The organism is Dryocola mayonis, assembly GCF_051307045.1.
Taxonomy (GTDB): domain Bacteria; phylum Pseudomonadota; class Gammaproteobacteria; order Enterobacterales; family Enterobacteriaceae; genus Dryocola.
In genome coordinates this window covers 4,142,995-4,200,665 of the sequence record NZ_CP150452.1, presented here as the reverse complement: position 1 = coordinate 4,200,665, position 57,671 = coordinate 4,142,995, and the positions used below count along the sequence as shown (strand labels likewise).

General features: G+C 54.1%; 45 protein-coding genes and 13 pseudogenes (2 of these 58 only partly in view). 23 read left to right on the top strand and 35 right to left on the bottom strand.

Annotated elements, in window-relative coordinates:
• Window positions 1-898: pseudogene (gene glnL, locus WLO32_RS20285) on the bottom strand (nitrogen regulation protein NR(II)) (it extends 153 nt beyond the left edge of the window).
• Between the two features lie 143 nt (window positions 899-1,041).
• A pseudogene (glnA, locus tag WLO32_RS20280) lies at window positions 1,042-2,452 on the bottom strand (glutamate--ammonia ligase).
• Window positions 2,453-2,827: 375 nt separating this feature from the next.
• Here glnA and typA point away from each other — a divergent pair.
• The 5 genes and pseudogenes from typA (at window position 2,828) to fabY (ending at window position 7,678) form a co-directional block, all read left to right on the top strand.
• Window positions 2,828-4,651 carry a ribosome-dependent GTPase TypA gene (gene typA / locus WLO32_RS20275; protein ID WP_435946708.1) on the top strand — a complete coding sequence of 608 codons (1,824 nt, stop codon included), beginning with the start codon at window positions 2,828-2,830 and terminating at the stop codon, window positions 4,649-4,651.
• Window positions 4,652-4,803: 152 nt separating this feature from the next.
• Window positions 4,804-5,403 carry a glucose-1-phosphatase gene (yihX, locus tag WLO32_RS20270; protein ID WP_435946707.1) on the top strand — a complete coding sequence of 200 codons (600 nt, stop codon included), beginning with the start codon at window positions 4,804-4,806 and terminating at the stop codon, window positions 5,401-5,403.
• Window positions 5,397-6,269 (top strand): virulence factor BrkB family protein, encoded by an 873-nt coding sequence (locus WLO32_RS20265; protein ID WP_435946706.1) that lies wholly within the window; start codon window positions 5,397-5,399, stop codon window positions 6,267-6,269. The genes yihX and WLO32_RS20265 overlap by 7 nt, the downstream gene beginning before the upstream one ends.
• Window positions 6,266-6,703, top strand: coding sequence for a D-aminoacyl-tRNA deacylase (gene dtd, locus WLO32_RS20260; protein ID WP_435946705.1), 438 nt, complete (start codon window positions 6,266-6,268; stop codon window positions 6,701-6,703). The genes WLO32_RS20265 and dtd overlap by 4 nt, the downstream gene beginning before the upstream one ends.
• A gap of 32 nt (window positions 6,704-6,735) precedes the next feature.
• Window positions 6,736-7,678 (top strand): annotated as a pseudogene (fabY, locus tag WLO32_RS20255) (fatty acid biosynthesis protein FabY).
• Between the two features lie 25 nt (window positions 7,679-7,703).
• On the opposite strand, the gene WLO32_RS20250 reads toward fabY, so the two are convergent.
• The 7 genes and pseudogenes from WLO32_RS20250 to gmk all read right to left on the bottom strand — a co-directional run bounded on the left by WLO32_RS20250 (window position 7,704) and on the right by gmk (window position 16,896).
• Window positions 7,704-9,386: an AsmA family protein gene (locus WLO32_RS20250; RefSeq protein ID WP_435946704.1), complete on the bottom strand. Its 1,683-nt coding sequence runs from the start codon at window positions 9,384-9,386 to the stop codon at window positions 7,704-7,706.
• Window positions 9,387-9,511: 125 nt separating this feature from the next.
• Window positions 9,512-10,904: pseudogene (locus WLO32_RS20245) on the bottom strand (nucleobase:cation symporter-2 family protein).
• 125 nt (window positions 10,905-11,029) lie between these two features.
• Window positions 11,030-13,112, bottom strand: a pseudogene (recG, locus tag WLO32_RS20240) (ATP-dependent DNA helicase RecG).
• Between the two features lie 3 nt (window positions 13,113-13,115).
• Window positions 13,116-13,806: pseudogene (gene trmH, locus WLO32_RS20235) on the bottom strand (tRNA (guanosine(18)-2'-O)-methyltransferase TrmH).
• Between the two features lie 4 nt (window positions 13,807-13,810).
• A pseudogene (gene spoT / locus WLO32_RS20230) lies at window positions 13,811-15,923 on the bottom strand (bifunctional GTP diphosphokinase/guanosine-3',5'-bis pyrophosphate 3'-pyrophosphohydrolase).
• A gap of 19 nt (window positions 15,924-15,942) precedes the next feature.
• A complete protein-coding gene (rpoZ, locus tag WLO32_RS20225) occupies window positions 15,943-16,218 on the bottom strand; it encodes a DNA-directed RNA polymerase subunit omega (protein WP_034461476.1) in 276 nt (91 codons plus the stop codon).
• Between the two features lie 53 nt (window positions 16,219-16,271).
• Window positions 16,272-16,896: pseudogene (gene gmk / locus WLO32_RS20220) on the bottom strand (guanylate kinase).
• Between the two features lie 256 nt (window positions 16,897-17,152).
• Here gmk and ligB point away from each other — a divergent pair.
• Window positions 17,153-18,841 carry an NAD-dependent DNA ligase LigB gene (ligB, locus tag WLO32_RS20215; protein WP_435946703.1) on the top strand — a complete coding sequence of 563 codons (1,689 nt, stop codon included), beginning with the start codon at window positions 17,153-17,155 and terminating at the stop codon, window positions 18,839-18,841.
• On the opposite strand, the gene WLO32_RS20210 is transcribed toward ligB, so the two are convergent.
• Window positions 18,838-19,455, bottom strand: coding sequence for a trimeric intracellular cation channel family protein (locus tag WLO32_RS20210; RefSeq protein ID WP_435946702.1), 618 nt, complete (start codon window positions 19,453-19,455; stop codon window positions 18,838-18,840). The genes ligB and WLO32_RS20210 overlap by 4 nt on opposite strands.
• A 196-nt stretch (window positions 19,456-19,651) precedes the next feature.
• Between WLO32_RS20210 and WLO32_RS20205 the strand changes: the two genes are divergently transcribed.
• Entirely contained in the window at window positions 19,652-20,041 is a 390-nt protein-coding gene (locus WLO32_RS20205; protein ID WP_435946701.1) for a hypothetical protein, read from the top strand.
• 52 nt (window positions 20,042-20,093) lie between these two features.
• Here WLO32_RS20205 and WLO32_RS20200 read toward each other — a convergent pair whose 3' ends face one another.
• Window positions 20,094-20,957: a YicC/YloC family endoribonuclease gene (locus WLO32_RS20200; protein WP_435946700.1), complete on the bottom strand. Its 864-nt coding sequence runs from the start codon at window positions 20,955-20,957 to the stop codon at window positions 20,094-20,096.
• Window positions 20,958-21,080: 123 nt separating this feature from the next.
• On the opposite strand from WLO32_RS20200, the gene rph reads away from it, so the two are divergent.
• Together rph and pyrE are read left to right on the top strand one after the other, a co-directional pair.
• Window positions 21,081-21,797, top strand: coding sequence for a ribonuclease PH (gene rph / locus WLO32_RS20195; RefSeq protein WP_121266270.1), 717 nt, complete (start codon window positions 21,081-21,083; stop codon window positions 21,795-21,797).
• Window positions 21,798-21,859: 62 nt separating this feature from the next.
• A complete protein-coding gene (pyrE, locus tag WLO32_RS20190; protein WP_435946699.1) occupies window positions 21,860-22,501 on the top strand; it encodes an orotate phosphoribosyltransferase in 642 nt (213 codons plus the stop codon).
• Between the two features lie 32 nt (window positions 22,502-22,533).
• On the opposite strand, the gene slmA is transcribed toward pyrE, so the two are convergent.
• The 3 genes and pseudogenes from slmA to coaBC all read right to left on the bottom strand — a co-directional run bounded on the left by slmA (window position 22,534) and on the right by coaBC (window position 24,901).
• Window positions 22,534-23,130: a nucleoid occlusion factor SlmA gene (gene slmA, locus WLO32_RS20185; RefSeq protein WP_121266266.1), complete on the bottom strand. Its 597-nt coding sequence runs from the start codon at window positions 23,128-23,130 to the stop codon at window positions 22,534-22,536.
• Between the two features lie 122 nt (window positions 23,131-23,252).
• Window positions 23,253-23,711 (bottom strand): dUTP diphosphatase, encoded by a 459-nt coding sequence (gene dut, locus WLO32_RS20180; protein WP_435946698.1) that lies wholly within the window; start codon window positions 23,709-23,711, stop codon window positions 23,253-23,255.
• A pseudogene (coaBC, locus tag WLO32_RS20175) lies at window positions 23,689-24,901 on the bottom strand (bifunctional phosphopantothenoylcysteine decarboxylase/phosphopantothenate--cysteine ligase CoaBC). The gene dut and the pseudogene coaBC overlap by 23 nt, the downstream one beginning before the upstream one ends.
• A 164-nt stretch (window positions 24,902-25,065) precedes the next feature.
• Between coaBC and radC the strand changes: the two are divergent.
• The 4 genes from radC (at window position 25,066) to mutM (ending at window position 27,258) form a co-directional block, all read left to right on the top strand.
• Window positions 25,066-25,743: a RadC family protein gene (gene radC / locus WLO32_RS20170; RefSeq protein ID WP_435946697.1), complete on the top strand. Its 678-nt coding sequence runs from the start codon at window positions 25,066-25,068 to the stop codon at window positions 25,741-25,743.
• A gap of 215 nt (window positions 25,744-25,958) precedes the next feature.
• On the top strand, window positions 25,959-26,195 hold the full coding sequence (gene rpmB / locus WLO32_RS20165) for a 50S ribosomal protein L28 (RefSeq protein WP_004154798.1): 237 nt from the start codon (window positions 25,959-25,961) through the stop codon (window positions 26,193-26,195).
• A gap of 13 nt (window positions 26,196-26,208) precedes the next feature.
• Complete coding sequence (rpmG, locus tag WLO32_RS20160; RefSeq protein ID WP_002208990.1) at window positions 26,209-26,376, top strand: 50S ribosomal protein L33; 168 nt, start codon at window positions 26,209-26,211, stop codon at window positions 26,374-26,376.
• Window positions 26,377-26,448: 72 nt separating this feature from the next.
• The gene (gene mutM / locus WLO32_RS20155; protein WP_435946696.1) at window positions 26,449-27,258 is read left to right on the top strand and encodes a bifunctional DNA-formamidopyrimidine glycosylase/DNA-(apurinic or apyrimidinic site) lyase; all 810 of its coding nucleotides are present in this window, start codon (window positions 26,449-26,451) and stop codon (window positions 27,256-27,258) included.
• Here the strand turns inward: mutM and coaD are convergent.
• The 7 genes and pseudogenes from coaD to rfaQ all read right to left on the bottom strand — a co-directional run bounded on the left by coaD (window position 27,255) and on the right by rfaQ (window position 34,288).
• The gene (gene coaD / locus WLO32_RS20150) at window positions 27,255-27,740 is read right to left on the bottom strand and encodes a pantetheine-phosphate adenylyltransferase (protein WP_435946695.1); all 486 of its coding nucleotides are present in this window, start codon (window positions 27,738-27,740) and stop codon (window positions 27,255-27,257) included. The two genes, mutM and coaD, sit on opposite strands and share 4 nt — an antisense overlap.
• Window positions 27,737-28,513 (bottom strand): glycosyltransferase family 2 protein, encoded by a 777-nt coding sequence (locus WLO32_RS20145; RefSeq protein ID WP_435946694.1) that lies wholly within the window; start codon window positions 28,511-28,513, stop codon window positions 27,737-27,739. The genes coaD and WLO32_RS20145 overlap by 4 nt, the downstream gene beginning before the upstream one ends.
• 3 nt (window positions 28,514-28,516) lie before the next feature.
• Window positions 28,517-29,791, bottom strand: coding sequence for a lipid IV(A) 3-deoxy-D-manno-octulosonic acid transferase (gene waaA, locus WLO32_RS20140; RefSeq protein WP_435946693.1), 1,275 nt, complete (start codon window positions 29,789-29,791; stop codon window positions 28,517-28,519).
• Window positions 29,792-29,954: 163 nt separating this feature from the next.
• Window positions 29,955-30,957, bottom strand: a pseudogene (locus WLO32_RS20135) (glycosyltransferase).
• A 20-nt stretch (window positions 30,958-30,977) separates the two neighbouring features.
• Window positions 30,978-32,078 (bottom strand): glycosyltransferase, encoded by a 1,101-nt coding sequence (locus WLO32_RS20130; RefSeq protein WP_435946692.1) that lies wholly within the window; start codon window positions 32,076-32,078, stop codon window positions 30,978-30,980.
• Window positions 32,079-32,081: 3 nt separating this feature from the next.
• Complete coding sequence (locus WLO32_RS20125) at window positions 32,082-33,209, bottom strand: glycosyltransferase family 4 protein (RefSeq protein WP_435948347.1); 1,128 nt, start codon at window positions 33,207-33,209, stop codon at window positions 32,082-32,084.
• Complete coding sequence (rfaQ, locus tag WLO32_RS20120) at window positions 33,209-34,288, bottom strand: putative lipopolysaccharide heptosyltransferase III (RefSeq protein WP_435946691.1); 1,080 nt, start codon at window positions 34,286-34,288, stop codon at window positions 33,209-33,211. Before rfaQ ends, WLO32_RS20125 begins: the two co-directional genes overlap by 1 nt.
• 151 nt (window positions 34,289-34,439) lie before the next feature.
• On the opposite strand from rfaQ, the gene WLO32_RS20115 reads away from it, so the two are divergent.
• Window positions 34,440-35,405, top strand: coding sequence for a polysaccharide deacetylase family protein (locus WLO32_RS20115; protein ID WP_435946690.1), 966 nt, complete (start codon window positions 34,440-34,442; stop codon window positions 35,403-35,405).
• A 15-nt stretch (window positions 35,406-35,420) separates the two neighbouring features.
• Here WLO32_RS20115 and WLO32_RS20110 read toward each other — a convergent pair whose 3' ends face one another.
• The 6 genes and pseudogenes from WLO32_RS20110 to rfaD all read right to left on the bottom strand — a co-directional run bounded on the left by WLO32_RS20110 (window position 35,421) and on the right by rfaD (window position 41,650).
• Window positions 35,421-36,635 (bottom strand): O-antigen ligase family protein, encoded by a 1,215-nt coding sequence (locus WLO32_RS20110; RefSeq protein WP_435946689.1) that lies wholly within the window; start codon window positions 36,633-36,635, stop codon window positions 35,421-35,423.
• The gene (locus tag WLO32_RS20105; RefSeq protein ID WP_435946688.1) at window positions 36,623-37,543 is read right to left on the bottom strand and encodes a glycosyltransferase family 2 protein; all 921 of its coding nucleotides are present in this window, start codon (window positions 37,541-37,543) and stop codon (window positions 36,623-36,625) included. The genes WLO32_RS20110 and WLO32_RS20105 overlap by 13 nt, the downstream gene beginning before the upstream one ends.
• Before the next feature lie 23 nt (window positions 37,544-37,566).
• A complete protein-coding gene (locus WLO32_RS20100) occupies window positions 37,567-38,667 on the bottom strand; it encodes a glycosyltransferase family 9 protein (protein ID WP_435946687.1) in 1,101 nt (366 codons plus the stop codon).
• A 6-nt stretch (window positions 38,668-38,673) separates the two neighbouring features.
• Window positions 38,674-39,651 carry a lipopolysaccharide heptosyltransferase RfaC gene (gene rfaC, locus WLO32_RS20095; RefSeq protein WP_435946686.1) on the bottom strand — a complete coding sequence of 326 codons (978 nt, stop codon included), beginning with the start codon at window positions 39,649-39,651 and terminating at the stop codon, window positions 38,674-38,676.
• A pseudogene (gene rfaF / locus WLO32_RS20090) lies at window positions 39,651-40,701 on the bottom strand (ADP-heptose--LPS heptosyltransferase RfaF). Before rfaF ends, rfaC begins: the two are co-directional and overlap by 1 nt.
• 16 nt (window positions 40,702-40,717) lie before the next feature.
• Window positions 40,718-41,650 (bottom strand): ADP-glyceromanno-heptose 6-epimerase, encoded by a 933-nt coding sequence (rfaD, locus tag WLO32_RS20085; RefSeq protein ID WP_435946685.1) that lies wholly within the window; start codon window positions 41,648-41,650, stop codon window positions 40,718-40,720.
• Window positions 41,651-41,867: 217 nt separating this feature from the next.
• On the opposite strand from rfaD, the gene kbl reads away from it, so the two are divergent.
• Together kbl and tdh are read left to right on the top strand one after the other, a co-directional pair.
• Window positions 41,868-43,064 carry a glycine C-acetyltransferase gene (gene kbl, locus WLO32_RS20080; RefSeq protein ID WP_435946684.1) on the top strand — a complete coding sequence of 399 codons (1,197 nt, stop codon included), beginning with the start codon at window positions 41,868-41,870 and terminating at the stop codon, window positions 43,062-43,064.
• A gap of 10 nt (window positions 43,065-43,074) precedes the next feature.
• The gene (gene tdh, locus WLO32_RS20075; protein ID WP_435946683.1) at window positions 43,075-44,100 is read left to right on the top strand and encodes an L-threonine 3-dehydrogenase; all 1,026 of its coding nucleotides are present in this window, start codon (window positions 43,075-43,077) and stop codon (window positions 44,098-44,100) included.
• 60 nt (window positions 44,101-44,160) lie between these two features.
• Here tdh and WLO32_RS20070 read toward each other — a convergent pair whose 3' ends face one another.
• From WLO32_RS20070 to gpmM, 5 genes and pseudogenes are all read right to left on the bottom strand, one after another.
• Window positions 44,161-45,081, bottom strand: coding sequence for a hypothetical protein (locus WLO32_RS20070; RefSeq protein WP_435946682.1), 921 nt, complete (start codon window positions 45,079-45,081; stop codon window positions 44,161-44,163).
• On the bottom strand, window positions 45,074-46,306 hold the full coding sequence (locus tag WLO32_RS20065) for a glycosyltransferase (protein WP_435946681.1): 1,233 nt from the start codon (window positions 46,304-46,306) through the stop codon (window positions 45,074-45,076). The genes WLO32_RS20070 and WLO32_RS20065 overlap by 8 nt, the downstream gene beginning before the upstream one ends.
• A 92-nt stretch (window positions 46,307-46,398) precedes the next feature.
• A complete protein-coding gene (locus tag WLO32_RS20060; protein ID WP_435946680.1) occupies window positions 46,399-47,355 on the bottom strand; it encodes a divergent polysaccharide deacetylase family protein in 957 nt (318 codons plus the stop codon).
• Window positions 47,356-47,358: 3 nt separating this feature from the next.
• Window positions 47,359-48,643: pseudogene (envC, locus tag WLO32_RS20055) on the bottom strand (murein hydrolase activator EnvC).
• Between the two features lie 9 nt (window positions 48,644-48,652).
• Window positions 48,653-50,200, bottom strand: a complete 1,548-nt coding sequence (gpmM, locus tag WLO32_RS20050; protein WP_435946679.1) for a 2,3-bisphosphoglycerate-independent phosphoglycerate mutase — start codon at window positions 50,198-50,200, stop codon at window positions 48,653-48,655.
• Window positions 50,201-50,450: 250 nt separating this feature from the next.
• Here gpmM and WLO32_RS20045 point away from each other — a divergent pair, with 250 nt between their 5' ends.
• From WLO32_RS20045 to cysE, 5 genes and pseudogenes are all read left to right on the top strand, one after another.
• Window positions 50,451-50,882: a rhodanese-like domain-containing protein gene (locus WLO32_RS20045; RefSeq protein WP_435946678.1), complete on the top strand. Its 432-nt coding sequence runs from the start codon at window positions 50,451-50,453 to the stop codon at window positions 50,880-50,882.
• A 24-nt stretch (window positions 50,883-50,906) separates the two neighbouring features.
• The gene (gene grxC, locus WLO32_RS20040; protein WP_121266221.1) at window positions 50,907-51,158 is read left to right on the top strand and encodes a glutaredoxin 3; all 252 of its coding nucleotides are present in this window, start codon (window positions 50,907-50,909) and stop codon (window positions 51,156-51,158) included.
• A 64-nt stretch (window positions 51,159-51,222) separates the two neighbouring features.
• Window positions 51,223-51,690 carry a protein-export chaperone SecB gene (secB, locus tag WLO32_RS20035; RefSeq protein WP_121266219.1) on the top strand — a complete coding sequence of 156 codons (468 nt, stop codon included), beginning with the start codon at window positions 51,223-51,225 and terminating at the stop codon, window positions 51,688-51,690.
• Window positions 51,690-52,709 (top strand): NAD(P)H-dependent glycerol-3-phosphate dehydrogenase, encoded by a 1,020-nt coding sequence (gpsA, locus tag WLO32_RS20030; RefSeq protein ID WP_435946677.1) that lies wholly within the window; start codon window positions 51,690-51,692, stop codon window positions 52,707-52,709. Before secB ends, gpsA begins: the two co-directional genes overlap by 1 nt.
• Window positions 52,710-52,800: 91 nt before the next feature.
• A pseudogene (cysE, locus tag WLO32_RS20025) lies at window positions 52,801-53,623 on the top strand (serine O-acetyltransferase).
• Here the strand turns inward: cysE and trmL are convergent.
• The 3 genes from trmL to cpxR all read right to left on the bottom strand — a co-directional run bounded on the left by trmL (window position 53,620) and on the right by cpxR (window position 56,249).
• The gene (gene trmL, locus WLO32_RS20020) at window positions 53,620-54,093 is read right to left on the bottom strand and encodes a tRNA (uridine(34)/cytosine(34)/5-carboxymethylaminomethyluridine(34)-2'-O)-methyltransferase TrmL (protein ID WP_435946676.1); all 474 of its coding nucleotides are present in this window, start codon (window positions 54,091-54,093) and stop codon (window positions 53,620-53,622) included. The pseudogene cysE and the gene trmL sit on opposite strands and share 4 nt — an antisense overlap.
• 87 nt (window positions 54,094-54,180) lie before the next feature.
• On the bottom strand, window positions 54,181-55,554 hold the full coding sequence (gene cpxA, locus WLO32_RS20015) for an envelope stress sensor histidine kinase CpxA (RefSeq protein ID WP_121266215.1): 1,374 nt from the start codon (window positions 55,552-55,554) through the stop codon (window positions 54,181-54,183).
• Complete coding sequence (cpxR, locus tag WLO32_RS20010) at window positions 55,551-56,249, bottom strand: envelope stress response regulator transcription factor CpxR (RefSeq protein ID WP_435946675.1); 699 nt, start codon at window positions 56,247-56,249, stop codon at window positions 55,551-55,553. The genes cpxA and cpxR overlap by 4 nt, the downstream gene beginning before the upstream one ends.
• 150 nt (window positions 56,250-56,399) lie before the next feature.
• On the opposite strand from cpxR, the gene cpxP reads away from it, so the two are divergent.
• Window positions 56,400-56,909 (top strand): cell-envelope stress modulator CpxP, encoded by a 510-nt coding sequence (gene cpxP / locus WLO32_RS20005; protein ID WP_435946674.1) that lies wholly within the window; start codon window positions 56,400-56,402, stop codon window positions 56,907-56,909.
• A gap of 126 nt (window positions 56,910-57,035) precedes the next feature.
• Window positions 57,036-57,671, top strand: partial view of a CDF family cation-efflux transporter FieF gene (gene fieF, locus WLO32_RS20000; protein ID WP_435946673.1) — the 5' portion only. 267 nt of this gene lie beyond the right edge of the window; 636 of the gene's 903 nt are visible here — the first part of the coding sequence; the start codon lies at window positions 57,036-57,038; the stop codon falls past the right edge of the window.

Below are 57,671 nucleotides of genomic sequence, written 5' to 3'. Positions count from 1 at the left end.
GCGTATCCTGAAGCGTGGCCGGGATGCCCGGACCGTTATCTTCAATGTCAATCCGGGCAGCCAGACGGTAGCGCACACCGTGCAGCGTTAGCTGGAAGGCGGTGCGGGTACGCAGGACGATTTCGCCCCCGTCGCTCCCCAGCGCCTGCAATGCGTTACGCACAATATTTAATAACACCTGCTCAATTTGGTCGGGATCGTGAGCGAATTCCGGCAGGCTTGGATCGTAATCCCGCACCAGGGTGACGTTTTCAGGCAGCTCCATCGACACCAGCTGCATAACGCGCTCGGTGACCTTATGAATGCTTTCCGTCACGTGCATGCCCGGCTGCTGCGGGCCTAACAGCCTGTCGACCAGGTTACGCAGACGGTCCGCCTGCTCAATAATCACTTTGGTATATTCCGTCAGCGACGGATCCGGCAACGCTTTCGCCAGAAGCTGCGCCGCCCCTCGTAAGCCGCCAAGAGGATTTTTGATCTCATGCGCCAGGCCGCGAACTAAATCACGTGCGGCAATCTGCTGGGCATGCTGTAACTGTTCCTGGCTCAGGCGGCGCTGGTTGTCCATCGGCGCCATTTCCATCAGGATTAACCCTTCGGGCAAACGCTGCGCCGTCAGAGAAAGGATATGGGAGCGCCCGTCTATCACCAGAGTTACCTCGTTATCGGTAAAACCCTGGCCTGCTATCAGGCTCTCCTGCATTAATTCAACGTTAAGTGAGAAGTAGCTCAACAGATCCGGCAACGGCGTGCCGTAAAGCTTGCGTGAACTCTGCGCCAGCAGCTGTTGCGCCGCCGGGTTCGCGTAGTGGACCGCCAGTTCGTCATCCACAAGCAGGATGCTGTTGATTAAAGAATTCAGGATCTGCCCAGCATCGGGCAGCGTGCCAGTTGCCATACAGCAGTCTCCGTTTTATGCACTATGTTGGTGCATTATAGTTGTCGGCTAACAAAAATCCTTGTTGCGGCAGGGTATTTGTGGAGAAAAAAGCCCATCCGAAGATGGGCTGAAAGTTTCCACGGCAACAAAAAAACGCTTAATCAGACGCTGTAGTACAGCTCAAACTCAACCGGGTGCGGAGTCATGCGCACGCGGTCATTTTCTTCGATGCGCAGAGCGATATAGGCATCAATCGCTTCATCGGTGAATACGCCGCCTGCGGTCAGGAACTCGCGGTCCTGATCCAGCGCGTTCAGTGCTTCTTCCAGAGAGCCTGCAACCTGTGGGATCTCTTTCGCTTCTTCCGGCGGCAGGTCATACAGGTTTTTGTCCATCGCTTCGCCCGGATGGATTTTGTTCTTGATGCCGTCAAGGCCGGCCATCAGCAGCGCTGCGAAGCACAGGTACGGGTTAGCAGCCGGGTCCGGGAAGCGAACTTCGATACGACGCGCTTTCGGAGAAGCAACCACCGGGATACGGATGGAAGCAGAACGGTTACGCGCGGAGTAAGCCAGCATAACAGGCGCTTCGTAACCCGGGACCAGACGCTTGTAGGAGTTGGTTGTTGGGTTAGACAGGGCGTTAATCGCCTTAGCGTGTTTAATGACGCCGCCGATGTAGTACAGCGCTTGCTCGGACAGGCCTGCGTATTTGTCGCCTGCGAACAGGTTAACGCCGTTCTTGGACAGGGACATGTGGCAGTGCATACCGGAACCGTTATCGCCAAACATTGGTTTTGGCATGAAGGTCGCAGTTTTGCCGTAAGCGTGAGCGACGTTGTGCACGACGTATTTGTAGATCTGAATTTCGTCAGCTTTTTTGGTCATGGTGTTGAAGCGGGTAGCCACTTCGTTTTGACCAGCCGTTGCCACTTCGTGGTGGTGAGCTTCAACCACCAGGCCCATCTGTTCCATGGTCAGACACATGGCAGAACGCAGGTCCTGAGCCGAGTCAACCGGTGGCACCGGGAAGTAGCCGCCTTTTACCGCAGGACGGTGGCCCTTTGTTGCCGCCTTCGTATTTGGTGCCGGTGTTCCATGCGCCTTCGATGTCATCGATAGCGACGTGGGAGCCGGAGATGGAGCTGCCGAAACGAATGTCGTCGAACAGGAAGAACTCTGGTTCCGGCCCGAACAGGACGGTATCGGCAAGACCGGTAGAGCGCAGGTAGTCTTCAGCGCGTTTCGCGATGGAGCGCGGGTCGCGGTCATAGCCCTGCATGGTGCCAGGCTCAAGAATGTCGCAACGAATAATCAGGGTGGAATCCGCGAAGAACGGGTCGATGACGGCGGTAGACGCGTCTGGCATCAGCACCATGTCGGATTCGTTGATGCCTTTCCAGCCACCAATCGAGGAGCCATCAAACATTTTGCCTTCTTCGAAGAAGTCAGCATTTACCTGATGAGCTGGGATTGTGACGTGCTGTTCTTTACCTTTGGTGTCAGTGAAGCGCAAATCAACAAATTTCACTTCATGCTCATTCAGCATCGTCAAAACGTGTTCAGCGGACATACTTAACTCTCCCGGATTATCATTGTCGTCGTGGTAACGAGGTCTTCTAACTTTATTTAAAGTGGCTGTTCGCCCTGAAATGTTTAAAGCGAAATCTGTGCCAACTTTTAAATCACCCTAAAAAGGCGTTATCATGCGCACTATAGTGCAAAAGGGTCGCACCATGATGGATAACTTGCACCAATATAGTGCTCCAGCGTCGGTTAAGGGCACCATATTGGTGCAATTTACGTTATGGCTCCCTTTTTAGCTCCGTGAAAGCGATCACAAACCCTTACTTTTCACATTGTTTGTAAAGGTTCTTTGTGATCCTGTTCTGTCCTTCGATTAATACGTGTACAATAGCGCGCTATTTCTAATGCCTGAGGCAAAGTTGTGATCGAAAATCTGCGTAACATCGCCATCATCGCGCACGTTGACCATGGTAAAACTACCCTGGTTGATAAGCTGCTACAGCAATCCGGTACTTTCAGCGAACGCGCTGAAACCACTGAACGCGTGATGGACTCCAACGATTTGGAGAAAGAGCGTGGGATTACCATCCTCGCTAAAAACACCGCTATCAAATGGAATGACTACCGTATCAACATCGTTGATACCCCAGGGCATGCCGACTTCGGTGGTGAAGTTGAACGTGTAATGTCCATGGTAGACTCCGTGCTGCTGGTCGTTGACGCAATGGATGGCCCAATGCCGCAGACGCGCTTCGTAACCAAAAAGGCATTTGCCCATGGTTTGAAGCCAATCGTGGTTATCAACAAAGTTGACCGTCCCGGCGCGCGTCCTGACTGGGTTGTCGATCAGGTGTTCGACCTGTTCGTAAACCTCGACGCGAGCGACGAGCAGCTCGATTTCCCAATCATCTATGCATCCGCATTGATGGGTATCGCGGGCAACGATCACACCGATATGGCGGAAGATATGACCCCGCTGTACCAGGCGATTGTTGACCACGTTAAAGCACCAAGCGTTGACCTTGACGGTCCGTTCCAGATGCAGATCTCCCAACTCGACTACAACAACTACGTTGGCGTAATCGGCATCGGTCGCATCAAACGCGGTAAAGTGAAGCCTAACCAGCAGATCACTATCATCGACAGCGAAGGTAAAACCCGTAACGGTAAAGTCGGTAAGGTTCTGACCCACATGGGCCTGGAGCGTATCGAATCCAGCGAAGCAGAAGCGGGCGATATCATTGCTATCACCGGTCTGGGCGAGCTGAACATCTCCGACACCCTTTGCGATACGCAAAATGTTGAAGCGCTGCCGGCGCTGTCCGTTGATGAACCAACCGTGACCATGTTCTTTAACGTCAACACCTCTCCGTTCTGTGGCAAAGAAGGTAAATTCGTTACCTCCCGTCAGATCCTTGACCGCCTGAACAAAGAGCTGGTGCACAACGTTGCGCTGCGCGTTGAAGAAACTGAAGACGCGGACGCGTTCCGTGTATCCGGTCGTGGCGAGCTGCACCTGTCCGTTCTGATTGAAAACATGCGTCGTGAAGGCTTCGAACTGGCAGTGTCCCGTCCGAAAGTTATCAACCGTATGATCGACGGCCGCATGCAGGAGCCGTTCGAAAACGTTACTCTGGATATCGAAGAACAGCACCAGGGCGCGGTGATGCAGGCGATGGGCGAACGTAAGGGCGATGTCAAAGACATGATCCCTGACGGCAAAGGCCGTATTCGTCTGGACTACCTGATCCCGGCACGCGGCCTGATTGGCTTCCGTACCGAGTTCATGACCATGACTTCCGGCACCGGTCTGCTGTACTCCACCTTCAGCCACTACGACGACGTTCGTCCGGGCGAAATCGGCCAGCGTAACAACGGCGTGCTGATCTCTAACGGCCAGGGTAAGGCAGTTGCCTTTGCTCTGTTCGGCCTGCAGGATCGCGGCAAGCTGTTCCTGGGCCACGGCGCAGAAGTTTACGAAGGCCAGATCATCGGTATTCACAGCCGTTCTAACGACCTGACCGTAAACTGCCTGACCGGTAAGAAGCTGACCAACATGCGTGCTTCCGGTACGGATGAAGCAACCACCCTTGTTCCGGCGCTGAAAATGTCCCTGGAACAGGCTCTGGAATTCATCGATGACGACGAACTGGTAGAAGTAACCCCGACTTCCGTTCGTATCCGTAAACGTCACCTGACTGAAAACGACCGCAAACGCGCAGGTCGTGGCAGCAAAGAAGCCTGAGTTTCTTGCCCGCTGTAAACCGAAGCCCTGTCTGCAAAGACGGGGCTTTTTTTTGCACATCGCTCGCAGAATTGAAGAGCAAATGAGGCTGAGATAGTCAAAGCACCCCTTTACCGCTACAGTTGTTTGTCCATGGCGTAAAGGAGAGGCTTATGCTGTATATCTTTGATTTAGGTAACGTCATCGTTGATATCGACTTCAACCGCGTGCTGGGAGTGTGGAGCGATTACAGCCGGATTCCGCTGGCGAATCTGCAAAAAAGCTTTGTGATGGGGGAGGCGTTCCATCGTCATGAGCGGGGGCAGATTTCTGATGAGGAGTTTGCCGCAGCCTTATGCCAGCAGATGGACATGGCGCTGGGCTTCGATCAGTTCGCCGCAGGCTGGCAGGCCGTCTTTGTGGCCCTGCGTCCTGAAGTCATCGCCTTGATGGAGCAGCTGCGTGAGCGGGGGCACCGTGTGGTCGTGCTCTCCAATACCAACCGTTTACACACAAACTTCTGGCCCGGCGAGTATCCGCAAATCGCGCAGGCGGCGGATAAAATCTACCTGTCCCAGGAGATGGGCATGCGCAAGCCCGACGCCGAAATTTATCAAAAGCTTCTGGAAGAAGAGGGTTTTTCCGCCGATCGCGCCGTCTTTTTTGACGACAACGCCGATAATATTAAAGGCGCCCAGCAGGTGGGCATCACCAGCATTCTGGTGACCGGAAAAGAAACGGTGCCCGATTATTTCGCAAAAAATCCATGCTAAAAGACGTTCATCATCACACCCGTCAACGCCTCAGGCCCTTTATCGCTTGGGGTAAGCTGCTCTGGCAGCGCATTGACCAGGACAATATGACGACGCTTGCGGGCAACCTCGCGTACGTGTCGCTGCTGTCGCTGGTGCCTTTTATCGCCGTTGTGTTTGCGTTATTCGCCGCTTTCCCTATGTTTTCGGACGTCAGCGTGCAGCTAAGGCACTTTATCTTCTCTAATTTCATTCCCGCCACGGGCGATATCATTCAGCGCTATATCGAGCAGTTTGTCGCGAACTCCAGCAAGATGACGGTAGTGGGCGCATGCGGGCTTATCGTCACCGCTTTATTATTGATGTACGCCGTGGACAGCGCGTTGAATACCATCTGGCGCAGCACGCGCACGCGGCCGAAAATTTACTCCTTTGCCGTTTACTGGATGATTCTCACGCTCGGGCCGCTGTTAGCCGGCGCAAGCCTGGTTATCAGCTCCTATTTGCTGTCGTTGCACTGGGTGACGGGTTTTAACAGCATGATTGATGAGGTGCTGCGCATCTTCCCGCTGCTGCTGTCCTGGCTCTCATTCTGGCTACTCTACAGCATTGTTCCCACCACGCGCGTCCCGGTGCGTGACGCGCTGATTGGCTCGCTGGTCGCAGCGCTTCTCTTTGAGCTGGGTAAGAAAGGCTTCGCGCTCTACATCACCATGTTCCCTTCTTACCAGCTGATTTACGGCGTGCTGGCGGTGATCCCGATTTTGTTTGTCTGGGTCTACTGGACCTGGTGTATCGTGTTGCTCGGGGCGGAAATTACTGTCACCCTCGGGGATTACCGTAAACTTCGCTCAGAAGCTCAGCAGGAAAAACTGGAAAAACCATGATTGCATTAATTCAGCGCGTGACCCAGGCTCGCGTCACCGTGGAGGGTGAGGTGACGGGAGAAATCGGCCCGGGACTTTTGGTGTTATTGGGTGTCGAAAAAGAAGACAACGAGCAGAAAGCGAATCGCCTGTGCGAACGGGTGTTAGGCTACCGTATCTTCGGTGATGAAAATGACAAAATGAATCTGAACGTTCAGCAAGCCGGCGGCAGCGTGCTGGTGGTGTCGCAGTTTACCCTCGCGGCGGATACCGAGCGCGGCATGCGTCCGAGCTTCTCGGGCGGGGCGGCGCCTGACAAAGCCGAGGAGCTGTATGAATACTTCGTTAAGCGCTGTAGCCAACAAGGGATCGAAACCCGCACCGGCCGTTTCGCCGCTGATATGCAGGTATCACTTACCAACGACGGGCCGGTAACGTTCTGGCTGCAGGTATAGACTACCGGCCCCGCGTAACGAGAGAGTCGAATATGTATCACCTTCGCGTACCGCAAACCGAAGAAGAGCTTGAAAGTTACTATCAGTTCCGCTGGGAAATGTTACGCAAGCCTCTGCATCAGCCTAAAGGCTCCGAACGCGACGCCTGGGACGCCATGGCCCATCATCAGATGGTGGTGGACGAAGAGGGCAACCCGGTCGCTATAGGGCCGGTTGTATATCAACGCCGATAACGAGGCGGCGATCCGCTTTATGGCGGTTCATCCCTCCGTACAGGACAAAGGCCTGGGCACGCTGGTGGCGATGACGCTGGAATCCGTCGCCCGCCAGGAAGGGGTGAAACGCGTGGTTTGCAGCGCCCGCGAAGACGCGGTGGAGTTTTTCGCCAAGCTGGGGTTTGTGAATCAGGGCGAGATTACCACGCCGCAGACGACGCCCGTGCGGCATTTCCTGATGATTAAGCCCGTAGCCTCCCTGGACGACATCCTGCATCGCGCCGACTGGTGCGGGCAGCTTCAGCAGGCCTGGTATGAACATATTCCGCTTAGCGAGAAGATGGGCGTGCGGATTTTGCAGTACACCGGCCAAAAATTTATCACCACCATGCCGGAGACGGGCAATCAAAATCCGCACCAGACGCTGTTTGCGGGCAGTCTGTTTTCACTTGCGACCCTGACCGGCTGGGGGCTTATCTGGCTGATGCTACGCGAGCGCCATCTGGGCGGCACCATCATTCTGGCTGATGCCCATATTCGTTACAGCAGTCCGATCACCGGGCGCCCCGGGGCCATTGCAGATTTGGGTTCGCTTAGCGGCGATCTGGACAGGCTGGCACGCGGCCGTAAGGCGCGCGTGGCTCTGCAGGTTGAGCTTTACGGCGATGAGAAGATGGGCGCGGTTTTTGAAGGCGTATACCTGGTATTGCCTGCTAAACCATTCGGGCCGCTGGAAGAGGGCGGCAACGAAGAAGAGTGACCGCCCCGGCAAGCTTGTTGCAAGTTCAGGCGCCGGGCACTTCGCCTTTCTGCATTGTCTGTTTTAACTGTTTTCCGTTCGCGCCGGTGGCCTGGAGCGTCCCGTTTACCGTTGGTTTGAGCGGCGCCTGCGCGGTAAGGTTACCGGTGACAGAAAGCTGTAAATTGCCGTCTCCTTCCAGCGGTAAAGCAGGCCATCCCCACTGCTGCAAAGTATTAATCGGTACGGCCCGGCCGCGAAGATTAATTGCCGTAAAGCGCTGCGGCGACTGTGAGACGGCCCCCGTCGCTTCCAGCATCCCTTTCCCGGCAAAGGCGCTGAGCTCCGTAACGGAGATCTGGTTTGCGTTCGCCGTCAGCGCTATGGAAGGGCGACGAACGTCCACGCGGTTAAACGTTGCCGCCGCGGCGTTCAGGCTGATATTGCCGTTCCACAGCCCCCATTGCCTGTCGCGCACCACTTCCAGGTTATTTCCCATGCCATCCAGCGAGGTGAGCTGAAACGGGAAGGCCGGATCGATATCAATAATCAGGTTTCGATTCGCCGAAAGTTTTTTAACGGTGACGTTGTTTAACCACTCAGGAACGGGCTCCAGCCAGAGCTTTTTCCATGTTTCCGGCAGCGTGTACTCCAGCCCGGCCAGCACCACCTCGTCCAGCGCCAGCCGGCTGTCGTCACGCACCCACTGGCCGGATGCGCGCACCATGCCCCTTTCCCATCTGGAGGTGAACTGGCGCAGCACGGCGGCCTGCGGCGTAAAATCGATATTCACGATAGGGTCGTTGAGCTGCAGCGAGCCGTTAATAAAATCGCTGGCGTTAAGGGACAGCCTGCCGTCATCGCTTTGCCATCCGCCGTTGACGAGCGTCAGGTTGCGCAGGCTCAGATCTAAGTCGGTGACCGCCCAGTCCTTGCCTTCCAGGCGCGCGTCGGTGACTTCCAGGCTGTCGATTTTCAGCGATGGGATGCTGGCAACGGGCGCCAGGAAATCGCTGATGGATTTATCCGTCTGTAGGCGAATATCGTTCAGGCGCAGGCTGCCAATTTGCCACGAACCGTCCGCGTTGCGGCTCGCCGTGCCGGTGAGCGAGCCGCGGGCCATATCGGCGCCGATAGTAGAAAGCGTCACCTGGTCATTATGAATCGCGCCCTGCAGCAGCACGTTGCTTGCGGGCACGCCGTTGAGGGTCATCGAGCCCGCGCTAAACTGTACGTCTGCCGTATCGCCCAGCGCTTTTCCCTGCTTCGGCTGCCACGGCGTAACCCCGCCGTTCACCCGCTGAGCACGTAAATCCCACCCGGACCCCGGGCTGTTAAGGGCCATATCGCTAAGCTGCAGCGCGTCAGCCTGGAAGGGAAGAGGGGCGGCGTCCGGGCTGAGGTTCAGCGTGCCGTTTTTGAGCAAAATAGTCTCAACGTGCAGCGGCTGGGTAAACTGACGCGAGCTCAGGCCGATATCAACGCTTTGCGCAACGAGGGTCGCCGGCTGGCCTTTGCGGCCGAAGGAAACAGTATTGAGCGCGACGTGCATCGGGGAGGCCCAGCGGTGATCCATCTGCTCAAATGAAAACTGATAGTCGCTTTTTTCATTCACCAGATTGCTGACCTGGGCTGCGCCCCAGCGTGTTTGCAGCAAAATGTAGGCGGCAATCAGCACGACCAGCGCTATCGCCACAGTTACCGCAATAAGCTTTCCGAGAAATTTCATCGCCTTCCATCCCATGAAGTTTCGGTAAGGGTGTTATGCCCCATTTACCGTTATAGCTCAAGGAGGAGTTTGTCAGGGCGGGATTCACGCGCCGATGGCAACAAATCACCGGCGCGTGAGGTACATCAATCTTTCTCAGGCGGGAAAATCAGGTTCAGAACGATTGCGGTGATGCCGCCGGCCGCGATCCCGGAGGAGAGCAGCGTTTTCAGCCAGTCAGGAGCAAACTGCAAAATCAGCGGCTGCTGGGACACGCCCATGCCGACGGCCAGAGACAGCGCGATAATCATAATCGCGCGGCGGTTCAACGGCTCGCGGGAAACGATACGCACGCCGGACGCAGCGATAGTGCCGAACATCACAATCGTCGCTCCGCCGAGCACCGGCTCGGGAATATGCTGAACAAAGCCGCTTACCGCAGGGAACAGGGCCCAGCACGATGAGCATCAGCGCCACGACAAAACCGACATAGCGGCTGGCGACGCCGGTAAGCTGAATCACGCCGTTGTTCTGCCCGAAGCAGGAGTTCGGGAACGTATTGAAAACGGCGGAGACGCAGGAGTTCAGGCCGTTGGCCAGCACGCCGCCTTTAAGGCGCTTCATATAGAGCGGGCCGGAGACGGGCTGTTCAGAAACGTCGGACGTCGCGGTAATATCGCCGATGGTTTCCAGCGACGTCACCATAAATACCAGCATCAGCGGGATCAGCAGATTCCAGTCGATGCCCAGACCGTAGTAGAGCGGCGTAGGCACCATAATCAGGTCGCTGTTCGTCGGCGCGGTGGTCGCTGGCAGCATATCCATCGCCCATGCCAGCGCGTAACCCACGGCCATAGCGATGACCAGCGAAGCGACGCGCAGGTAAGGATTACGCTGGCGGTTCAACAGGATAATCACCAGCAGCACGGCGCCGGCCAGCAGCAGGTTTTTCGGCGCGCCAAAGGTGTGATCGCTCATTGCGGCGTAACCGCCGCCGATAGAGTTAAGGCCAACCTGAATTAACGACAGCCCGATAATCATCACCACGACGCCGGAGACCAGCGGCGTAATAATACGACGGGCCAGATGCAGCACCCGGGAAAGCGCCATCTCCGTGCAGCTTGCCAGCATCAGCGTACCGAAGAGCGCCGCCATCATGCCCGGTACGTCCGCGCCGCCGTTTTTTAGCGCCATGCCGCCCATAATCAGCGGCGAGACGAAGTTGAAGCTGGTGCCCTGAATCGACAGCAGGCCCGATCCCACAGGTCCCCACGCTTTGATTTGAATAATAGAGGCGACGCCTGAGGCAAACAGCGACATGCTGATAATGTGCTGCGTATCTGATGCCGGTAGCCCCAGCGCCTGGCAAATCAGCAGCGCCGGCGTGATGACCGCAACGAACATCGCCAGCAGGTGCTGACAGGCGGCGAAAAGCGTTTGCGGAAGGGGAGGTCTGTCTTCGAGGCGATAGATCAATTCACTTGGACGAGTCGAAGCAATCGGTTGCGCTTTTTCTGACTCAACGGCATTTACAGACATCAGAGGAATTCCCGTGGTGGAAAAGCGCAGATTTTAACGAACTGAATCGCAAAAGCAAACGATTGCATGGCGAAATTAAATTTGCAGCGCATCGTAAAAGTTCGCCAAGGCCGGCGGCTGCGGGATCAGGCGTTGGAGTAGCGTTCCGTTTCCGGCATCCAGCGTTCAATCAGCGCCGTTGCCTGTTGCGGATAGCGTTCGTGAATATGGCGGGCGAGGCGCTGCACTTCCGGAATCATCGCCTGATCGCGTAATAAGTCCGCCACCTTAAACTCGGCGCTTCCCGTCTGGCGGGTGCCGAGCAGCTCGCCCGGGCCGCGGATTTCCAGATCTTTTTGCGCAATCACAAAGCCATCGTTGCTGTCCCGCAGAACCTGCAAACGCAGCTGCGCCGTTTTGGACAGCGGCGATTTGTAAAGCAGCACGCAATGAGAGGCGACGGCGCCGCGGCCAACGCGGCCACGCAGCTGGTGAAGTTGCGCAAGCCCCAGCCGCTCCGGATTTTCGATAATCATCAGGCTGGCATTAGGTACGTCCACACCAACCTCAATGACCGTCGTTGCGATTAGCAGGTGGATATCGCCCGCTTTGAAAGCCTGCATGACCGCCTGTTTCTCCTGCGGCTTCATGCGCCCGTGCACTAACCCGACGTTGAGTTCGGGCAGAGCCGCCTTGAGTTCTTCCCAGGTGACTTCCGCCGCCTGGGGCCTCCAGCAGTTCTGACTCCTCAATCAGCGTACAAACCCAGTAGGCCTGACGTTTTTCCGTGATGCAGGCGCCGCGGACGCGCTCGATAATTTCGTTACGCCGCGTATCCGGGATGGCGACGGTGGTGACGGGCGTACGGCCGGGCGGCAGCTCATCGATAACCGACGTATCCAGATCGGCATAGGCCGTCATGGCGAGCGTGCGGGGGATCGGCGTGGCCGTCATGATGAGCTGATGCGGATGGAAGCCCTGAACCTGCCCCTTTTCCCACAGCGCCAGCCGCTGGTGAACGCCAAAGCGATGCTGTTCATCGATAATCACCAGCGCCAGCCCGGCAAACTGCACCTGTTCCTGGAAGATGGCGTGGGTGCCGACAATCATCGACACCTGGCCGCTGGCGATGGCCTCCTGCTGCGCAATGCGCGCTTTGCCCTTTTGCTTGCCGGCAAGCCAGCCCACCTCAATGCCCAGCGGCGCAAACCACTGCCGGAAGTTGTGGGCGTGCTGTTCGGCGAGCAGCTCGGTAGGCGCCATCAGGCCGACCTGCCTGCCGTGGGCAATAGCCCGCAGCGCGGCGAGCGCGGCGACCAGCGTTTTCCCGGAGCCAACATCGCCCTGCACCAGACGCATCATCGGCACGTCCAGCGCCATGTCATGTTCAATTTCCGCAACCACCCGCTCCTGCGCGCCGGTTGGCCTGAACGGCAAAGACGCCAGCAGGCGGTTTTTCAGCTCATCATGATTAACTAACGGCAACGCATGATAACGCTGTGCGCCCGCGCGTAGCGCCAGCATGCTCAGGTTATGCGCCAGCAGCTCCTCAAGAATTAAGCGCTGCTGGGCCGGATGTTTACCTGTCTCCAGATCCGCCAGCCGCATGTCCGGCGGCGGGCGGTGCAGCGTACGCAACGCCTGCGGCAGGCTCATCATTCCCTGGTTTAATTCTGGCGGCAGTAATTCGTTAATGGCGCAGGTATCGAGCAGTTCAAGCGCCTGATCGGTCAGTTTGCGCAGCGTGGCCTGGCGAATGCCTTCGGTGGTGGGATAGACCGGCGTTAGCGTTTCCTGTAATTCCGGCGTGCTAAGATCGCCCTGAACGCGATACTCCGGATGAATCATCTCCGCGCCGTGCGTGCCGCGCTTTGCCTCGCCATAAGCAAGCACGCGCTTGCCCGCCGCAAGGCTGTTTTTCATCGCCGCGTTGAAGTTGAAAAAGCGCATCGTCAGGATACCGGTGCCGTCGGTAATCTGGCAGGTCATCATGCGGCGGCGGCCAAAACTGATATTGCAGTTCAGCACTTCCCCTTCCACAGTAGCGTAAACGCCGGGCTGCAGATCCTGAACAGGGCTGAGGTGGGTACGGTCTTCGTAACGCAGCGGAAGGTGCAGCAGTAAATCCTGCAGGGTGTGCAGGCCGATTTTGGCCAGTTTGCCGCTCTGGCTGGCGCCCACTCCGGCAAGCGTGCTTAACGGTATGGCATCCAGCAAACGGCCTTTCATGGCTTACTCCGCGGACTGCATGGTGGCCCCACCAGGCGGCGTCAGCTTCGATTTCACCTTGCTGATTCACATGGGGGTAAGGCAGGCCCTTACGGCGGGAAACGCGCGCCAGCACCGGATAGCCGCCTTCAAACAGCAGACGCTGTTGTTCGGATTCCGGCAGGGTGCTGTTTTCGCGCTGATACATGCCGGCGTTTTGACGCTGGCGCTGTGCTTCATAAAGGATAAGCGCGGAGGCCACGGAAACGTTAAGCGACTGCACCATGCCGATCATCGGAATAATAATGTCCTGGTCCGCCAGCGCCAATGCTTCCTGGGTGATGCCGGTTTTTTCCTGGCCCATCAGAATGCAGGTCGGCCGCGTGTAGTCGATTTCGCGAAAATCGACGGCCTTATCCGAAAGGTGGGTGGCGAGAATTTGCATCCCGCTATTTTTCAGTTGGGATACGGCATCGCCAATGGTGCGATGAGTTTTGACCTCTACCCAGGAGTTACTGCCTGCCGCAGAAGAAGCCATAGTACGCATACGGTTTCCCGGCCAAACGGCATGGACCTCGTGCACGCCCACCGCGTCCGCGGTGCGGATGATCGCCGAGACGTTATGAGGCTTATGCACCTGCTCCATGCAGACGGTCAAATCAGGCTGGCGCCTGGCGAGCATTTCGCAGATACGCGCATAACGTTGTGGATTCATAACGCTAGTTTCTGTTTCGGGTAACTTTAATCACGTCCGGCATCACGCGGATTTTACGCATGATATTCGCCAGATGGATACGATCGCGGGCGGTCAGGCGAATGAACGCGCTGTAAACGCGGCCGTCTTTCTCTTCGGTATTCAGGCTTTGAATATTCGAACCCGCGTTGTTCAGCGCGGCGGTAAGATTCGCCAGCGCGCCCTGATGGTTAAACATATCCACCTTAATCTCGGTGATGAACTCCTGCTCGGCCTCTTTATCCCACTCTACGGCCATAAACTTCTCTGGCTCTTTCTGGTAACCGCGGATGTTGCGACAGGATTCATGGTGGATAACCAGCCCTTTTCCGGGGCTGACGTGGGCCACAATCGGGTCTCCGGGGATAGGTCGACAGCATTTCGCAAAGGTAATCAGCACGCCGTCCGCGCCTTTGATCGGCAGATGGCTGTGCGGCAATGCGTTCGTCTGCAAGGAGGGCCTGCGATTCTCCCTGCAGGTTCTTCGCTACCACCACGCTCATGGCATTGCCCAGGCCAATCTCCGCCAGCAAATCGTCAAGCGAGGCGAGCTTCATGCGCTCAAGCTCACGCTGAATATTTTCTGGCGGCACTTCGGCCAGCTTGCGGCTGCCGCCTAAGGCATGATTTAACAGCCGGCGTCCCAGGTTGACCGAATCGTCTCGCTTGAGGTTCTTCAGCATCTGGCGGATTTTGGCGCGCGCTTTAGAGCTGACGACAAAGTTTAGCCAGGCGGCGTTCGGACGCGCGCCCGGAGCGGTAATGATTTCAATCGTCTGGCCGCTGGTAAGCGACTGCGATAACGGATAGGGCTGGCGGTCCACCCGGGCGCCGACGCAGGCGTGGCCGATATCGGTATGTACCGCATAGGCGAAGTCCACGGGCGTGGCGCCCGCCGGGAGTTCGACAATACGCCCTTCCGGGGTGAAAACGTAAATCTCATCCGGGAAGAGATCGGATTTTACGCTCTCGATAAATTCAAATGAGCTACCGGCGCTCTGCTGCAGTTCCAGCAGGCTTTGCATCCAGCGCTGGGCGCGGATTTGCGCAGTGGTACTGCTCTCGCCCTGCTCTTTATAAGCCCAGTGGGCGGCAACCCCCATCTCAGCCATCTGGTCCATATCTTCGGTACGGATTTGTACTTCAACAGGCACGCCGTGCGGGCCGATCATGGAAGTGTGCAGGGACTGATATCCGTTGGCCTTTGGAATGGCGATATAGTCCTTAACCCGCCCCGGACGCGGCTTGTAGAGGCTGTGCATCTGCCCAAGAACGCGGTAACAGGTATCCATATCATGCACTATGACGCGAAACGCGTAGATATCCATGATCGAATGGAAACGCTGCTCTTTGAGCGTCATTTTGCAGTAGATGGAATAAAGATGCTTTTCGCGACCGCTGACGCGGCAGGGAATGCCCGCCTCCTGCAAACGCCCATCGATTTCCGAGAGGATTTTTTGAATCATCTCTTTGCGATTACCACGCGCCGCTTTGACCACCTCTTTAATGACGCGGTAGCGGTTCGGGTAAAGCGCTTCAAAGCCCAGCTCCTCCAGCTCGGTTTTCAGATGGTGAATACCAAGGCGGTGGGCCAGCGGACTGTAAATTTCGAGGGTTTCGCGGGCGATGCGACGGCGCTTGTCCGGACGCAGCGACCCAAGAGTACGCATGTTGTGCGTACGGTCGGCGAGTTTGATCAGAATGACGCGGATATCCTGCACCATCGCCATGATCATTTTGCGGAAGTTTTCGGCCTGGGCCTCTTTCTTATCGCGGAACTTCAGTTTGTCGAGTTTAGAAACCCCCTCCACCAGCTCGGCAACGCTTTTGCCAAACAGCTGTTCCATATCCTGGTAGGTGGCAGGGGTGTCTTCAATCACGTCATGCAGTAACGCCGCCATCAGCGTTTCATAGTCGAGTTTCATCTCGGCCAGAATGCAGGCGACCGCTACGGGATGGGTGATATAGGGTTCACCGCTTGAACGTGCTTGTCCCTCGTGAGCATCACGCGCGACAAGATAGGCCTGCCGGAGGCGCTTTATCTGCTCCTCGGGCAAGTATTTTTGAATCAGCTGATTCAGGCTTTCAAACAGATACAAGGGCTACCCGCAGGGCTAATTAACGACGACCTTCAGCAATAGCGGTAACGGCCTGCAGTTCTGCGGCTTCCTGCTCTTGCTGCTCCTGGCGATCACGAACATCAAGAATCTGGTTGGTGATCAACCCTTCTTCGATTTCGCGTAATGCAATAACGGTCGTTTTATCGTTTTCTTCAGGTACCAGAGGATCTTTACCACCGGTTTGCATCTGACGAGCGCGACGTGCGGCGACCAGTACCAGGTCAAAACGGTTACCAATTTTCTCTACAGCGTCCTGAACGGTTACGCGTGCCATATTTTAAAGCTCCACAGATGAAGAAATGACTGGGCATGATACTGAAACTGGGCTCAGTCTGCCAATAGTTTGCTGATTAAAGCGTCATGTCGTGCTTTTTGACGGCCCATTCGCAGACGCTCGGCGCGAATAATAATCTTTAAATCTGACAGCGCGGTGTCGAAATCGTCATTGACGATAAGATAATCATATTCCGCGTAATGGCTCATTTCTGCAACAGCCTGCTCCATACGCCTGGCGATGACTTCTTCGCTGTCCTGCCCACGGCCCGCGCAGGCGACGATCTAATTCATCTTTCGACGGCGGCAAAATAAAGATGCTGCGCGCGTGCGGCATTTTATTACGAATTTGCTGCGCGCCCTGCCAGTCTATATCAAGGAATACGTCCACGCCTGTCGCCAGTACCTGTTCAATCGCATGGCGCGAGGTGCCGTAGTAATTACCAAAAACTTCTGCGTGTTCAAGGAAGGCGTCTTCAGCGATCATCTGCCTGAATTCGTCCTGGCTTACGAAGAAATAGTGTTCGCCATGTTTCTCGCCGGGGCGTACGCCGCGCGTGGTATGGGAAATGGAAACCTGTGTATCGTACAGCGGTTGTGTTTTTAACAGAGCCTGAATGAGGCTGGATTTCCCCGCGCCGCTTGGGGCGGAAACAATATAAAGCGTGCCTTGAGCCATGGGTTCTAACTTATTCGATAAGGATAAAAAGAAGAGCGTCTACCGCCCTATTATACACGTCGGCACGCTGGCACGGGGAATTTGTCATGTTCCCGGTGCGCTTTTGTATCGTTTTGCGTAATGCTTTCCAGTTCATACCGCTCGTTTCTGCAACTTCAACGCTTTATCTGAAAAGGTCCCGCATCGTTTTTATTTCATTCTCGCGGCTGAGGCTTTGCCACGCTATACCTCGTTTCCAACTGACAGGGAGGGCGTTATGAAAGGGTTAATCAGGCTGGGTTTGGCGTTGAGTGTGCTGACGGGGATCGCTTCTGCTTCTTGTCCGGTCTGGTCACCCTCACAGGCGAACCAGGAGATAAAAAAGCTGCAGGATCAGCTTCACCGGTGGGACGAAGCCTATTACCGTGAAGGAGAAAGCCAGACCAGCGATGCGGTGTATGACAAGCTTCGTTTGCGATTAAACGAATGGCGACGCTGCTATCAGCCCGCCGTCCCGCTGCTGCAGCCCACGCTTGCGACCCGTGGCAAAACGCGACATCCCGTTGCGCATACGGGCGTTAAAAAACTGTCCGACGGCGCGGCGGTATCCCGCTGGATCGAAGGTAAATCTGATTTATGGGTTCAGCCGAAAGTCGACGGCGTGGCGATCACTCTGGTGTACCGGCAGGGCAAGCTGGAAAAGCTCCTCAGCCGTGGCGACGGTCTTAAGGGCGAGGACTGGACCGCAAAAGCCGCGCAGATCGATGCTATTCCCAAAACGCTTTCCGGACCCCTGGGCGACAGCATACTGCAGGGAGAGTTGTTCCTGAAGCGTGAGCGGCATGTGCAGAAAACCATGGGCGGTATTAACGCCCGCGGCAAAGTCGCCGGCGCCATGATGCGGCAGGCAGGCTCCGACCTGCTTAACGATCTCGGCGTATTCATCTGGGCATGGCCTGATGGCCCGGAGGACCTCAGACAAAAGCTGAGTCTGCTTGATAAGGCTGGGTTTCCCCTCGCCAGCCGGTGGTCAAAACCCGTTACCTCGATAAATGAAATATCTTCTCTGCGAAACAGGTGGTTCACCTCATCCGTGCCTTTTGTAACCGACGGCATTGTGATCCGCGAAGGCAACGAGCCTGCCGGAAAGTTTTGGCAGCCGGGACAGGCTCCCTGGCTTGCGGCCTGGAAGTATCCGCCGGCGCAACAAATTGCAGACGTAAAAAACATTCGATTTAACGTGGGGCGCACCGGAAAGATTGCCGTGGTGCTGGAGCTGGAACCTTTGCAGCTTGACGATAAACAGGTTAAGCGTGTCAACATCGGGTCGGTTAAACGCTGGCGGGAATTAGATATTGCGCCGGGGGATCAGGTGATGGTGAGCCTGGCAGGCCAGGGAATTCCGCGAATCGACGAAGTTGTCTGGCGTATAAGCCTGCGCGATAAGCCGCAGCCGCCGGCGCTGAATGATATTACCCCGTTAAGCTGCCTCTATAGCGCAGCGGAATGCCGCGAGCAGTTCTTTGCCAGGCTGACGTGGATGAGTTCGCCGGCCGTGCTGAATATCAAAGGCGTCAGCAGGCGCACGTGGCAGAAGCTCAGCCAGGCATATCCTCTGGAACATGTTTTTTCCTGGCTGCCGCTAAGCCATGAGTCTCTGGCGCAGCTAAGCGGCTTTTCAGTCGGCAAAGCTGAGCAAATCTGGCATCAGTTCTCAATAGCCCGCCGGCAGCCTTTCCAGCGCTGGTTAATGGCTTTCGGCCTGCCTTTGCCGAAGCCCGCGCTGAGCTTACTGCCAGATACCCACTGGCATCAATTAGCCATGCGGGACGAGTTGAGCTGGCAAAAGTTGCCAGGCGTAGGGGCTGAACGGGCGAAAAAACTGGTGCAGTTTATCAATCACCCTCAAATCAGCAGCCTGGCGGGTTTTCTGGGAAAGCAGGGGATAGCCGGTTTTGTTAATTAATGATCGGCATGCCTGTAGTGAAAAACCGGCAGGCCAAGCCGCAGACGCAGCGCTAATAAACGTGCGGAAAAACCGAAGATAAGCGTCGCGATCACCACCACATCATGGCTCGATACGTAATGTTGCAGCGCTGTATAGAGCACAGCGGACGCAAAAGCGATGCCAGCGTAGAGCTCTTTTTGAAAAACCAGCGGAATGCGTTTGCAGAACATATCGCGCAATACGCCGCCGAATACGCCCGTTATGACCGCTGCAATAATTGCGATGATCGGGCCTTCGCCCATATCCAGCGCAATCTGCGCGCCGATGATAGAAAACACGACCAGGCCCAGGGCGTCAAGAACGAGGAAAAGCCGCCGCAGATGGGGCATCACCGGGGCAACAATAGTGGTTACTACTGCCGCTACGGCGACGATCACCACGTATTCAGGGTTTTTTACCCAGCCTAAAGGGTAGTGTCCCAGCAGGATATCGCGCACCGAGCCGCCGCCAAGGGCGGTAGCGGTAGCAATAATTATTACGCCGAAAGTATCCATGCGGCGTCGGCCAGCCGCCAGCGCGCCGGTCATCGCTTCGGCGGTAATACCAATAAGATAAAGAATATGTAGCAGCATGAACCCCTCCAGACGGACGAGCAGAGGGTAACGTTTTGTGAAGTACGTCGCGATTGAGATTTTCTAAGTTGAACAGTTTCGGATTAGTTAAAGTAATCGAATATTATTGTTTTATGCAGAATTAAAGGGTTTATCGGCTTTATGGTTATTTAAAAAGGATAAATTTAATTATCTCTTTATGAAAGGAGTCATAACGATGAATACCGCGAAAATACTAAGAGCCCTGGCCAACGGTATCAATCCCGATACCGGCGAATTGCTTACGCACGCCTCGCTTGCCCACGCGCCTGAAATGATACGCATGCTGTTTGCATTATCTGACGAGCTGATGGCGCAGCCGGAAAAGAGTAAAAAAACGAAGCTTTCCCCTCAGGAACGCGAGCAGAAGAATATTGCAGAGGGCAAGCCCGCCAAATCCTACTTTCCCTGGGCGGAGGAAGAGAAAAAACAGCTTGAGGAAGAGTATGCGGCAGGCAAAGCGGTGGAGCAGCTGGGCGCCGAGCTGGGTCGTTCCGTTCGCGCGGTAGCTATTCAGCTTGAGAAAATGGGGCTGATTACGGCAGAACAGCTCATTGGCTATAGCTGATTGTGGACATTAAAAAGCCCGCGCAGAGCGGGCTTGCATCGGCAAAGCTGGGTTATTCGATGTTCTGAATCTGTTCGCGCATTTGCTCAATCAGCACCTTGAGTTCAATGGCGGAGTTAGTCACGTCAGCGTTGATGGATTTCGAGGCCAGGGTGTTCGACTCGCGGTTGAACTCCTGCATCATAAAGTCGAGGCGACGGCCAACGGCCTCTTTTTTCTTCAGGATGTTGTACGTCTCTTTAACGTGCGCTTCCAGACGATCCAGCTCTTCAGCAACGTCGATGCGTTGCACCATGAGAACCAGCTCTTGCTCAAGGCGCGTGTTTTCAAGCTGAACCTGGGCTTCTTCGAGCTTGCTTACCAGACGTTCGCGCTGCCATTTAACCACTTCAGGCATCTGCGCGCGCACTTTAACTACTTCAGCGCTCACGCCTTCAAGGCGCTGCTCGATCAAAGCCTTCAGCGCCTCGCCTTCCGTTTCGCGGGCAACGATGAAGTCATCCAGCGCGCCGTCCAGCGCGGCCAGGATTTCGGCGGCAATGGCGTCCAGATCCTGCTCCGCTGCGGACATCACGCCCGGCCAGCGTAAAATATCAACCGGGTTGATTTCGCCTTCGTCGCTTTGCATTTTGACCCAGTTTGCGGCTTCAACGAGCTGTTTGGCCAGCTTTTCGTTGAGCAACAGGGAGCTTTGCGCACGGGCGTCAGGCTCGAAGCGAAGATTACATTCGATTTTCCCGCGGGTTAAGCGAGAACGGATGCGTTCGCGAGCCACAGGTTCAAGGCTACGGAACTGTTCCGGCATGCGGATATAAGTTTCGAGATAACGCTGGTTTACCGAACGTAACTCCCAGGAGGCGCTGCCCCATTCGCCTTTTACTTCACGGCGGGCATAGGCGGTCATACTGCGGATCATAAATCGTTACCGTATAGAGCAATGGATGGGGGGATTATAGCCATGCCTGGCCGGGCAGGATAGGAATAAGCGCTCGAAGTCCGTATAATGCGCGCCACATTCGTTTTAGCCGGAGATAAGCCCATGCGTCCATCAGGTCGTAGCGCCGAACAAGTGCGCCCAGTCACCCTGACCCGTAATTACACCAAACACGCTGAAGGTTCCGTGCTGGTCGAATTTGGCGATACCAAAGTCCTGTGCACCGCCACCGTTGAAGAAGGCGTGCCGCGCTTTCTGAAAGGTCAGGGACAAGGTTGGATCACCGCCGAATACGGCATGCTGCCGCGTTCCACCCACAGCCGTAACGCTCGCGAAGCGGCGAAAGGCAAGCAGGGCGGCCGTACCCTGGAAATCCAGCGTCTGATCGCCCGTTCTTTGCGCGCGGCCGTGGATTTAAAAACGCTTGGCGAATACACCATCACCCTGGATTGCGATGTGCTGCAGGCCGACGGCGGCACCCGCACTGCATCCATCACCGGCGCCTGCGTTGCGCTGGCCGACGCGTTGAACAAGCTGGTGGCAACCGGCAAGCTGAAAGCCAACCCGATGAAAGGAATGGTTGCAGCGGTTTCCGTTGGCATCGTCAATGGAGAAGCGGTGTGCGATCTGGAATACGTTGAAGATTCTGCCGCTGAAACCGACATGAACGTTGTGATGATGGAAGATGGCCGCATGATTGAGATTCAGGGCACCGCCGAAGGCGAGCCGTTCTCCCACGAAGAGTTGCTGACGCTGCTGGCGCTGGCGCGAGGGGGAATTGAATCGATCGTCACGTCGCAGAAGGCGGCGTTAGAAAATTGATTTTTAAGGCGACTAAAGCAGTCGCCTTTTTTATGCCTACAGAAACATAAAGGAGCGAATCCATGAAACCGTATCAGCGCCAGTTTATTGAATTTGCGCTTAACAAGCAGGTACTGAAGTTTGGCGAATTTACGCTGAAATCCGGGCGCACCAGCCCCTATTTCTTCAATGCCGGGCTGTTTAATACCGGGCGCGATCTGGCACTGCTGGGCCGTTTTTACGCCGCCGCGCTAATGGATTCCGGTATTGATTTTGATTTGCTGTTTGGGCCTGCCTACAAAGGCATTCCTATCGCAACGACCACCGCCGTTGCGCTGGCAGAACATCATGAGCGTGACGTGCCTTACTGCTTTAATCGTAAAGAAGCCAAAGATCATGGCGAAGGCGGCAACCTGGTAGGCAGCGCTCTGCAGGGCCGCGTAATGCTGGTGGATGACGTTATCACCGCCGGCACTGCGATTCGTGAATCTATGGAAATCATCGCCGCAAACGGCGCAACGCTTGCGGGCGTATTGATTTCGCTGGACCGCCAGGAGCGCGGGCGTGGCGAAATCTCCGCCATTCAGGAAGTTGAGCGTGATTATCACTGCCAGGTGATCTCGATTATCACCCTGAAGGATTTGATTGCGTATCTGGAAGAAAAACCCGAGATGGCCGATCATCTGGCCGCGGTGCAGGAATACCGCGCTCAGTACGGCGTATAAGTAACAAGGGCCTTTGACAGGCCCTTTTTAATCTAACGAAGCTGCGCGGCGATTAACGGCCAGCGGGTATCAAAATCGTCCGTCGGCGAATAGCGAAATTCACTGCGTACAAAGCGAGAAAGCATCCCTTCGCAGAACGCCAGCAGCTGGCTGGCCAGCAGCGCTTCATCCGTACTGTAGCCTTCCCCTTCACGCATTTTTTTCTCGCGCATCACCTGCCGTAGCTGCACCTCGATGCGTTCAAACAGCTGGTTGATGCGGCCCTGTAAGCGATCCTGCTCAAACATCAGCGCATGCCCGGTCAGGATTCGCGTCAGGCCCGGATTCTTTTCACCGAAGCCCAGCACCAGCAGGACGATAAGGCGCAGACGAGCCAGCGTATCTTTTTCATCTTTCAGGATGAGATTGATGCGGGTTATCAGGCTGTCTTCAATAAATTCGATAAGGCTGTCGAACATCTTCGTTTTGCTGGGAAAATGGCGATACAGCGCCGCTTCAGAAACGCCCACCGTGGCTGCAAGTTTAGCGGTAGTGATGCGCTGGCTACCGTCACTGGATTCAAGCATCTGGGCCAGAGACTGAAGTATTTCCTCGCGACGATTCCTTTTCGCAGTTTGTTTTTCTGCCATGTTGTAAAATACCCCTGAAATAAAACACCTGCCAGGCAAGCAGCCACACAGCGCCCGCAGGCATGTCGCTTGCGGTCTGTTTTAACGTTATGAACGCGTGTGGTTACGTTTATAAAACGAGTTTACTGACGGCCGGAATGGCCAAAGCCGCCTTCGCCACGGTCGCTGGTATCAAAATCTTCGACCAGGTTGAATTCGGCTTGCACAACGGGCACGAACACCATCTGCGCGATACGCTCGCCCGGCTCGATAGTGAAGCTATCCTGCCCGCGATTCCAGACGGATACCATCAACTGGCCCTGATAATCAGAATCTATCAGCCCGACCAGGTTGCCAAGAACCACGCCGTGTTTATGGCCAAGGCCCGAGCGTGGCAGAATGACGGCGGCCAGAGACGGATCGCCGATATGAATGGCGAGTCCGGTTGGCACCAGCGTGGTTACGCCCGGCGCCAGCTCTACGGCAGCGTCCAGACACGCACGCAGATCGAGCCCGGCCGAGCCGGTAGTAGCATAAGTCGGCAGTGGGAACTGCTGACCCACACGCGGGTCCAGAATCTTAACGTCGATTTTTTTCATCATAACGGATAACGATCTCGTCCAATAAAAGATGGCCAAGGAGTGACTTACGCTCAAGGGGTAAGACTTTATCTCCCTCCTGCCAGAAAAGGTGTAACGCGTTGCTTTCGCTGTTAAATCCCTGACCTGTTTGTGATACATCATTGGCGCAAATCAGGTCGAGGTTTTTTCGGATACGCTTTTGTCGGGCGTATTCTTCCACATTAATAGTTTCGGCGGCAAACCCAACAACATAAGGCCGGTTTTGCGCAAGCGCGGCGACGCCGGCAACGATATCCGGGTTTTTAACCATTTTTAGCGTAATTTCATCGCCTTGCTTTTTGATTTTTTCATCGGCGACGCTTGCGGCGCGGTAGTCTGCTACGGCTGCGCAGCCGATAAAAATATGCTGACCCGACACATTCTGTTGAACGCAGGCTTCCATTTCCAGAGCAGAGGTGACGTCAATGCGTTTCACGCCTGCCGGCGTCGGTAGGGATACCGGGCCGGAAACCAGCGTCACGCTGGCGCCTCGCGCGGCGGCGGCGGCGGCAATCGCATATCCCATTTTTCCCGAGCTGTCGTTGGTGATGTAGCGTACCGGGTCGAGTCGTTCCCGGGTCGGCCCCGGCCGTAATCATGACGTTAAGATGTTGCAGATCTTTGACGATGCTAAAATGACCTACGGCCAGCTCCACGATATCTAACGGGTCGAGCATGCGGCCTGGGCCGACATCGCCGCATGCCTGGCTGCCGCTGTCCGGCCCCCAGGTCAGTAAACCGCGGGAAGCCAGCAGCTCAAGGTTGTGCTGGGTTGCCGCCGCCCGGTACATCTGCTGGTTCATGGCGGGAACAATCGCGACGGGAGCGGGCGTTGCCAGACAAATGGTGCTCACTAAATCATTCGCCATACCTGCCGCCACGCGGGCAATCAGGTCGGCGGTGGCGGGCGCGAGAATAACTAAGTCCGCCCATTTGCCTAATTCGATATGGCCCATTGCGGCTTCCGCTGCGGGATCGAGCAAGCTTTCTGAGACCGGATACCCGGATACGGCCTGCAGGCTCAATGGCGTAATGAAGGCTTTTGCCGCCTCGGTCATTGCCACACGCACATCTGCTCCGCGATCGCGCAGACGACGCACCAGTTCAGGCGTTTTATAAGCCGCGATGCCGCCGCTAACGCACAGAACAATTTTTTTGCCGGAAAGCCCCATCATGATTTTTCCACCGGAAGTCTGAATCGTGGGCTTATTTTATCACACTCCTTAGAACACGACTTTTTGCAGTTTGCGAGATATCCCGCACGCTGAAAATCTCCCGGTCGCGAGCGCTCCGGGAGTCATGCACAATAGCCGCACAAAGGGATGTGGAGGCCAATATGGATGTAAAAAAGGACTGGGATAAAAGCGGGTTGCCGCGTGAGAAGCTCCTCAAATTCGGCGTCAGCTCACTGACTGACGTAGAACTGCTGGCGCTCTTTTTACGCACGGGGTTAAGGGACATCAACGTACTGGCCCTGGCGACCGGCCTTCTGGAAAAATTTGGTTCACTGAGTGGGCTGCTGTCCGCAGACTATTCGCAGTTTAAGGACATTAAAGGCATCGGCGAGGCGAAATACACCCAGCTAAACGCGATTGCGGAACTGGCAAGGCGCTATTACTCCTCGCGGGGAGTAGAAGAGCTCACGCTAACCCGGCCTGATACGGTGCGGGAATTTATCCAGAGCCAGCTGACCACGGAGGAACGTGAGATCTTTATGGTGATATTCCTCGATAACCAGCACCGAATTATTAAACACGCGGCTATGTTTTCCGGCACGCTGAATCACGTAGAGGTGCACCCGCGAGAAATTGTGCGCGAAGCGATGAAATCTAATGCAGCGGCGGTCATTCTTGCGCATAATCACCCGTCGGGTAGGGCCGAACCGAGCAAAGCTGACCGTGCCATTACCGAACGTATCGTGAAAGCCTGCCTTTTTATGGAAATTCGCGTGCTTGACCATCTGGTTATCGGTCGCGGAGAGTACGTTTCTTTTGCTGAACGTGGGTGGATTTAAGCCGATTTGCGCGATCCTTGGGGATCTTTGTCTGTTCGGGACTTGAGCACATGCGTCAGGCAGCGTATACTACGCCACCTTTGAGAATCTCGGGTTTGGCATTATGCGCCTGGCACTGTGGTTCACATTGAACCGCCAGGGACCAGGCTTGCAGCCTGACGAGGCGCCATAACCCTATACGAAGCTCGAGCTAATTTGATTTTTGGAGAATAGACATGTCCCGAGTCTGCCAAGTTACTGGCAAGCGTCCGGTGACCGGTAATAACCGTTCCCACGCAATGAACGCGACCAAACGCCGTTTCCTGCCGAACCTGCACTCTCACCGTTTCTGGGTTGAGAGCGAGAAGCGTTTTGTCACACTGCGTGTATCTGCTAAAGGTATGCGTGTAATTGATAAGAAGGGTATCGAAACGGTTCTGGCCGATCTTCGTACCCGTGGCGAGAAGTACTAAGAGGAACTAAGTCATGGCTAAAGGTGTTCGCGAGAAGATCAAGCTGGTTTCTTCTGCTGGTACTGGTCACTTCTATACCACCACGAAGAACAAACGTACTAAGCCGGAAAAACTGGAACTGAAAAAGTTCGATCCAGTTGTTCGTCAACACGTACTGTACAAAGAAGCTAAAATTAAATAATTTCAGTGACTTTGATGAAAAACCTCGCTTCGGCGGGGTTTTTTTGTTTTGCGCTTTATACCCGGAGGAGAAATGCCAGAGTTACCTGAAGTTGAAACCAGCCGCCGCGGCATTGAACCGCATCTGGTAGGCGCAACCATCCTGCACGCCGTCGTGCGCAACGGTCGCCTGCGCTGGCCTGTTTCCGATGAGATTCACGCTCTGAGCGACAAGCCGGTCTTGAGCGTTCAGCGGCGGGCTAAATATCTGCTGCTCGAACTGCCGGACGGCTGGATTATTATCCACCTCGGTATGTCCGGCAGCTTACGTATTCTTCCTGAGGAGCGGCCCGCGGAAAAGCATGACCATGTCGATCTGGTGATGAGCAACGGCAAAGTGCTGCGTTATACCGATCCGCGTCGCTTCGGCGCCTGGCTGTGGGTTAAGGAGCTGGAGGGAAGCAGCGTGCTGGCGCATCTCGGGCCGGAGCCGCTGCATGAAGAATTCAATGCCGAATACCTGCGTGAAAAGTCCGCTAAGAAGAAAACCGCCATTAAACCCTGGCTGATGGATAACAGGCTGGTGGTGGGCGTCGGAAATATCTATGCCAGCGAATCGCTGTTTGCCGCCGGGATCCACCCCGATCGCGCCGCGCAGTCATTGTCAAAAAGCGAATGCGAGCTGCTGGTGAAAGTGATCAAAGCGGTGTTGTTAAGATCGATTGAGCAGGGCGGAACGACGCTAAAAGACTTTTTACAGTCTGACGGTAAGCCCGGTTATTTCGCGCAGGAGCTGCAGGTTTACGGACGAGAAGGGAAGCCGTGCAGAGTTTGCGGCGCGCCTGTGATGGCCGGTAAGCACGCCCAGCGCAGCACTTTCTATTGCCGAAACTGCCAGCATTAAAGCTGCTTTAGCTTCTCAAGCAGAGCCTGACAGACGGGCTCGGGCAGAAAATGCGCGACATCGCCGTGGTGGCGCGCCACTTCTTTTACCAGCGAAGAAGAAACAAAAGACCACTCTTTAGAAGGCATCAGGAAAACGCTCTCCAGCTCCGGCATCAGGTGACGGTTCATGTGGGCGAGCTGCATTTCGTATTCGAAATCCGCCGCCGTGCGTAAACCCCGAACCAGAACGTTGGCCTGCTGCGCCTTCGCAAAATTCGCCATCAGATCGCTAAATCCCACCACCTCAACGTTCGGCAGATGCGCCGTTACCTGCCTGGCTAGCGCTACGCGTTCATCAAGGGAGAACATCGTTTTTTTGTGCGGGCTGTTGGCGATAGCGAGAATGATGGAGTCAAACATCATGGCTGCGCGCCTCACGATATCCAGATGACCGTTCGTGATGGGATCAAAAGTACCGGGGTAAATCGCTCGGGTGCTCATAGCTGCTCTTTTTCCGTATAGCCCTGGTTTAAGGCCCAGAGTTCAGTGTACTTATTAAACGTATACTGCGCGTTAACTACCGCTAATAGCCAGCCCTGTTTGCCATCAAGAAAACCGGCACGTAAAAGCAGCGTTTTGCAGAAGGCCCCCAAAGTGTGGCCGAAAATGCCGGCCAGCGAGACTTTTTTACCGCGCTGATGACGCTCATGGGCCCATGCCGTTGCGTAGCTCAGCTGCTTACGCTGGAAGCTTGCGAAATCGCGACAGGTCAGATGCAGCAAATCTCCTTCAAGCGCGATGATTTTTGCGCCGGGAGCCTCTAATGACTCATGAACCTGGCTGTCGTTGTAACGGTAGCGTTCGCGGGCATAGAGACGGGTTACCCGGTCCGGATACCAGCCGCTGTGGCGCATAAAACGGCCCAGAAAAAGGTTGCGGCGAGCAATGCTGTAAACGGCGTCAGGCTGTGGGTTGGCAAGGACAGCTTTTAGCGCGGCGGCAAGCTCGGGGGTCACCCGCTCGTCGGTGTCGATCATCAAAATATAGTCGCCGCAGGCGTAGTCCTGGGCGCGCTGGCGCTGTATGCCAAAACCCCGCCAGTTTTCATCGATGAAGACTTTTACGCCGGCCTGACGGGCGATAGCAAGGGTCGCATCAGAGCTGCCCGAATCCAGCAGGACCACCTCGTCCGCCCAGGCCACAGACGCCAGGCAGTCCGGCAGAATATCCGCCGCGTTTTTGGCGATCATCACTACCGACAGACGGCTGGACATCAATTAATGGCTCCGCTGTGGCAGGTAGGGCTGCAGTAGCTGCAGCAAACGTTGCAAAGCGCCCTGATTTTGATGCAGCACTTCTACAGCGTGACGACCGTAATACATGCGATAGTCTTCATCGGTCAGCAGCGTGGTGATTTCGTTCACCAGCGACGCCGCGTCGGTAACGGTGATCATTCCGTCAGCCTGCTGTAGTTTTGCGCAGATATCTTTGAAGTTGAAAATGTGCGGGCCCATCAGTACCGGTATGGCGTGAGCCGCCGGCTCCAGCGGATTGTGGCCGCCTCGCTCTACAAGGCTTCCGCCTACAAACGCCAGGTCGGCAATGCCGTATAACAGCATCAGTTCGCCCATTGAGTCGCCAATCACCACCTGGGTGCTGCCCGATGGGATTTCACCGCTGCTGCGCAGGGTGTAGCTGAATCCGCCTTTTTGCACCAGCTCTTTGGCATCTTTAAAACGTTCCGGATGGCGCGGCACCAGAATCAGTAACAGATCGGGGAATTTTGCCAGCAGCTGGCGGTGCGCATCCAGAATAATGCTTTCTTCGCCATCGTGGGTGCTGGTGGCGATCCAGACTTTACGGCGCGGGGCCCACTGGCGGCGCAGCGTAATAGCGCGGGCAGCAAGCTCGGGCGTGACGGAGATATCGAACTTCAGGCTGCCGGTAACCGTCAGCTGGGAGCGTTTCAGACCCAGCTCAAGGAAGCGGCCGGCATCTTCTTCATTTTGTGCGGCGATAAGCGTGATTCTGCTCATCAGGCGGCGCGTGAAATTACCCAGCTTCTTGTAGCCTTTCGCGGAGCGTTCGGATAAACGAGCGTTGGCGATGACCAGCGGGATTTTGCGGTTATGCAGCTCGGTAATCATGTTCGGCCACAGCTCTGTTTCCATAACGATGACCAGTTTCGGGCGCACGGTATCCAGAAAACGTTTCATCGCGCAGGGCAAATCGTAAGGCAAATAAACATGATGGACGTTTTTACCGAAGGCCGACTGCACCCGTTCGGAACCGGTTGGCGTCATGGTGGTGACGGTAATAGGAATAGTCGGGTAACGGTGGCGCAGCGCGCGAACCAGAGGAATCGCGGCGAGGGTTTCTCCTACGGAGACAGAGTGCAGCATGATACCGTCCGGCGCGACTTTCCCTCGACAGAAGCCATAGCGTTCTGCCCAGCGTTTACGGTACGCAGGAGCTTTACGGCTACGGAGCAAAAGTCGCAGCCACACAAAGGGCTGAATGAGATAGAGCAGGGCGGTATACAACGATTCCAAGCGAATTTTCCGTATTTTCATTATCGGCGGGCAAATTCTAAGCATTCACAGGGCGTAAAGCTATTGTTTTGGTGATATTCGACGGCTTTACCGATTGTTCAGGCAACTTGATGACGAAATAGCCTCATTTGCGGACCGCCAGTACGGTCCGCTAAGAGCAAACTTACCCCGCGATACGCGCTGCTTTTTTCAGCTTCAGGTAGCGGCGGCCCAGGCGCCAGCGCAGACGGAATCCCCGGGCGTTCTTCCAGATGAGACGCCAGATCCCACGGTCAAAAAACTCCTGAATAATCATCCTCTTTTTCTGCGGGTCTTTCATATTATTGAAAGTATGCAGAATGCCCAGCCCTTCTTTAGCGATCTGCCAGTGGCAGGCGGGGATGTTTTTTACCTGTTGCGGATAACGCTGATTAATGGCCTCGAGCATCTCAAGGATTTTGATGTAATGGCGCGCCGAGCGAATCAGCGTGTCATCGGTATCCGGCTTGTGGGAAACCGACGCGGAATGAATGTAGTAATCGTAGAACTTTTCACTCGTGTACTGCACGCGCTGCGCTGCCAGCAACACTTCAGTGGTCCACGGAATATCCTGATGACGCAGGGCCGGGCTCGAATTTAAAACCGTGCTCGCGGATAAAATCATGGCGATAGAGATTTAGCCAGGTAACGTGCAGAAACTTACGCGAATCCAGCGCCTTTTTCAGCCAGGCGGGACCGCTCATTACGCCGGTCGACTGCAGCCTGTCTTCAGGAAAAATGGGGCGCGAAGGTTTCTTATTGTTTTCGTAGACATAGTTACCGTTACAGGTCACCACGTCCAGATTGCCCGCCAGCGCCAGATCGAGCAGACGACGGTACATACCCGGTTTGAAATCATCGTCAATGTCGGGAAAAGAAAGATACTGTCCCGTTGCTACGGCAAGACCGGTATTACGGGCGATGGATACGCCCTGGTTTTCCTGCTCAATGACCAGCATGCCCGGAAACCTGTCGCGCCAGGCCTCGATAATCGCCATGGAGCCATCTGTTGAACCATCGTTCACCATAATGACTTCCATTCCTTCAATGGCCTGGGCTTTAAGACAGGCGAAAAATTTCGCCAGGAAAGGTTCGCCGTTATAAACAGCCACGACAACGCTAAGTAAAGGAGTCTGGGTCTGGGGCATAAAGTTACCTGAAAATACCGTTATTTTTTTTCTGTCGCCAGGGATAAATACTGCCGGCAAATGGCGCCGATACCGTAGGTTTCAATAAGGCTGGCATCGATAACCGGTGGATTGTTGTAGATATCCACCATCGTTTCCGCCAGCTGGCCGTCACTCATGCCTGAGAGGCCGCGAGCCAGCGGCCCGATGAGAATTTCCTCCGGCCCGCCCGGGCAGTGCGTGCTGACCGCCGGAGTCTGGCAGATAAGCGCTTCAACCAGTACGTTGCCAAAGCCTTCACAGTCCGAGCTCAAAAGAAGCAGGCGGGCATTGGCTATCCATGGGTAGGGATTAGGCGCGAAGGATTTGATAATTACGCGATCGGCGACGCCTGCGGCGGTAGCCATCGTTTTTATCTGCGCAACGCGCTCATCGCTGCCGTTACCCATCAGCACCAGCGGCGCCTGAATGCCGCTTAACGCATATGCTTTAATCAGTCGGTCATGGCGTTTATGTTCATGGAAACGGCCAACGTGGATGAGATAGTCCTGGCCCGCCATTTCACAAGGCTCTTTAGCGCGCTGGTGAATACCGTCGATATCAAAGGGGTTATGGATAACCGTGCTTTTCGCAAGGTTGATGTCGAACCGCTCGGTAATGTCGCGCAGCACCGCCTTCGATACGGCAACGACGTTGCTGTTCTCGTAAACGCGTTTTATTTTCTGGCGTTTTAACCAGCGGGAGAAGCCGTGGCGATGCAAAAGATAAGAAAAAGAGAACATGCCGTGTACGCAATACCACAGCTTATCGCGGGGGATGTTTTTGGTTTGCGCAACGATGCGGTCCGTTTTGTGCAAATGAGAGAAAATGAGATCGAACTGTCCCTCTTTTTGCGCCTGTTCTACGGCTTTATCCAGCAGAGCGGCGCGGCGCGATAACTCGGTGAGCTTGCGCCACGGTTTTTTACAGGTATCCAGAATGATTTGGTAATCGACCCCGTCCGGGATCTCATAGTCACAGACGCGACGCAAAGAGAAGACCGAAACCTGATGGTCCATACCGACCAGCCCCCTGGAAAGGGTGAGCACGGTTTTCTCAGCACCGCCGCCGGGTAATCCATCAATAATCATTAGGATGCGCATCGTCTAATCCAGTATGTTTTGATACAGCGAAATAAGTTGCTGTGAAAGTTTTTCCGGCGTCGCTTCCCTGACCCGTTCACGCGCATGTACGCCCATAGCCTCATTCAGGTGGCGTGCCGGGATAGCCATAACCGCATCCGACAGCTGCTGAATGTTCAGGGCATCGCAAACATATCCGTTTTGTCCGGTCGTTATGAATTCAGCCCCGCCGCAGGTAGGCGTGGTAATAACCGGTAAACCACATGCCATGGCTTCTAAGATCACATTAGGAAAAGGATCATAGAGAGTTGGCAACAATAATCCATCGGCGGCCTGATAAAAAGGCAGCGTGTTTTTCTGCATTCCCATAAACATTACCCGATTCTGGCACCCCAGAGTTTGTGCCAGCGCCCGGTAATGCTTTTCTGCTTTGTCCTGCCCTACCACAATCAGATAGCGATCGGTATTAGCTACGGCCCGGATAGCGCCGGCAAGACCTTTGCGCTCAAACCCTGAGCCCACAAACACCAGCGCGACCGCCTGCTGTGGAAGATTGATTTCTTCACGCCACTTTTTGCGTTGTTCAGGCGTCGCAGGAACGAAGCGGGAGGAATCAATAGCATTATAGATGACATGTATCTTATTAGCAGGTATAGCAAAATCTTCGATAATCTCGCGCTTTACCATTTCGGCGTTACAGATGACGGCTTTCAGTTCCGGCGCCTGGTACATGTCCTGTTCGGCCCGCATCACATAGCGATGATAGCGATCGCGAAGCAGCAGCTGCTGGCGCCATGCCGGCAGGATTCGGGCGCGCTGGAGCAGCCAGCGGCGGTGCACGCCATCGCCGGCGCGATAGATATCACAGCCGGCTATACGTTCGTGGCTCTGTACGAGATCAAAATTCTCTTTCTGCCACAGGGCGCGCGCGGCGTCCGCAAAACCTTTCTCACGGCTGATGCGGCCCCATTTCATCGGATCGCAAATATGGATATGCCAGTTCTCCTGGCGCTCGCCCTGCCACTGGCGGGTGATGACGTTCAGTTCTAAGTCGTGCGCGCTCAGGGCTTCCAGAGCGCGTGAGACAAAGCGTTCCGCACCGCCGTCCGGACGGTACTTTTGGCGTACGATGGCCAGGCGGCAGCGTTTCATCACAGTTGTTTCCTTGCGCTCGCAATTACGACGTCCACCGGAATCGCGTCCAGGTAGCGCTCGCTGGTTTTTGTATCAATCCGATCCGGGTCCGGAAGAGGCCCGTAATCACCGGCCCAGATAACCTCACCTTTTACCTGCCATGGGCTCCAGAAGGTTAATTTCGAGGGGCCAAAAAGAGCGACGCAGGGCGTTTGTAGCGCGGCCGCCATATGCATTGGCACGGAGTCGACGCCGATAAAAAGGCTGGCATGGTCAATAAGCGCCGCCAGCTGGCGCAGGCTTAACTCGCCGGCCAGAGAGCAAATGCGTTCCGGCGGACATAGCGCACGAATGGTTTCAACCATCGCTTTTTCATTCTTATCCGGCCCGGAGGTCAGCACAATAGTGTGACCATCGTTTTGTAGCGCGCGGATCGTTGCTGCCATTTTTCCTTCATCCCAGCACTTAAAGAACCAGCGGGATGTAGGCTGCACCACGATAAATGAACCTTCAATACCTTTGGCAGCCAGCTTTGTCTGCACCGTAAGCCAGTCATCCGGCTGATAGCTCATGGTGACATTCTGTACCGCAGGGACGTGCAAGGGAGCCAGTATGGAAAGGTTTTGCTCGACGGTGTGCATCGTTCGATGGCCGGCAACGGACGCGAGTTCGCTATGACAATGGCTCCAGAACCAGCCGCGGCGTTTGTTAAAATCAAAGCCAATGCGGACCGGCGCGCCGGTAAAACGGGTGACAATAGCGCTACGCCACTGATCGGCGAGATTCACCACCAGGCTATATCGCTGCTGGCGCAGCGTTTTCAGGAGCTGCCACTCTTTGCATAAATGCCGGCGAGTACCCAGTTTGCGCCATTTTCGATCGATGCCGTAAATGTGATGAATAAAAGGATGAGCCGCCAGCATATCGCGCGTTTCTTCATAAAGCAGCACATCAATCTGGGCCTGCGGCCATGCCTGATGCAGCGCGTTAATCACCGGCGTTGTCAGCAACATATCACCGTGATGACGCAGTTTTATGAGTAATATACGAGTTTGCGGCCCGTCAGCGAATGTATGCGCAGCGTTATTCATTATCATCTTTAGGTGATTAACCAAAGCGTGATTCTAATAGACCTTGAGTATGGTTGCTACCACTGTGCTCAGTAGTCGGTGCATTCCTGGAAAGCGGTTTGCCCTTATCTTCCCGGCTGCGTAACATGGCGTAAATACCGATAGCTCAGAGATGGCCATGACTCCCCCTGCATTTATCATCACTATTGATACCGAAGGCGATAATCTGTGGCAAAACCACCGGCAAATCAAAACCGAGAACGCGCGGTTTCTGCCGCGTTTTCAATCGCTTTGTGAAAAATATGCTTTTAAACCCGTCTGGTTAACCAACTATGAAATGGCCGTTGATGCGCATTATATCGCCTTTGCCAAAGACGTTATTGCTCGCGGACAGGGTGAGGTTGGCATGCACCTGCACGCCTGGAACAGCCCGCCCGAATTTGATTTAACCGGCGACGACTGGCGCTGGCAGCCTTACCTTATCGAGTATCCGGATGAGATTCTTCGTGAAAAAGTGGTTTATATGACCAGGCTTCTTGAAGAAACTTTCGCTACTAAAATGGTCAGCCATCGGGCCGGACGCTGGGCTTTTGATAGCCGCTACGCACGCCTACTGGCAGAGCTGGGTTATAAGGTCGACTGTTCAGTTACGCCCCGAGTGAACTGGCGAAACGCCAGGGGGGCGCCAACGGGCAAGGGCGGAACGGACTATCAGCATTTTCCGACGGGCTCCTATTTTATGGATCTGGATGCCATCAATCAGCCGGGCAATTCGCCCTTGCTGGAAGTGCCAATGAGCATCCAATATAAACACGGCGCCCTGATGAACAGTTTTAAGCAAGGTTACGATCGGCTAAGAGGAAAATATCGCAGCCCGTCAGTTAACTGGCTGCGCCCGTCGGGTGGTAACGCTTCGCAGATGATTGACGTCGCGCGCAAAACGCTGGCCGAAGGAAATGACTATGTGGAGTTTATGCTTCACTCATCAGAATTTATGCCCGGCGGTAGCCCAACGTTTAAAGATGAAGCCGATATAGAAAGGCTTTATCAGGATTTGGACACGCTGTTTGCATGGCTTGCCGGGCGAACGACCGGAATGACTTTATCTGAGTATTATGAACAAAAAGTAAAAAAACCGGGCTAAGCGCCCGGTTTGTATTTAAACTTTTTCATTTTGCCTGGTAAGCATAACGCTACAGATTCCTGTTAATGCCATATAGAATAAAATGGCTTCAGAACTTAACAGCAATACATCGCTAAGCCCGTAAACGAACATACAATTAAGCGTAAATAATAAAGGAGTATTACGATTCTTGAGCGAAACCCATGCGATGCTAATATAAAACCAAAGTAACGCCAGCCCGCCAAAGATACCCTGCAAAGAAAGAGTTTCAATCAGTTCGTCGTGTAAGTGGACAGAAATAAATTGCATCGCAGTACGATACTGCGGTTTTTCGTGTACGTACTGCGCACTGTAATCGAATCTTGATTTAAATGATTGTCCAAACGGGGCGTGGGAGAAGTTATTTAAACCAACATTCCACATTGAAAAACGTGCGCCCAAAGATGAATCATCACGCCCCTCTTGATAAAGAGTCACTTCATTGTAGGTCTGAATAATTCTTGGGTGTATATAATGATTGTATAAAAATGCGATAGCAATTGTCGCAACCACAAGAACGATGACAATAGATTTAAAATGTATTTTTTTGAAATGATAAAAAGTCATACATGCAATAATTAGTAAATGACAAATTATCGCAGCTCTTGTCCCCGTAAGAATCGTAATGATAAAAGATATAACAATTATCAATGCAGCGAGAAAGTAATAAAGAGTGCTTTTTTTCTCATATAATAAATAAATAAAAACAATACTTAGTGTAGAGTAAATATATGCAGAGATGGTGGCTCGATTAATAGCCATTTCGGCCCGCCCGGTTCCTTGTAAGGATTGCCAAATAGCATAACAGGATGCACATACAAACCCGGCCCCTAAAATAAATAGGGTCAATTTCTTAAAGTCAATGCTTTTTAAGTAATTGGTGAACTGTGAGAGATAGAGAATTAAAAAACTACCCAAAATTAGTTTTTTGCCGCCGTTGAACTGGTCGCTATAAAAATTATAACCTTGTGGTTCATGCTGGAATATAAAAAACCAACTTATTTTTACCAGACCAATAATTAATATAGGATAGGCAATATTGAATTTCTTAAGCGCCAGACATTTTCGCTCAAATATTATGCCCAATATCGCGAGGTAAACAGCGATATAGTAAAAATCTTTTTGCCTTCCATTACTTAACAGGGCAAAGGCGATGGACAGTAGAGCAAATAAGAAAACAGTTAGATAAAGTCGTGATCTTAATTTTTCCATAATGTACTCAATGCTTTTCTCTTATAGCTAAAACGCACAGCTGTATTTAGAAAGAATCCTGGCGAATGCGTCATCAGGACATGTTTTTTCACCGCTTCCCTTTGGCTCTTATTTTTTAACAGGTTGCCATATTTAATAAAAATATCCAGCCAGTGGCACAGAATTAAATAATGGAATTTTTTCGGTAAAACCTCTTCCATTTTTTGTGTACAAAAAATCAAATTGGATATTTTATCGTCATCAGGGGTTGAAGATAAACTTCCCGCGCGTTTTATATAATAGTAGTGGCTGTCACGCTGGAAATATATTTCTTTGGAATCCATCAGAACATCGGGAAAAATATAAAAATCTTCATAACAGGTCATCGCTGGGATCTTATGCTTAAGATAGATCTCTCTTTTAATAAATTGACCAATTAAGTGAGCCTGAAGATCTTTATGAATTAAAAAGCGTTTAATAGTATCGTCTCTGGAAAGCTTTTCAGGGCTCAGACCGGACCAGTGATGATTGATTTTATTAATATCGCGGATCTCATGTAGACGAGTCAACAATAAATCGGGATGGTTACTATGTAGAAAATCTATAATCCCAGGAAGACTACCCGCTTTCATTAAGTCATCGCTGTCCAGCATTGTTATGTATTCTCCACAGGACAGAGAAATACCATGCTGGCGTACCTGGCCTATATTTTTATAGTCAACCGTGAAGACAGAAACTTGCCGGTGGCTTTTAGCAAAATGAGAAATTTTCTCGCCGGTACGATCCTCAGATGCGTCATTAATGATAATAATTTCAGCTTTTTCTATAGCCGAACCGAGAGCTTTAAGCAGGCTCTGAAACGTAGCATCGATAGTCTTTTCGCAATTATGCGCTGCGATAATTATACTCAGAAGCGGTTTATTGGTCATATCCCTACTCATTAATACAAAAGCTAATCGAGGCTATGTTTTTTAATAATGTGATCAGAAGATACTTTAGTGATGAAATCATGAATCATATGCAGATCTTTTTCACTTAAGCTAAACAGATCCTCTCGAGGCGTATCAAAATAATAAGGGGCCTCGAATATAAAGGATTTCTCATGCTCTTTTTTTCCGAGAAGCAATACATTGCCCAGAGGCCTTTGTTCAGTCATACAGCATGGCCCATAAATAAGAATAACAGGCACGCCCACGGCATCCGCTATGTAAACATTCCCGGAATCGGATGCAATATAGAAGTCCATTTTGCTAATAGCAAAGGGAACGTCTTCCAGAGGAAGCTGACCAATAAGACTGACAATATTCGCACGATTGCCTATTTCGCGATTCAAATCGTCGAGCCAGACCTGCTCGTTTTTAGGACCAAAAACGTAATAAACACACTCTACATCATCAAGGGCGGCAAATATTTTTTTCCAGATAATAGGCGGGATGGTTTTTGATTTATTTCCCGCTGATATGCTCAGGCCAATCTTTATCGTGTTTTGTTTATCCAGCTCTGCTGGATAGCTCTTCGGCTTTCGTAAAGGGAACGTGGCATGCTTCGGATAGTCACGCCAGGTGAGATTACGGTCGGCAAGCTTAAGGTAATCATCCACGGTCAGCCGATCTTTGGTGTGTTCCACTACGCCATCGGCGGTCCAGTAAAGCAGATGGTGATACCAGCGGCGGGTATAAGTACTTAAAAATTGCTTATTTGCGGCATTACAGACGGCGGCGAAGAACAGATTGATGCTGTTAGGCTGCAACAGGTAAACATTTTCATAGCGGTTCATCAGCCTGAAGGCGAGGCGAAATTTACCCCACAGGCTTTTTTTATGTTCTTCTATCAGAAAAATGGTGTCGATGGTGGCGTCGTTTTTAGCCAGCGGTAAAACCGCCTTACCGATCAGGACGTCGCTGTGTTTCAGATGGGCGAGCAGGGGCGTAACGTTTACGAAATCGCCGATTTTAGCCGTCTGAATCACCAGATTACGGCCCGTCTTTTTATAAAACAGCTTGCCGATCAGCTTGAAAGGCAGCAAAAGGATGAAAAGAAATAGATAGCTCATTAATCGTTATTCTGTAGCTAATTGAGTCGAAGTCTGGAGTACGCTAAATGCTTCAGCTGCCGTGATGTTAGCCATACTTTTTCCTGCGCCGGTGATTTCATGCTGATTCTGCCCATAACCGCCAATCAAACCCGGATCGGTCGGTCCATACAGCGTAATATTTGGCCGATTGAGCGCGGCGGTGAGATGGCTCAAACCCGTATCTACCGAGACGACAGCTAACGCCCCTGCAAGCTGCTTTGCCACCTGTTCAAGCGATAAACGAGGCAGCACCTCAACATAATCGAATCCTTCAGCCAGGCGGACGGCCCTTTCACGTTCATGCTGCGCACCCCACGGGAGTTTAATACGTAAGCCCGTTTTGTGCATTAATTGAATAAGATCTCGCCAGTTTGATTCTGGCCAGTGCTTCTCATCACGCGTAGTGGCATGAAGAAAAACAACATACTTATTCGCATCAATAGGTGCGCCGGCAAGAAAATGCGGCGCTATTGCATAATCGCCCTGCTGCGCAGGTTTTTCATATCCAAGGCTTTTGGCAAACAATTCTCTTGTACGTTCAACGGCGTGCTGCTGCTTTGCGATAGCGTGACGTTTGTTGTAGAAGAAGCTTGCCAGCGGCTCGCGGGCGCTGTTCCAGTCCATTCCATGCTTCACGCCCCGTGCTTTACGGGTAACCAACGCGGCGCTTTTGATCAGTCCCTGCGCATCAATAACGGCATCGTATTGCGTAGCGCGCAAAGACTGATAAAACGTTTTTCGCTCTGCTTTAACAGGAGCTGAAAACCAATTTTTACGCCAGCGGCGAATGGCGACAGGAAAGACTTTATCTACCGCCGGGTGCCATGTGGGGATCTGTGCAAAGCCTTCCTCGACCGCCCAGTCAAAGCGTATTCCCGGAATCGCCTTTGCGGCATCGGTCAGCGCAGGCAGCGTATGCAGGACATCGCCCATGGATGATGTTTTAACGATCAGTACCCGCATTAAACTTCCTTCCCGGCTGACAGCAGAGCGGTTAACTCATCCATTACGCGCTCGGGCGTGATATCAATCAAACTCTGGTGATAGCCTTCGGCGGCATCGCCTTTACGCACTTTGTGATAGCCGCTTATAAGACGAATTACCCGTGCCTGATGGGACAGCGGCGGAGTAAAGTCCGGGCTGCTCGGCCCGTATAAGGCAACCAGAGGGCGATTAAGCGCCGCCGCGACATGCATCAGGCCCGGAGTCGTTGGTGACGACGGCCTTACAGGCGGCCAGTAAAATAACGGCCTGCTCCAGCGCGGTATCACCGGCCAGATTACGGCAGTGCGCCTGCTGGCTGGTGGTTAAAGCGGCGAGAATATCATTCCCTGCTTCTTTGTCTTTTGCAGAGCCAAACAGCACGACCTGATAGCCTTCATCGATGAGCCTGCCGGCAAGCGTTGCATAGTGATAGTGCGGCCAGCGTTTAGCCGGACCAAATTCGGCTCCCGGACAAAAACCGATAATCGGACGTGAGGCAGCCAGATTAAAAGCCGCGCACGTCTGGGTTTTTTCACCTTCGTTGACCTGTAACTCAGGCCATAGCAGCGGCTGGGGAAGATCCTTTGCCGACCGCATCGCGCCTTTGTCATAAGCCAGGGCAACGTAGCGCTCCACCATCAGCGGCCAGGCTTGTTTATCCAGTACCCGTGCGTCGTTAAGCACGCCGTAGCGCATCTCGCCACGCCAGCCCGTGCGCAATGGCACTTTAGCGAAGAAGGGGATCAGTGAGGATTTAAAAGAGTTGGGCAGTACGTATGCCCGGTCGTAGCGCTTTTCTCGCAGGGCATAGCCCAGACGACGGCGCTCGCCGATTTCCAGCGCGCCGTGGCCGAGCGGCATCGCCAGCGCCTCGTTGACTTCCGGCATACGCGACAGCAATGGACGGCACCATGCCGGTGCCATCACATCGATTATCGCCTGGGGATAGCGTGCCTTGAGCGTGCGATAGAGACTTTGCGACATCATCATGTCGCCCACCCATGACGGGCCGATCACCAGAATTTTCATGCTTCAGGCTACCTGCTTATGCGTCACGGTTAAGCCAGGCCATATATTCTGTCACGCCTTCGGCAACGGTTTTGAATGGCTTGTCATAGCCTGCAGCACGCAGATTAGTCAGATCGGCCTGCGTAAACGCCTGATAGCGGCCTTTGAGTTTTTCCGGGAAAGGAATGTACTCGATGCTGCCTTTTTTGTGGAACGCCAGGGCTGCATCGGCGATGGCCTGGAAGGACTCGGCGCGGCCGGTACCGCAGTTATAAATGCCGGATACGCCGTTCTGCCAGAACCACAGATTAACCGCAGCAACGTCGCCCACGTAGATGAAATCGCGCTTAAAGCCGTCGCTGCCTTCAAACAGCTTCGGATTTTCGCCGTTGTTTAACTGGGTATTCAGATGGAAAGCAACGCTCGCCATGCTGCCTTTATGGCCTTCGCGTGGTCCGTAAACGTTGAAATAACGGAAGCCGGTAATCTGCGAGCCGGCTTCCGGCAGGATCTGGCGGACATATTCGTCAAACAGGAACTTAGAGTAGCCGTAAACGTTAAGCGGCTGCTCATATTCACGGGATTCGATAAAATCGCTGTTGCGCCCGCCGTAGGTGGCGGCAGAAGAGGCGTACAGGAACGGAATTTCACGCTCCAGGCAGTAATGCAGCACCTCTTTGGAGTACTGATAGTTGTTATCCATCATGTACTTGCCGTCCCACTCGGTGGTGGATGAGCATGCGCCTTCGTGGAAAATAGCTTCAATTTCGCCGAACTCTTCGCCGGCCATCACCTGGATCAGGAAGTCTTCTTTATCCATGTAGTCTGCGATATTGAGATCGACCAGGTTTGCGAACTTGGTGCCGTCCTTGAGGTTGTCCACCACCAGAATATCTGTATAACCAATATCATTCAGTGACTTAACAATGTTGCTGCCGATAAAACCGGCACCACCGGTGACAATAATCATAAGCGTGACCTTAACAATATAGGGGGCCGCAAGGTACGATACCTCACGCGCTAATGGCTCTTATCATACCATTACAATCAAAGACCCGCCTAATCAGACGAAGTTTCCGGACCTCGTGATTTATCCTGCAAAATTCAATTTCTCTGAAGCGTAATCTCGTCTCCTGGTATAGGTTTGGGTAAGATGTGCCGAAATTTGCCCTGCCTGGAGAATCGCGATGCGCGAAGATTTTTACCAACAGTTAACGTCCCAGCTTGATACCGCACGTCTGGAAGGCCTTTTTAAGGAAGAACGTATTATCACCTCAGCGCAACAGGCGGATATCACCGTTGCTGACGGCAGCCACGTTATTAACTTCTGCGCCAACAACTATCTGGGGCTTGCAAATCACCCGCAGCTTATCGACGCGGCGAAGCAAGGGATGGACAAGCACGGTTTCGGGATGGCTTCAGTGCGCTTTATCTGCGGTACGCAAGACAGCCATAAAGAGCTGGAAGGCAAGCTGGCGGGATTTTTGGGAATGGAAGATGCCATTCTTTACTCCTCCTGTTTTGACGCCAACGGCGGGCTGTTTGAAACCCTGCTTGGGCCGGAAGACGCCATTATTTCCGATGCGTTAAACCATGCCTCCATCATTGACGGCGTGCGTTTATGTAAAGCGCAGCGTTATCGCTATGCCAACAACGATATGCAGGAGCTGGAGGCGCGCCTGCAGGAAGCGCGTGCGGCAGGCGCTCGCCACGTGATGATTGCAACCGACGGCGTCTTCTCGATGGACGGCGTCATTGCCAACCTGAAAGGCGTATGCGATCTGGCGGACAAGTACGATGCGCTGGTCATGGTCGATGATTCCCATGCTGTTGGCTTCGTAGGCGAAAATGGACGCGGCACCCATGAATACTGCGACGTAATGGATCGCGTGGACATTATCACCGGCACCCTGGGCAAAGCGCTGGGCGGAGCTTCCGGCGGCTATACCGCCGGCCGTAAAGAGGTCATCGAATGGCTGCGTCAGCGTTCCCGTCCTTACCTCTTCTCCAACTCCCTGGCGCCGGCAATTGTTTCAGCCTCGATTAAAGTTCTGGAAATGCTGGAAACGGGCGCCGGGCTGCGCGAACGCCTGTGGGCTAATGCAAGCCTGTTCCGCGAAAAAATGACGGCGGCGGGATTCACCCTCGCGGGCGCCGACCACGCCATTATTCCCGTCATGCTCGGCGAAGCGGTTGTGGCGCAAAACTTCGCCCGCGAACTGCAAAAAGAAGGCATTTATGTCACCGGGTTCTTCTATCCGGTAGTACCAAAAGGTCAGGCGCGTATCCGTACACAAATGTCTGCGGCTCATACTACGGAGCAAATTGAACGTGCGGTTGCCGCATTTACGCGTATCGGTAAACAGTTGGGCGTTATCGCCTGAGGGAGCGGTCATGAAAGCATTAGCAAAACTGAAAGCGGAAGAGGGCATCTGGATGACGGATGCGCCCAAGCCGGAAATGGGCCATAACGATCTGCTGATCAAAATCCGTAAAACCGCTATCTGCGGGACCGACGTGCATATTTATAACTGGGATGAATGGTCACAGAAGACTATCCCGGTGCCGATGGTTGTTGGCCATGAGTACGTGGGGGAAGTGGTTGGCATCGGCCAGGAAGTAAAGGGCTTTAAAATTGGCGATCGCGTTTCCGGCGAGGGGCATATCACCTGCGGCCACTGCCGTAACTGTCGCGCGGGCCGCACTCATCTTTGCCGCAATACTGCCGGCGTGGGCGTTAACCGTCCGGGCTGTTTTGCGGAATACCTGGTGCTGCCAGCCTTTAACGCCTTTAAGATCCCGGACAATATTTCCGACGATTTGGCCTCCATCTTCGACCCGTTTGGCAACGCGGTTCACACGGCGCTTTCTTTTGACCTGGTAGGGGAAGATGTGTTGGTTTCGGGCGCCGGCCCGATTGGCATTATGGCCGCGGCGGTCGCTAAACACGTTGGCGCGCGTAACGTCGTGATAACCGATGTGAACGAATATCGCCTTGAGCTGGCGCGCGAAATGGGCGTAACCCGCGCGGTGAACGTCAGCAAAGAAAATCTCAACGACGTGATGAAAGAGCTGGGCATGACCGAAGGTTTCGATGTGGGCCTGGAGATGTCCGGCGCGCCGCCGGCGTTTCGTACCATGCTCGATACCATGAACCACGGCGGCCGAATCGCCATGTTGGGGATTCCTCCGTCAGATATGTCCATCGACTGGACTAAAGTTATCTTCAAGGGGTTGTTCATCAAAGGGATTTATGGACGCGAAATGTTTGAAACCTGGTACAAGATGGCGGCGCTAATCCAGTCTGGCCTGGATCTGTCGCCAATCATCACCCACCGCTTTGGCATTGATGATTTCCAGCAAGGTTTTGACGCCATGCGTTCCGGGCAGTCCGGAAAGGTTATTCTCAGCTGGGATTAACAAAGTCTGAATGAAGAAAAGGCCGGGAAACCGGCCTTTTTGCTCTTCACTTAACGCATCTTACTCGCTGGCGGTTTGCTTTTCCGCATCCGTCAGATAACGCACTTTGCGCGTGTAGTCCTGGCCCTTAAACAGCAGCTCGCTCTCCGGCGAAGCAAGATATTTCTGCCATTCGGATAGCGGGAAACCGCCGTGTGCGCCAATAACTTCTTTGGGGATAACGGAAGGCGTTCCGCCAATACGTTTTGAAACTGGCCAGTTTACCCAGTCGCCTAAATTGACCGTTTTGAAATCCAGCATATCCAATAATGCCGCCAGTGGCAGCTGATCCGTTGGCGGCTGCGTATCATCCATCAGTTCCCAGGTGTCCTGGAAAAGCGCTAACCAGAGCGGGCATAGTCTGTGCCACGTGCTGCGTGTCGCTGCAAGAAACGCGCTGTTAACATGATCTTCAAGCATTGGACGAACTGTGCCTTGATAGTAAGCAGGTGCTTTGCCCTCTGGCGCATTAGCCAGTTTGGCAATCATTTTCCCCTGACGGAAGCTGGAATAAAGCGTGTTTTCCTCGACTTCCAGCCGGGGCATCTGCAGCAGGTTAAGGTCGGAATCGATAATCAACGAACCTTCAGTTGCGGCATACAGTGGGGCCTGAATTTTTATCAACCGGCTGCGATAAATTTGTTTGAAACGATAGTTATCTTCTCGTTCCGGAACGTTAAGTGTGACAACACGTGCTTTTTTCGGAAGATCAATAAAATCCGAAGCAGGGCGATCGGAAACAATAACAATTTCTTCCAGTTGCGGCGCAAATCGCTCAGCAAAAATTGCCGACAAAGTGCCTTCCTCAACATAATCTTTACCGACGCAAGGGATGACAACGGACGTTACCGGAACAGCTTTAGTTCCGCCCGACGCCTGTGCTAGAGGGATATTATGTCGCGCCTTAATATGGCGATATTTCGCATTGAGAAATTTAAACATGATTATTCCGGTTTGGTTTCACCGCGCCGAGAACCCTTTCGACGCCGGCAACATATTGTTCTATCGCATAATTATTGATTACGCGCTGGTGGGCTTGCTGGATCAGGACATCACGTAGCGCGCAGTCTTGCCAGACCGCCTGCAGATGTGATGCCAGCGCCAGGACGTCGCCGTAAGGATAAAGCAGGCCGGTGCGGCCGGAGTCAATCAACTCCTCAGTGCCGGTAACGTTCGAACCGATAACAACGGTTCCGAGCAACATAGCTTCGAGCACCACTCGCGGCAAACCTTCGCTTTTTGAAGCCAGGATAAAAGCATCAAAGGCCGCGAGATAATCGAGCGGATTATTGCGAAAACCGGTAAAAATCACGCGATCGGCAAAGCCATAGTCAGTTGCCTGCTGCCGCAACTTCTCTTTCTCCGGCCCTTCGCCGACCAGTAAAAACTTCCATTTAGCTTCAGGGTGCTGCTGCTTAAAACGATGCAAAGCCTCAAGGGTGTGGTGGCAGGATTTACGCGGAATCAGCGAGCCGATGCTGCCGAACACAAAGGTATTCTCATCCAGATCCAGCGCTTCGCGTATCGCTTTTCCATCCGGCAGCGGCTGATGGATATCAATCGCATTAGAAACTGTAGTACAGAGCGATTGATTAACGCCGCTGGCCAGCAGAACGCGCTCAACGCCATGGGAAACGGCGATTACCGCCTGGGCTACCTGATTGACCGTCTGCGTAATACGATCGGTCATAACGGGTTCGATACGGCAATGCTGCACGACGGCGACGTTTAAGCCGGCTGCCGCAAGATAACCTTCCAGATTGGAACCCGGCTGGTTATTCATATAAAGAATTTCATAGCCGCCACGCTGCAGCAGGCCGCGTATGCGCTTCGCATTGGGGTTGATGCGCCATTGTTTATCAATGACCTCCGCGGCTTTCTTGCGCATTGAACGGCTGAAGAAGACAAATGCCCGGGCCGTTTCTTTGCTGATTTTTGCCCACAGCGGTTGCCCGGCCTGCGGCAGAAAAATCACCGGGATCCCGATGCCGTTAAGCACCTGCTCAATGGTTTCGCCTTCTCCACGCGCATAGTTGTAGTAGAAACAACACGTGATATCAAAACGCTGTCGGTCGATGCGCTTGAGCAGTTCCAGCATGCTGTTGGTACCGCCGCCCCACTCTTTACCGTTATCCAGCAGGAGAATTTTACGCCGTTGTTGCGTCATTGAAGCCCGGATCCCCGTTGTGTTAATCAGCCGGCATTATAAGTGTTCGGCACGCAGGTTCATACGCCGTGTTTTGGTGACTTTGCGAAATTTCAGGAGCGGGGCGCGCCGGTTCCCCAGCCCTGCCACTGATGCTGTAGATATTTCACCAGCGTACTTTGGCTGACGCTGTCACTAAGCACCCTGAAGTAGGTCGTAGCATAGACGGGCTCCAGCGGCTTTTTAGGTTTGCAAAGCTTCACGCCGCTGAAAGGATTACGCGGCTTTTCTGCCGGTTTGCCGGGCTTGGCTGGGAGCGCGTTATTCGGCGTCGAGGTGTCCACCTGCGGCTCATTGAGCAGGCTGCCCGGCGTTACCAGCGTAATATCCGGCGGCAGGTTATAAACCATCTGCTGTAATACACGCACGGTGGTGGGATGCGGATGGCCGATGGCGATGGCCGATCCGTTACGGCGAGCGAGCGCAACGGCACGGTTGAACTGGGAACGGATATCGGCCTCGTTCTGCGTATCGTCGAGAAATACCTTGCGCTTGATGACTTTGACTTTCGTTCCCGCTGCGGCGCGCATCGACTGGCTGTTGCCGATGGTCATGCTGTCGAGAAAATAAAGGTTGTACTGATCCAGCGCCTGCATCACTTTTTGCATCCCAAACAGGCTTGAAGTCATGGCGCTGCCCATATGGTTATTTAAACCCACGGCGTAGGGCACTTTATCGACGGCGTCGCGGATAATGCGCTCGATCTCGCTGCTGCTCATTTCCGGGCGAAGCGTGTCTTTTTCCAGCGGCTGTTTGCTAAGCGGCGCCATGGGCAGGTGGATCAGAACCTCATGCCCGGCGTTGTGCGCTTTAGTGGCCATTTCACGGGCGTGCGGAGCATTAGGCAGAACGGCGACGGACAGCGCGGATGGCAGCGCGATAACCTGGTTTTCCTGCTGCGGGCGGTAGCCAAAGTCATCGATGACAATCGCCAGCTTGCCGGCATAACCTGGAAAAGCCAGCGTTAAGGCGCAGGCAAGAGAAAAAACAAGGTGACGAAATTGAAGCAAAACTTATCTTCCCAACCACGGCTGTGGATTGACTGCCTGGCCCTGGCGACGAATTTCGAAATAGAGTGACGGGCGGCCCTGACCACCACTGTTGCCCACCAGCGCGATGGGCTGACCGGCGCGCACCTGCGAACCCACGCTCACCAGCGCGCTCTGGTTATAGCCATACAAACTCATATCGCCTTTACCGTGTTCCACCACGACCACCAGCCCGTAGCCCTGCAGCCAGTCGGCAAGAATCACGCGTCCGTCAGCGATGGCTTTAACTTCTGTGCCTTCACCCGCTGCGATAACGATACCTTTCCAACGTAGCTCACCCTGCAGCTGTTCGCCATAACGGTGCAGCAGTGAACCGCGCACCGGCCAGAAAGCCTGGCCCCGCGGTGACCCAAGGCCGCCGGTTCGGGACATTAGAGAGCGCTCGTCCTGAGTGGGCTTATAGGTGCTGCCTTTGCTGGCGGCTTCTTTCTGGCGGGTTCGAACCTGTTCTGCTTCCCGCGCTTCTTTTTCGGCGCGCGCTTTCGCCGCGGCCGCGGCGCGGGCTATTTGATTCTGCAGGCGGGATTCGTTCTGGCGCATCTCGCTCAGCTTCTGCTGATCCTGCTGGATAGAGGATTCCAGGCTGGACAGCGTTTTCTTACGTTCGTTGCGGGCGGCCTCAAGCTTAGCCTGTTGAGACTGCTGCTCGTAAAGCAGCGTTTGCTGCTCGCTCTGCCTGGCTTCAAGCGTGGCTTTTTGCTCGTCGACTTCCGCCTTCGTTTGTTTTAATTCTGCAATGGTTTGCTGGCGGGCGGCGTTCAGATAGCCGAAATACGCCTGCAGACGCTGACCGCGCTGGCTCTCTTCGCCGCTGAGAATCAGCTGGATCCCCGTATGCTGCCCCTGCCGGAACGCCGCATCAAGCTGAGCTGCCAGGTTACGTTCCTGGGTAGCCTGCTGCTTTTGCAGCTTCACGAGGGAAGCGTTCATGGTATCAATCTGGCGGTTAAGCGTGGCAAGAGTGGTTTGCGTATCGCGTAATTTACGGCTTGCCGCAGCTATTGCCTGTTCCTGCTCTTTTAACTGCGCGAGAAGGGCCGAGCGTTGTTGCTGCTGCTGGCGTACCGCACGCTCTTTGGCGGCGATATCCTGCTGGATGGATTTCAGCTGGGCGCTGTCATCCGCATGGCTGGAAAAAGGGCATAGCAATACGCCAGCGCTAAGTACGCTGGCGTAGATAACGGGCCCTGACTGAAAACCGTTTCGGTTTCACGACCCATGTTATTGAAAAAATCGCCTTTCCCCTCATGGGAAAGGATTATTCCACGATGAACAGCGGCTTGCCAGTCATCTCTTGCGGGATTTCCATGCCCATCAGGCTCAGCATGGTTGGAGCGATATCAGAAAGCTTGCCGCCTTCCACCGCTTTTACGTGGCGATCGCCGATGTAAATCAGCGGTACAGGCAGGCTGGTGTGTGCGGTATGCGCCTGGCCCGTTGCCGGGTCGCGCATCTGCTCTGCGTTACCGTGGTCCGCGGTAATCAACAGCTGGCCGCCCACATTTTCAACAGCGGAAACAACCTGCGCAACGCAGTTATCCAGCGCTTCAACGGCAGAAATCGCCGCTTCGTAAACGCCGGTATGACCAACCATATCGCCGTTTGGATAGTTACAGATGATGGCGTCGTACTTGCCGCTGCCGATGGCGGACAGCAATTTTTCAGTCAATTCTGCAGAGCTCATTTCCGGTTGCAGATCGTAAGTCGCCACTTTTGGCGAATTAATCAGCACCCGGTCCTCGCCGGCAAACGGCTCTTCAACGCCGCCGTTATAGAAGAAGGTTACGTGAGCGTATTTTTCAGTCTCGGAAATACGCAGCTGGGTTTTGTCATGCTTCGCCATCCACTCACCAAAGGTATTGGTCAGGGAAGCTGGTGGATAGGCGCAGGCGGTTTTGATATCGGCCGCATACTCGGTCAGCATCACGAAATCACCGAAGTTAACCACTTTTTTGCGCGCAAAGCCGTCAAAGTCAGCGTTGACGAAGGCGCGGGTGATTTGACGGGCGCGGTCAGCGCGGAAGTTCATGAAGATCAGCGCGTCGCCGTCGTTCATTACCGCCTCAGCTTCGCCTTCGGCGCGAATCACGGTTGGCTTAACGAACTCGTCGTTTTCATCGCGAGCATAGGCGGCTTCCAGACCAGCGACGGCGGTGGCTGCCTGATATTCGCCTTTAGCCTGGGTCAGCAGGTCATATGCCAGCTCTACGCGGTCCCAGCGGTTATCGCGGTCCATGGCAAAGTAGCGGCCAATAATGGAGGCAACGCGCCCTTTGCCAACGGCTGCAAACTTATCGGCAAATTTTTTCAGCGAGGATTCTGCGCTGCGCGGCGGCGTATCGCGGCCATCCAGGAAAGCGTGCAGGTAGATAGCCTGTGCGCCGCGTTCTGCGGCCAGTTCGATCATCGCCAGGATATGTTCTTCATGACTGTGAACGCCGCCTGCGGAGGCGAGGCCCATAATGTGCACGGCCTTACCCGCCGCAACGGCTTTATCCACAGCGGCGGTTAACACCGGGTTGGCGAAGAAATTACGTTCTTTAATTTCAACGTCCAGGCGGGTCAGATCCTGATAAACAATTCGGCCGGCGCCGAGGTTTACGTGACCCACTTCGGAGTTACCCATCTGTCCGTCAGGCAGACCCACTTCCAGACCTGACGCGTTGATCAGGGTATGCGGACGCTGGGCCCACAGGTTATCCATAACCGGGGTTTTAGCATTCAGAATGGCGTTATCCTGCTGCTCTTCACGATGGCCGTAGCCGTCCAGAATCACCAGAACCATAGGTTTTTTAGTAGCCGACATTGCAAGAACCTCTAAGTCAAAGACAAAAAAATTTGCGTAATTTTACTACAGGCGTCGCCGGCAAATAGCCGCAGAAGATCAAAGAAAGGGCCCGGATAACCGCAGCTTTCGCCCCGGGGCGGGCATTTTTTTCGTAACAGCACGCAGAATCCACAATACATCATGCTGACTGGCTGTAATTGCCACAATGCGAAGGTATACTCCTTGCCTGGTTTTTTTCATATTACTTAGTCGGGAGTTATCACCCCCCATGCAAGAAATTATGCAATTCGTTGGTCGTCATCCCATACTTAGTCTGGCATGGGTTGGTTTACTGGCCGCCGTGCTGTTCATGACCTTTAAAGGTTTAACCTCAAAGGTCAAAGTGATTACCCGTGGTGAAGCCACGCGTTTAATCAATAAGGAAGATGCCGTTGTAGTGGATGTGCGCCAGCGTGATGACTACCGCAAAGGCCATATCGCGAACTCGCTTAACGTGCTGCCAAATGAAATCAAAAGCGGCAATTTCGGCGAGCTGGAAAAACACAAAGCTAAGCCGGTCATCGTGGTTTGCGGCAACGGCATTTCCTCACAGGAATCAGCAGCGCTGCTGACAAAAGCCGGCTTTGAGCGCGTAACTTTGCTCAAAGAAGGCATTGCCGGCTGGAGCGGTGAAAATCTGCCGCTGGTTCGCGGTAAATAATCTGAGCGTATTCTGAGGTAAGCCATGGCGAATATTGAAATCTATACCAAAGCAACCTGTCCTTTTTGCCATCGTGCAAAAGATTTACTCACCAGCAAAGGGGTGGTTTTCCAGGAGTTGCCTATCGATGGCGACGCCGTTAAACGGGAAGAGATGATCAAACGCAGTGGCCGCACCACGGTGCCGCAGATTTTTATTGATGCACAGCACATTGGCGGCTGTGATGACTTGTATGCGCTTGACGCACGTGGTGGACTCGATTCCCTGCTGCGATAGCGCGGTTTGTCTGCCGTTAGTCGCGGATAAATAAAGGACGTATTAATTTTTTAAGGGTTTATCAATGTCAGAACAAAACAACACAGAAATGGCTTTCCAGATCCAGCGCGTTTACACCAAGGACATCTCTTTTGAAGCGCCAAATGCGCCTCATGTTTTCCAGAAAGACTGGCAGCCGGAAGTTAAGCTGGACCTGGACACCGCTTCCAGCCAGCTGGCAGACGATGTATATGAAGTTGTGCTGCGCGTTACCGTGACCGCAACGCTGGGCGAAGACACCGCGTTCCTGTGCGAAGTGCAGCAGGCTGGTATCTTCTCCATCGGCGGTATCGAAGGCACGCAAATGGCACATTGCCTGGGTGCGTACTGCCCGAACATTCTGTTCCCGTATGCGCGTGAAGCAATCACTAGCCTGGTTTCTCGTGGTACCTTCCCGCAGCTGAACCTTGCACCGGTTAACTTCGATGCGCTGTTCATGAGCTATCTGCAGCAGCAATCTGGCGAAGGTGCTGAAAACCATCAGGATGCCTGATGAATAGCCTCAATGCTTCAATGACTGTGATCGGTGCCGGCTCTTACGGCACCGCTCTTGCCATCACGCTGGCGAGAAACGGCCACCACGTCGTCCTGTGGGGCCACGATGCAAACCATATTGCCACCTTACAGGCCGATCGCTGTAACGTAGCATTCCTTCCTGACGTCCCCTTCCCGGACACGCTGCTTCTTGAAAGTGATTTAGCCACTGCGCTTTCAGCAAGCCGCAACATTCTGGTTGTCGTGCCGAGCCACGTATTTGGTCAGGTATTACGCCAAATCAAACCGCTGATGCGCCCGGACGCGCGGGTGGTATGGGCAACCAAAGGTCTGGAAGCAGAAACCGGTCGCCTGTTGCAGGACGTTGCGCGTGAGGCGCTTGGGGAAAGCGTACCGCTGGCGGTTATCTCCGGGCCCACCTTCGCCAAAGAGCTTGCGGCTGGTTTACCGACGGCGATTTCTCTGGCGGCGACCGACGAAGCTTTCGCTCAGGATCTTCAGCAGCTGCTGCACTGCGGCAAAAGCTTCCGCGTCTACAGCAATCCGGATTTTATCGGCGTGCAGCTGGGCGGCGCGGTGAAAAACGTTATTGCGATTGGCGCAGGGATGTCAGACGGTATCGGCTTTGGCGCTAATGCGCGTACCGCCCTTATCACTCGCGGCCTGGCCGAAATGACCCGCCTCGGCAGCGCGCTGGGCGCGGATTCAGAAACCTTTATGGGTATGGCAGGCCTGGGCGATCTGGTGTTGACCTGTACCGATAACCAATCCCGTAACCGTCGTTTTGGCATGATGCTGGGGCAGGGAATGGATGTGGATTCGGCGCAGGAAAAGATCGGGCAGGTGGTTGAAGGCTACCGTAACACGAAAGAAGTGCGGGAGCTGGCGGCGCGTTTCGGTGTTGAAATGCCAATAACCGAGGAAATTTATCAGGTATTATATTGCGGAAAAAACGCTCGCGAGGCAGCATTAACGTTGCTTGGTCGCACACGCAAGGATGAACGGAGCGGCAGCTGAAGCAGCTGCCGCTGAGGGAACACTATAACCGCAATAACTGAAGCGCTCCGGTACCTGGTGCCGGGACGCTGTTTTCTGTCTGGAGAGAGCAATGTCGTCTGAAGAACTGGATCTGGTGTGGAGCAATATTAAAGCTGAAGCGCGCGCCCTTGCCGATTGTGAACCTATGTTGGCCAGTTTTTACCACGCAACTCTCCTGAAGCACGAAAATCTCGGCAGCGCCCTGAGTTATATGCTGGCTAACAAGCTGGCGTCACCGATTATGCCCGCCATCGCCATCCGGGAAGTGGTGGAGGAAGCCTATGCGGCAGAACCACAGATGATCGCTTCGGCCCGCCTGCGATATTCAGGCCGTGCGTACCCGCGACCCGGCGGTAGATAAATATTCCACCCCGCTGCTTTATCTGAAAGGTTTCCATGCGCTTCAGGCCTACCGTATTGGCCACTGGTTATGGAAAGAAGGGCGTCGGGCGCTGGCCATTTTCCTGCAAAACCAGGTTTCCGTATCCTTCCAGGTCGATATCCACCCGGCGGCGAAAATTGGCTGTGGCATCATGCTGGACCACGCTACCGGTATCGTGATTGGCGAAACGGCGATCGTAGAAAACGACGTATCTATTCTGCAGTCGGTCACCCTCGGCGGTACCGGCAAAACGAGTGGCGATCGCCATCCAAAAATCCGTGAAGGGGTAATGATTGGCGCCGGGGCGAAAATTCTCGGCAATATCGAGGTGGGGCGCGGCGCGAAAATCGGCGCGGGTTCAGTGGTGCTGCAGCCGGTGCCGCCTCATACCACGGCGGCCGGCGTACCTGCTCGCATCGTCGGCAAGCCGGAAAGCGATAAGCCGGCCATCGATATGGATCAGCACTTCAACGGAGCCAACAACGGCTTCGAATACGGCGACGGAATCTAACTTCTCAGTACGGCGCCGGGATAACCAAGCTGGCGCCACGCCTCGTACACCACCACGGATACCGCGTTGGAAAGGTTCATGCTGCGGCTGTCCGGCATCATCGGAATGCGAATTTTTTGGTCGGCAGGCAGGGCATCCAGAATCGTCATCGGCAGCCCGCGCGTTTCCGGACCAAACACCAGATAATCCCCATCCTGATAGCTCACGGCGCTGTGGGCAGGCGTTCCCTTGGTGGTTAAGGCGAACAGGCGCTGCGGGTTTTCTGCGGCAAGAAAGGCGTCGTAGTCTTTATGGCGATTAACGGCGGCGAATTCGTGGTAATCCAGTCCTGCGCGGCGCAGACGCTTATCATCCCAGCCAAAACCCGTAGGCTCGATAATATGCAGGCGAAAGCCGGTGTTGGCGCACAGACGGATAATGTTCCCGGTATTAGGCGGGATTTCAGGTTCGAACAACACGATATTTAGCATACAACCCCCGTAAGACAAGGGGCGCAGAATAGCAAAGTTTATCGCCGGAAGGAAAACAGGCCCCGAAGGGCCTGGCAGAAATACCTGTCAGTTACGATGATAAAGCGGCAGCCAGATAACCAGGCGCAAACCGCCCAGCGGACTGTCCTCGGCTTTCACCCATCCGCGATGCTGCTGCACCGCCGTTTCCACGATGGCAAGGCCCAGGCCCGTACCGCCGGACTCGCGGTCACGCGCCTCGTCTGTGCGGTAGAAAGGACGGAAAATCTGTTCGCGGTCTTCCGGGCTTACCCCCGGACCGTCGTCGTCCACGGTGACGGTAATGCCTTGATTATCCACAGAGAAATTCACGGCGATTTTCGTATGTGAATACCGCAGCGCGTTGCGGACAATATTTTCCAGCGCGCTTTCCAGCGAATTAGGGTTGCCGTACATCAGCCACGGGCCCGGCGGATAGGTAATCTCCAGCGATTTGCCCATCTGCTCCGCTTCAAAGGCCGCGTTATCCAGCACTTCCGACCAGATTTGGTTGGCTTTCATGGTCTCGCTGGCGAGCGCGTTTTTCTGCTGGTTGCGCGACATCACCAGCAGATCGTTAATCATGCCATCCAGACGCTGCGCTTCGGTTTCGATGCGTTCAAGCTCTTTGCTTTCGCCGCTTTTCCGGCGCAGCAGGGCGGTACCTAACTGCAGACGTGTCAGCGGGGTGCGCAGTTCGTGTGAAATATCCGACAGCAGGCGCTGCTGCGTCGTCATCATTCTTTCCAGCGCGGTCACCATCTGGTTGAAACTGGCGCCCGCGGCCAGAAATTCCTGCGGACCCGCCTCCAGCTCAGGGTGCTGACGTAAATTCCCCTGCGCCACTTCATCAGCCGCGTTTTTCAACTTACGCGCGGGTTTTGCAAGGCTCCAGGCAAGCCACAAAAGCAGCGGCGAGCTAACCAGCATAGTGACGATCAGCAGCAGCAGCGGCCGGTCAAACAGCAGGTTAATAAAGTCGGACTGGGAGCTGCTGGCCGGACGAATAAGGTAGAGCTGATAGTTATCTTCCCCATCGCGAACGGAAAACGGCCCTATTAGCTCAACGCGGCCATATTTTTTCTTCTGGGGATGATCGGAGTTGTCGGACTGACCGATGAAGTTACGGATAATCTGCATTTCGTTGCGCTGGGCGCCAATCACTCGCCCTTCGCTGGTCACGAGCAACAGGCGCTGTCCCGGCGGCGCCCATTTATCAATGGCCCGAAACAGCCGGCGCCACCACATCAGGTCATTAGGCGGATCGTTTTCCAGCTCCGCCTCGACGTGCTGCTCAATCATAATGCCTTGACGTTGCTCATTTTCCATCAGTTCGGTCATCTGACGCGAATCCAGTTTTGGCAACATCAGCACCAGCATCAGCACCAGTGCCAGCGTCAACCAGAAGATGGCAAAAATACGCGCGGTAAGGCTGCTTATCATGAAGCGGAGACCATCAGGTAACCACGTCCGCGCAGGGTTTTAAACCATGGATGACCGTCTTTGCGCTCCGGTAATTTGCGGCGCAAATTGGAGATATGCATGTCGATGGCGCGGTCAAACGGCGTCAGGCGCTTGCCCAGAACTTCCTGGCTCAGATGTTCACGGGAAACAACCTGGCCGAGATGCTGCGCCAACAGATACAGCAGGGTAAATTCGGTGCCGGTTAAATCGAGCGCCTGGCCGTCAAAACTGGCTTCCTGGCGACCTGGATTGAGGCTTAATCCATCGACCTCCACGGTAGGCGAGCCGTTGTCGCTACTTTGCTGCTGCTCACTCCAGTGTGAACGGCGCAAAATAGCGCGTATACGGGCCACCAGTTCACGATCGTTGAACGGTTTAGGGAGATAGTCATCTGCGCCCAGCTCAAGGCCGAGAACGCGGTCCAGCTCGCTTCCGCGCGCGGTAAGCATAATGACAGGCGTCTGGTGTGTCTGGCGTAGCTCTTTCAAAGTATCGATGCCGTTTTTCTTCGGCATCATCACGTCGAGCAATAACAGGTCGATGCTGTCGTCTAAAAGTTCTAACGCCTGTTCGCCGTCGTGCGCGACAAGTACGTTAAAACCTTCCATGTCGAGCAGTTCCTTTAACAGGGAAGTAAGCTCTCGGTCATCATCAACTAACAGAATTTTATTCATTGTTAAATTACCTCCGAGGCAGAAATTACGTCATCAAGGCGCGCTAATCCATGACTTTACGTTGTTTTACACCCCCTGACGCTAGTTTGCAGCGGGAATCGTAGACTGGCTCTCGTTGAATCGCAGCACACATGATTTCGGGAGCAAGTGATGCGTAATGTTACCGCTGCCGTTATGGCCTCAACGCTGGCGTTCGCAACGCTAGCCAGCCAGGCCGCAGATTTATCGACCAGCGATAACTGGCAGCACGGCGAAGAGCTGGTCAAGCGTACCAGTGTTCAAAACCAAATGTTTGACGGTATTAATTTAACTGAACAACAGCGCCAGCAGATGCGCGATCTGATGCAGCGTGCAAGGCATGATAGCCCACCCGTGAACGTTCGCGAAATGGAGGCCATGCATAAACTGGTCACCGCAGAGAATTTTGACGAAACGGCCGTTCGTACTCAGGCAGAAAAAATGGCACAGGAACAGGTTGCTCGCCAGGTTGAAATGGCGAAAGTGCGCAACCAAATGTACAACCTGCTGACACCTGAACAGCAAGCCGTTTTGAATGACAAACACCAGCAGCGCATGAACCAGTTTCGTGAGCTGTCGGATCTGCAGCGGACATCTTCGCTGCAGGCAATGAGTAGTAGCAACACCCGTAGTAACCAGTAACAAACCCTGTTTTCCTTGCCATAGACACCATCCCTGTCTTCCCCGCCTTAAACGGCGGGGTTTTTTTTGCCTGAGGGAGCTGCCCGATCCGCTATACTAGCCAGCATTAATTTGTTGGAGTTCCCTATGAATCAACAATATGGACAATTGGTCAGCCGTGCGGCTATCGCCGCCACGGTGATGGCGTCGCTGTTACTTTTGATTAAAATTTTCGCCTGGTGGTATACCGGCTCGGTCAGTATTCTGGCGGCGCTGGTTGATTCGCTGGTGGATATTGCTGCGTCGCTAACCAATCTCCTTGTTGTGCGTTATTCGCTACAGCCCGCCGACGAGGAACACACCTTCGGCCACGGCAAAGCGGAATCGCTGGCGGCGCTGGCGCAAAGCATGTTTATTTCAGGTTCGGCGCTGTTTCTGTTTTTAACCGGCATTCAGCATCTGGCCGCTCCAACGCCAATGAAACAGCCGCTTACCGGCGTTGCGGTTACCGTAATCGCCCTGTTCAGCACGATAATTCTTGTGACTTTTCAACGCTGGGTGGTGAGAAAAACACAAAGTCAGGCCGTTCGTGCGGATATGCTTCATTATCAGTCTGATGTTATGATGAACGGCGCGATTCTTATCGCGCTGGCGTTATCCTGGTATGGCTGGCACCGCGCTGATGCGTTGTTTGCATTAGGGATCGGCGTCTATATTTTATATAACGCGATTCGCATGGGCCATGAGGCCGTGCAGTCTCTTTTAGACCGTGCGTTACCGGAC

Bases quoted from the DNA above. Each gene is read 5' to 3' on its own strand.
- yihX (WP_435946707.1), top strand. From the start codon at position 4,804: ATGCTGTATATCTTTGATTTAGGTAACGTCATCGTTGATATCGACTTC.
- WLO32_RS20265 (WP_435946706.1), top strand. From the start codon at position 5,397: ATGCTAAAAGACGTTCATCATCACACCCGTCAACGCCTCAGGCCCTTT.
- dtd (WP_435946705.1), top strand. From the start codon at position 6,266: ATGATTGCATTAATTCAGCGCGTGACCCAGGCTCGCGTCACCGTGGAG.
- WLO32_RS20250 (WP_435946704.1), bottom strand. From the start codon at position 9,386: ATGAAATTTCTCGGAAAGCTTATTGCGGTAACTGTGGCGATAGCGCTG.
- rpoZ (WP_034461476.1), bottom strand. From the start codon at position 16,218: ATGGCACGCGTAACCGTTCAGGACGCTGTAGAGAAAATTGGTAACCGT.
- ligB (WP_435946703.1), top strand. From the start codon at position 17,153: ATGAAAGGGTTAATCAGGCTGGGTTTGGCGTTGAGTGTGCTGACGGGG.
- WLO32_RS20210 (WP_435946702.1), bottom strand. From the start codon at position 19,455: ATGCTGCTACATATTCTTTATCTTATTGGTATTACCGCCGAAGCGATG.
- WLO32_RS20205 (WP_435946701.1), top strand. From the start codon at position 19,652: ATGAATACCGCGAAAATACTAAGAGCCCTGGCCAACGGTATCAATCCC.
- WLO32_RS20200 (WP_435946700.1), bottom strand. From the start codon at position 20,957: ATGATCCGCAGTATGACCGCCTATGCCCGCCGTGAAGTAAAAGGCGAA.
- rph (WP_121266270.1), top strand. From the start codon at position 21,081: ATGCGTCCATCAGGTCGTAGCGCCGAACAAGTGCGCCCAGTCACCCTG.
- pyrE (WP_435946699.1), top strand. From the start codon at position 21,860: ATGAAACCGTATCAGCGCCAGTTTATTGAATTTGCGCTTAACAAGCAG.
- slmA (WP_121266266.1), bottom strand. From the start codon at position 23,130: ATGGCAGAAAAACAAACTGCGAAAAGGAATCGTCGCGAGGAAATACTT.
- dut (WP_435946698.1), bottom strand. From the start codon at position 23,711: ATGATGAAAAAAATCGACGTTAAGATTCTGGACCCGCGTGTGGGTCAG.
- radC (WP_435946697.1), top strand. From the start codon at position 25,066: ATGGATGTAAAAAAGGACTGGGATAAAAGCGGGTTGCCGCGTGAGAAG.
- rpmB (WP_004154798.1), top strand. From the start codon at position 25,959: ATGTCCCGAGTCTGCCAAGTTACTGGCAAGCGTCCGGTGACCGGTAAT.
- rpmG (WP_002208990.1), top strand. From the start codon at position 26,209: ATGGCTAAAGGTGTTCGCGAGAAGATCAAGCTGGTTTCTTCTGCTGGT.
- mutM (WP_435946696.1), top strand. From the start codon at position 26,449: ATGCCAGAGTTACCTGAAGTTGAAACCAGCCGCCGCGGCATTGAACCG.
- coaD (WP_435946695.1), bottom strand. From the start codon at position 27,740: ATGAGCACCCGAGCGATTTACCCCGGTACTTTTGATCCCATCACGAAC.
- WLO32_RS20145 (WP_435946694.1), bottom strand. From the start codon at position 28,513: ATGTCCAGCCGTCTGTCGGTAGTGATGATCGCCAAAAACGCGGCGGAT.
- WLO32_RS20130 (WP_435946692.1), bottom strand. From the start codon at position 32,078: ATGCGCATCCTAATGATTATTGATGGATTACCCGGCGGCGGTGCTGAG.
- WLO32_RS20125 (WP_435948347.1), bottom strand. From the start codon at position 33,209: ATGAAACGCTGCCGCCTGGCCATCGTACGCCAAAAGTACCGTCCGGAC.
- rfaQ (WP_435946691.1), bottom strand. From the start codon at position 34,288: ATGATAATGAATAACGCTGCGCATACATTCGCTGACGGGCCGCAAACT.
- WLO32_RS20115 (WP_435946690.1), top strand. From the start codon at position 34,440: ATGACTCCCCCTGCATTTATCATCACTATTGATACCGAAGGCGATAAT.
- WLO32_RS20110 (WP_435946689.1), bottom strand. From the start codon at position 36,635: ATGGAAAAATTAAGATCACGACTTTATCTAACTGTTTTCTTATTTGCT.
- WLO32_RS20105 (WP_435946688.1), bottom strand. From the start codon at position 37,543: ATGACCAATAAACCGCTTCTGAGTATAATTATCGCAGCGCATAATTGC.
- WLO32_RS20100 (WP_435946687.1), bottom strand. From the start codon at position 38,667: ATGAGCTATCTATTTCTTTTCATCCTTTTGCTGCCTTTCAAGCTGATC.
- rfaC (WP_435946686.1), bottom strand. From the start codon at position 39,651: ATGCGGGTACTGATCGTTAAAACATCATCCATGGGCGATGTCCTGCAT.
- rfaD (WP_435946685.1), bottom strand. From the start codon at position 41,650: ATGATTATTGTCACCGGTGGTGCCGGTTTTATCGGCAGCAACATTGTT.
- kbl (WP_435946684.1), top strand. From the start codon at position 41,868: ATGCGCGAAGATTTTTACCAACAGTTAACGTCCCAGCTTGATACCGCA.
- tdh (WP_435946683.1), top strand. From the start codon at position 43,075: ATGAAAGCATTAGCAAAACTGAAAGCGGAAGAGGGCATCTGGATGACG.
- WLO32_RS20070 (WP_435946682.1), bottom strand. From the start codon at position 45,081: ATGTTTAAATTTCTCAATGCGAAATATCGCCATATTAAGGCGCGACAT.
- WLO32_RS20065 (WP_435946681.1), bottom strand. From the start codon at position 46,306: ATGACGCAACAACGGCGTAAAATTCTCCTGCTGGATAACGGTAAAGAG.
- gpmM (WP_435946679.1), bottom strand. From the start codon at position 50,200: ATGTCGGCTACTAAAAAACCTATGGTTCTGGTGATTCTGGACGGCTAC.
- WLO32_RS20045 (WP_435946678.1), top strand. From the start codon at position 50,451: ATGCAAGAAATTATGCAATTCGTTGGTCGTCATCCCATACTTAGTCTG.
- grxC (WP_121266221.1), top strand. From the start codon at position 50,907: ATGGCGAATATTGAAATCTATACCAAAGCAACCTGTCCTTTTTGCCAT.
- secB (WP_121266219.1), top strand. From the start codon at position 51,223: ATGTCAGAACAAAACAACACAGAAATGGCTTTCCAGATCCAGCGCGTT.
- gpsA (WP_435946677.1), top strand. From the start codon at position 51,690: ATGAATAGCCTCAATGCTTCAATGACTGTGATCGGTGCCGGCTCTTAC.
- trmL (WP_435946676.1), bottom strand. From the start codon at position 54,093: ATGCTAAATATCGTGTTGTTCGAACCTGAAATCCCGCCTAATACCGGG.
- cpxA (WP_121266215.1), bottom strand. From the start codon at position 55,554: ATGATAAGCAGCCTTACCGCGCGTATTTTTGCCATCTTCTGGTTGACG.
- cpxR (WP_435946675.1), bottom strand. From the start codon at position 56,249: ATGAATAAAATTCTGTTAGTTGATGATGACCGAGAGCTTACTTCCCTG.
- cpxP (WP_435946674.1), top strand. From the start codon at position 56,400: ATGCGTAATGTTACCGCTGCCGTTATGGCCTCAACGCTGGCGTTCGCA.